Source organism: Novipirellula caenicola, assembly GCF_039545035.1.
GTDB classification, from domain to species: Bacteria; Planctomycetota; Planctomycetia; order Pirellulales; family Pirellulaceae; genus Novipirellula; species Novipirellula caenicola.
On record NZ_BAABRO010000012.1, the window covers coordinates 173,015 to 229,616 of the forward strand.

Below are 56,602 nucleotides of genomic sequence, written 5' to 3' on the forward strand. Positions count from 1 at the left end.
GAGTGTCCGCCTCACATCGGGGCTATTCGCAGCCGCGGCCGACAATCCATCGGCCCGCGACCAATGTTTGATGTTGTCGAGCGTCGTGTTGGCTGCGTCGTACTTGGCTCGAATTCGCGAATAGAAGGGCTGCCGGGGCGAGCGTCCTGGCGTGGATGAGGAGCGAGAAGCTCCGCTGCGCCATGCTTGCTCGATTATCCCTGACGAACGCTTCAACATCCGTGTTGATAGGGAATCGTGGATTCAAGACTGAAAGATTGTTGCGACAGAAAATTTTGCAGGCCGAGAAGCGAGTGCTCTATTTTTCGGTTTTCATATTTCTGTCAATCATTTTCCTGTTCGCAATTCCGTCACGCGTCGCTCATTCGCGATGATCAGAGTGATTCGCGGGCAGACGCTTAGCTGCAGTGTTCGCCACGAGTCAGGCGAAGTTTTATGCATCGGAGTGCTCGTATTGTGGACTTGATCGCGATGGGGAGTGCGAAGTGATGCCAGGTGAGAGGTGTCGGCTGGGAGCCGGATGCGCCAGTCCGGTCCTGAGAGGGTTCGGTGATCAATTGGACAAGGATCAAATATTGTGACACCACAAGGAGAAATCTGTGGCAAACCGTGAACACAAAGCGTATCCTAACATCCGAGAGACTCCGTTCTACTCGCCCGAAGGACGCTAGCTGAGCGATTTGGCTGTTAGAAACTTTTTCGCACGTTCTCGGTTACGCGGTCGCTACCGAACTAATGTAGTCGCAATCTAACAACTAAATATCTCACCTGTAAGTACCTTGTTCCAATGTTAAACATCGCAATGGGAGTTGCTTTAATTGCTCTGGTTCTATACTTACAAATATCTCGGGGGATGTACCGAACGGTGAAGAAAAACGCCAATGAGATGAACAGTGAACTCGATTTAGATTCCATGAACAGTGAACTGGAGTCGGACTTTCTGCTTTGGAAAGCGGCGTTTCGTGATGAATTGAGAACACATCTTGCGGCATTGCAATGCGACAATGACTTGTTTGGCTTTGCTCTGGAACCTGCAGAAGATCTCGGAAATCTACATTTTATCACTTGCGTTGGACGTGAATCTACTCATGAAGACAGAGACTCATTGACCCAGAGATTTACTCACGTCGAGTGGAGCGGGTTTCTTCCGCCAAACGAGTTTGAAAAATCGCTCCAATATCTTGAGGCAATCGGCAAGAAGTATCACGACCTGCTCATCGATTCAGCTACTAGTCAATACACTGAGGCTGGAGAAAACTTTCGAGAACGCTGGTATTCAGAAATCCTTAAAGTAATGCTCGAATGCGATAGGCAAGGCGAATTCGGTAACATCTGGTTTAAGATCATTACCTTTTCGGATTTCTATCATTCAATTCAAGTTCGATCTTTTCTTCGTCTCAATTGCAACAGGACATTTGCGACGAGATGTTCCTGGTTAGTTTTGAAAAGGCTAGGGTATTTCATTGGGAAAATAATTCGGAGTGCGTCAAGTCGCGTTCTAAGAATAATCGGCAACGAAAACCCGGGGTAATCATGCCGTGAACCGGAGCGGCCGATAAGGCGATTTTGAATAACAATGTTTTCAGGCGGCAGCCCGGTTCACGGCATCTACCCACGACGTGCACCGCGCATCCGGCCTTGCTAAACTCGGCCATCACAACGTCAACCGCCGGATCGGCGTAACGTCAAACGTTATTCGAATGGAACTTCATGATCTCCTGTCGCAGAGCAACGAACGCAGATGTCGACCTGTTTCGAAGCATCCGGCTTCGCGCACTTCAAGATTGCCCTGATGCGTTCGGCTCAACCTACGAAGCTGCGATCAAAAGAGATCATGCTTCGTGGAGAGATCAGCTTCTTTCCACCAGTCATGGAATCGATCGCAATACTCAACTTGCCTTTGCCGCGGAGAAGTGTGTCGGATTAGCCGCATTGTACCGCGATCAAGATACCGCCTCTGGTGAGATCGTGCAGATGTGGGTTGCCCCCGATCATCGAGGTTCGCCCGCAGCGTCAATGCTACTGGGGCAACTTCGAATCTGGGCCGCCGAAGTAGGCATCCATCACCTGAATCTGTCGGTCACAAACACCAACGGCAGGGCCATCAAGTTCTATGAAAACCAAGGATTTCTTTCTACTGGAGAGTGTGTTAGCACTGACCGTAATCGCGAACTGCAGGGAATCCTAATGACGCTCAATCTCGCCTCCCGACGCGGCGGATAGGAGTGCTGCATTTCCGTTTGCCGTGCATCTATCTGAACTTGTCTGCGTTTTGAATCACGAATCGTCGTGACAGAACTTCGACGCTCTCATTTGCTGCGTAGAACTTCGAGTCGTATTCGTCGAATGCCTTCTCGTTGTTCGCGTACACCGCAGCCAGTTGCTCCTGTCGCTTCTCTCGATCAGGGAACGGTTTCTCGTCCCCAAACAAGCTCAAGACGCCTTCAAATATCGGTAACCGCTCCGTCGATCCCATCGCCTTAAGACCCTCGCGAGCGACTTGCCAGTTGTTGCCTGCCGAGTTGAAAAAGTACTGAGAATGCCCGCCATTGTTGACCTCGGCATCCAGCCAAAACACTGCCAAGTACATTTGCTGCTCTTTATTCAGGGACTCCCAGCCGCCGGATTTCTCTTGTTCCCAAATCCGGTCTTCGAAGTTTTGCAGGCCGTGACTGGCTATCAACCCTCGGGCAGCCCCTTCGGACACATGATCGTCGGAGTGATTGCTGTACTCCTCCAGGACAGCGATATCCTCCGCCATCTTGTATTTGCCGAGCAATGCGAGCGACTCGCCCAAAGCGTAGTTGCTCGGATACTTCATGTCTCGGTCGACGTAAGTCAGAATCAGTGACCTGACCGCATTCCGCTCGATTTGCAGATTGAACTCATTGATTACCCGTAGAACTTCGTGAAGATAATTTTTGTCGGTATCGAGAATTTCCTCCGCTAGCCGGTACTCATACTCCTACTCGAAATGGGGCACCATTGACCGAGCCAAGGTTCGACCACGATTGGCTCGACGTTTAACGTCTGTCGATTGACTATGTCGCGTCGTCGTTCTCGACCGCCGCCAAACTCAACCGTTGCCAGGGCGACGCCACACGCGTGAGGTGCGAGACGCGCCATCCTATTGTCAAGATCATCGGCAAATCCAGGCATGGAAAGAACTATCGCAATCCATAACCACAGAGCTTGAGTCCAGCGTTCGTTCATTATTGGCTTTTATCTAGCTGTGCAGGAAGTCGATGGAGACACGACCGCGGTCGCAAACTGAGTGGCATACGTCTGGTGAATCGCATGAGACGATCGAGTTTTTCAGCTGCAGAGACTAATGTGGAAGTTGCCTCAAAGTCCCACGGTCCAGCCCTATGCAGTATAGCGTCATGGATGCCTCCCAACGAAACGCACCAATTTAAACGGAATTCATACCCGCTCGTCAATCAGTCCTTGCCAGTCCGCATGTGTACGGGGTAGTTACCCCTGCGGTTTGGTCGCCGCAACCATGTAGCGCTGCGTTCGTGTGGAAGGCAACGCATTCGTGTGGTCCATCAGCCCAACAAAGTCTATCCGGAAACCAGTGTTCTCGAGCAAGTAAGGGACAGTCGCTGTCGTTCGGCAGGCAGAGAGCGGTAGCGTATCAACAACACCGTCCCATGTCCCGGACCAGTCGTGACGATCAAATAGACCGTCCATCACGACGACGGCACCGCCAGGGCGAAGCCAAGAGTACCAATTTCGAAAAGCGGCAAGTGGATCAAATAGGCAGTTTGCGAGCTGCCGTGAAGCAATAAGGTCGAAAGATTCCGCGTCGAAGTGCTGGCGGTCATCTGCGTGGTCACAGAAGCCTTGAACAGTCGTTACGCATCTGAGTTCGGGTCTCAATTCGAGCAAGGCATTCATTGCCGAGCAGGGCTCAAGTGCAGTGATACGAAGCCCAGCAATACGCACCAATGCAAGACACAGCGCGCCGGTGCCGCTGCCAGCATCGAGAACCGCCATATTGTCAGACAACGCAATGCAGCGTTTCAGGTCAGCAACGCATGCGTCGTGATCCGCAGAGGTCATCCCGGCGCCCCATGCGTCATATCTCGACGCCTCCTCGGCGTCGTAGGTCGCAAGATAGCGTTCTCGCGATTCCTGTTGAGTTCCACGATAAGTCAAGTGATTTCAGTTGAGTTATGGTTTGCGATCTGCCGGCGGCGGCGACTTTGCTGTTTCGAAAACGGCAACCACCGCTGCTTCGTCATCATCGCGAGATTCGCGAGTTCCAACGCCGAGAAATCCAGTTTTCAAAGGCGTCTCCATCACCGTCTCACCACGCAACGCTACCTTGTAGGCCGACGCTGATGGTCGCGATGAGACGACGTGCTGAAGGATTCCATTGATGAAGTGGAGACCGACGCCGTGATCGGCTGCGTAACCGTCCAGCATTCCATTCGAGAATAATTGGTGATATGTAGGGCGCCGTGCAACCTCGCCATCATAGTGCGGACAGTTGCTGCAAAGCAAGAAGCCGAGGCAATTCATCGGCTGCAATTCGGCGCCGAAGAAATCAGTAACACCCTGCTGAAACCAACATATCGATCCGGCTGAGAGGCCAGTCAGGATCGTGCCAGCAGAGAGAGCTGCGTTGAGAGCTTTGTCAAACCCATGGGCTCGACAAATTGCCAACATATTGGCCGCATTTCCACCACCCACGTAAATGACGTCCTGTGAACAAGCGAAGTCCTCAAGATCATTCACTTTTCGTCGCACAAGTTCTAGGTCGGATGCACGGCAGTTGGTCGACGCAAAGTGGCGATAGAATTGTAACGTATAGCTGTCGGCATCTCCGGAAGCCGCTGGAATAAAGCAAATTCTTGGTTTGTCTATTTTTTCATGCATGCAAGATATAGTCATCCAAGAGCGGCGATTCATCCATTGAGCCCCCGCCCCCACCAAGTGCAACGATTTGCTTGGCTGCATCTGCCATCATGTTCCATTGGCCGGCGAACGGTTACCGCAACCGGGCGGCGGCGAATGACATACGACCAGACGAAAAAGCGTTTCACCGCCCCTCCGCCATCACCACGCAGTTATCCGTTGCATTCGATACGATTTTTATGAAGAACACTTTGCAGTGACGTCTTCCACCATGGAAAGTATCGCCGAATCCGATTCGGAAAGGCGTGGTTGGCAACCAATCCGAATAGCAGCACCGACGCCGGAAGTGCGATGGCGACACAAGCAAGGAGTCGATGGTCGTACATATCGACCCACCGGAGGTATGCGGGAAGCGGGACAAGATGCGGTCGCATGGTTTCGTGGGCATAGATGAACGGAATGACGATACCAAGTACGAAGGCCACCGATCCGAGCAGGATTGCGGTTTCAAACACGGGAAGTACAAGCAACAATTTCGCATCAGATCCGCGATCTGATGAGAGCGGGTCGCTAACGTGTTGTGATTTTTCGTGCGTCATGGGTTTTCGTTTACAAGGTTCGCCACTTCAGTCGCAGAACATCGCCAATCACCCAGTCGCGGCAAAAGACGCACCGCTTCTCGGCCGCCGACTCCGCGGCGTGCATGCATTGATTTGTTCGCCGACAACGCAAGGATTCTTCTGTGATACTAATGAGGCGGAAGCCCTGCTCCTGCCTCGGTGAAATTGAAACCAGATTTCGCCCAGCCTTCAATCACCTTTGACTCGATAATCTCGATGTGCCCGTCCAAAAAAAGATAGTTTGCGGTGTCGCCTACATGCCGACTGCGAGCAATATACTTGTCCACGATTGGAAGTACCAATCCGGCGTTTATATTCGCGGTTGTAAACCACGTCTCTGGATTCATGTCCGGAGGTGATGCCGGATCAACGAAAATGGGTCCGCCGTTGTGCTCCAGCCAGTGTATCGTCGAATGCGTCGCGTTGACGACCATCGGATCATCTTCCATTTCGAGATTGCGAAAGTAACCAAAGCCATCGGGCGAGTCGGGGCAGGGCAAGCGATCGGAAGACAGTCCTGGAGAAGTATGGAGCCAACGCATATTGCTAGCGCACTCGGTCCTGCGTGCAGAGGCTCTGGCCGACTGCACTGCTGGCAGCAACAAAGCGATACAAGTCGCGATGACAAGGAACACGACGCAAAGTTCAATCAGCGTCACACCATTGCGGCGGTACTCCTTTGGAGTTGGGGCACCCATCGATGTCATTCCGGCGACCGGCTGAGGTCACCCGGCACGAACGGAAAAGCGACCATTATAAAGTAGTTTTTTAGATTGCTCGGGTGCACCGGCATTGTTCGCCACACACGTTGAACCATGATTCACTGCCGAGCACTCGCGACCGGAGGATTGTATCGCCCGCGGAGTCCGAAATCAATTCGATCGCGAATGGAAATCGGCAGCCCGACATTAGACGCAATTGCCTTGCTTTGAATCGCCAATCGCCCCGACATTAAGCGGGAGGCTCTGCGTTGGCGAACGTCGAAATTCACGGGGGCGGGCCGTGAAAAGTTTGATCTGTCAAAACGCGTGACGCCCGACTCCCACGTAATCCATTGGTTATTCGACCGGAATGTCGTACCAGCAGTAGCCGCAGTGAACGCACATCCGGGCGAACGGCGTACGGCATAGACGTTGGCATTTCCTGCAGTAGTTCAGGAAGATTTGATCCGGCTCACGCTTCAATGCATTTTCACGCACTTCCTTCCTGCCCCTGACGTAACCCATGTCGAAAATTCTCACAGCTTCAGGATCGGCCAGTAATCCTCTGCGTTCAATCAATTGAAGTCGAAGACCTGGACTCGAACTATGATCGGACTTGAATTTCAAGTTCAGCGCAGAAACAGCACTCTGTTCGACCTCCGTTAGCAGTCCGTGATAGTGCTCGATGACGTAATTTGAGAGGGGATCTCGGGTCAAATCCTCGAGAGTGATGTCCATACCTGTACCTGGAGAGTGTTGCCTGAGTCGTGATTTTTGAATCGAACGACCGCGATCCCCCAGTCGCGGCGAATAAGTCTCCATTGTTAAACCGGCCGCCTCCGTAACTTAGGTGCATCGCTTAGTTCGTCCGTCAATTCTTATTCGGAGTGAAGGTGATCTCCTGGTCGACACCGGGTACCGGCAATGCAATCGACAGAAAATCTGTCTCGCTTTGACCATCCATCGCCAACCATTCCTTTAATTCGAGAGATTGCTCACAACTGAATTCAATCTCGTCATTATTTTGTGAGTTGAAAACCAAAACATCGTCGTCTATGCACGATGCCAAAGCAGCACCAGAAATACGAAACAGGCGGAATGCATGGATTTCGGATAGTAAATCGACATACGAACCGCAAAAGTTTTTTGCAGAAGTCGTGTCCAAAAAAATCGGTAGGAACCGCTTGCCGTCTAGTTCGAATTTGTGGGCACCATCAAACGACTTACGCTGTGCGGCGAACTCGGTAATTTTCGGTAGGTCATCCGAGCGGTTACTGGGATCAACCCCGGCACCAATGTCCGAACCAACAACGATGATTGAAGATCGTTGTATCGCGCGCCGAAGTGACTCCAAATCCTGGACCTTTGCATTCCGAGCGATTGGTTTCGCGAATAGTCTCGATAGAAAGGACTTGAGCACGATATCAGCGGCTTTGATGCTTTAGAGGACAAACGATATGGATAACGGGGACCGAGAAGTTGATTCACCATTCACAACCGACGGCGCCGAGGTCTCCGGCTCCTCCATTTGTTCTGCGCAAATCATGTTGGACGGCGGACCAACGTAAACGTCGCATCGATTTCAACACCAGCTTCCGGTTTAGTTCCGTCATAGTGATTAACGTCTTGCGTCACACCCGACCATCGTACCGTGAATGCATCGCCGTTGCGATCCAAGATTTGGACAGAGTTCTTGCGAAGCGGTTGATGTTCGTAGTAGTAAAAGATCGAATCGCAGGAATCTTCGTCATCGTTCTGCGTGCCTGCGTGAAACAGCTCAAGTCCAACCAACGATTCTTCAGCGAAGTCCGCAATGTCGATTCCGAGTTCCCCGTTTGGATCGGCGGGGTAATGTTGCGTGTCGTCATTTAGTGTTGCGCCGTCCTTGGTTGCATTGATTTCGAACCACAGCTTGCAATCGCCAGGTTTTCCAATGGGCCGCAACGTCGCCGATTCGATCGGAAACCCGACGGGACAAGAGCGAACGTGGCGAACCAGTCGTGGCAAGAAAGTGCCGAAAACATGGGAATGAACGCAAAAAGGCCGATGCGTGCGCATCGGCCTTTGACGTTTAATGTGGACAGCAGCATTTCGCTACTGCCCACGAAGGCTAAAATCGTGGTTTGCTGGGTTTGACAGCGGGGTAATAGTAAATTCCCGCAAAACCTAGGAAATACGGCAAAAACGCGATCTTGAGACAGCGGTTTCGTAGTTGATCGCGGTTTCGTTTGTTTCGTTTTTTTGCTTTATTGCGTTTGGCCGATATACTGGTAGTGGAGGTCAAAACCATGAACGCAACCCTGTCCAATCTTCCCAACACTCTCTCGCCGACGCCCGGAGATGCCGAGCTGGCGAAAGCGTCCAGCCGCGCTATCGCGGACTTAGTCGCTCACGAAAGTGAGGCCACCATCCGTCTGGTCGCCAAGCTGGGAAAAAAGGAAACCGAGATTCAGATCCCGTCGTCGGCGCTGCAGCTACTTGGCGCCTTGCTGACCGAATTCGCCAAGGGCAATGCGGTCACCATGTTCCCCGTGCATGCTGAATTGACGACACAGCAGGCTTCGGATTTGCTCGGTGTGTCGCGGCCGTTCCTTGTTGAGCAGCTGGAAAAGGGCGAACTTCCGTTTCGTAAAGTTGGCACTCACCGACGTGTGCTGCTGAAAGACCTGATGGACTACAAACAGTCGATGGACCGCAAGCGTCATCAAGCGCTCGATAAATTGGCGGCCCAGGCCCAAGAGCTCGATATGGGTTATTGAGCCTTGAGTCACTTCACGGTTGTTTACGACGCTTGCGTTCTATTTCCGGCACCGCTTCGTGACCTGCTGATGCAGCTTGCATTGACCGGGCTGTTTCGAGCCCGTTGGTCGTCGATGATCCACGATGAATGGACTCGAAGCGTTCTGAAAGTCCGTCCTGATCTGACGGTAGAGCAACTGTCTCGCACTCGTTAGTTAATGGACTCGCATGTACTCGATGCCTTGGTGACTGGCTTCGAACCGTTGATCGACGCCCTCGATCTACCTGATCCCGATGATCGGCATGTTTTAGCCGCGGCGATCCGGTGTGGAGCCGATGCAATCGTGACCTACAACTTGAAAGACTTTCCCGACGACACTTTGAGTACGTACGGGATTGAAGCGATCCACCCCGATTCGTTCGTTGTCAGCCAATTGGATCTGGCACCCAGCGTGGTGTTGACCGCCGTCAAACAAACCCGCGCGAGGCTGAAGAATCCGCCGAGATTGCCAGAGGAATACCTTGGCTGTCTCGATGAGCAAGGACTGACACAAACCGTCGGCGGACTTAGGTGTTCGATACAATTAATCTGAGACCGATGGCGAGGTGCCCTCATGGTTTTCAATTGATCGCATCGAATTCCCCAACGCGGTATCGGACCTAAAGACCTGGCGGGACGATCAAGAGTTCCTTTCCAGGAGCCGGAGCGGCTAAGCGTCCACCTACACACGTAAACGATGGGAAGCGTTGGGGCGGTACGTCCATTCCACCTATTTCCGTGTTCGAAACGGAATGGTTCAGAGAATTACCATGCGTGCTTCCGTCCACTGCGCCTTTGGGGTCGCCGCCAAAGACCATCGTGGGCTGCGTCGACTTCCTCTACTTCGTTTTCGCTGTGGAATGTGCTCTTATCTGAACTTCTTGGACCGCACGCACTTTTCCATTGATGAGAAGCTGAGCTTCCATAAATCCGGTTCCTTTTGGCAGCCTAATATCCGTCAACTCGACCTGGCTGGGGACATCGTCAAGTTCCTTGACGATCGTTTTGTCCATCCAAATGAACTTCACCGTGGCGGACTGCCCATGGTGTTGTCGATGTGGAACGATCGAGATATCGAAGCGATCGATCAGCCCGGGGTTGCTCATTCGCCATCGGCCATAGTTGTTGGGGCGCCACCCCGTCTTGTCGCCCCACCAGTCTTGCCATGTAAATCGGAAGTCTAGTTTCTGTTCGGGATTCAGTTCGGTGGGATACGGCATGCCGTCGTTACGCCGCAGTTGAGTCGTCACATCGTCGAACCAAGTTTCATATTCTCGAACGAAGGCTTTCACGATGTCCGGATGCTTGTCGGCCAAGTCCTGCGTCTCACCAGGATCCTGTTCAATGTTGTAAAGCTCAAAACCTGTTGGCCCGCCTCGATTGCCGACCACTTTCCACGGTCCACGACGCGTCATGCAGTTTTTGTACTTTGGAGGAACATTCGCGCGGTTGTGCTGCATGAATAGATAACGCTGTTGGAATTCCTGCGTTTGACCATGCAGCAGACCAAGGATGCTTTTGCCATCCACTTTGAAATCGGCGGGCAAGCCGATTCCGCAGGCATCTGCCAGCGTCGGAAGCAAATCGATGTGCATCGCTGGAGTATCGAACTTTCGCCCGCCGTCTAGTGTTTGGGGCCACTGAATCACAAACGGAGAGCGGATACCGTTTTCGTAGACGCTCCCTTTTTTTGCCCGCAATCCGGCAGTGAAATAGGTCGAGTTCGGACCATTGTCGCTCATAAAAATGATGATCGTGTTCTCACGCTGGCCCATCTTCTCCACCGCTTCGAGCAGGCGTCCGAAAGCACCGTCGAACTGAGTGATCATCCCGTAGATCGGCGCGACCCATTTCCGTCCATCGGGATCTGCAAGGTTTTGTTTGTCGTAATCCGCACGAAACTCATCCGCGACGTGGAATGGCGAGTGAGGAACATTGAGCGGCAGGTAGCAAAAGAACGGCTGATCGCCTGAATCCTTCATGAATTGAATGGATTCGTCAATGAAGACATCCGTGCAGTAGCCTTCGGCCTTTTTAAAAGTGTCGTTGTACTGCAGCGTCGGATCCCAATACGTGTTGCCAGGGTAGTCGGCAAATTGCCCGATGCCGCCGCCGCCATGAACGACAACTTTTTGAAAGCCTTGGTCCTGGGCGCGCATCGGAAAGTTTTCACCAAGGTGCCACTTACCGAAAATACCCGTGCGGTAACCAGCGCCGGCGAAGACTTCCGCAATGGTCGTCTCCTCCGGGTTCATGTTGGAACGACCGATATACGTGTCGTGCGCTCCGGTTCGAAAGTGGTATCGTCCCGTCATGAGCGACGAACGTGTCGGAGTACACATCGGCGATACGTAGAAGTTCGTCAATTCCGTTCCCTCGGCAGCAAACCGATCGAGGTTGGGAGTTTTCAGGACGTTATTCCCATGGAAGCCGATTTCCGCCCAGCCCTGGTCGTCAGTCATCACCAGGATGACGTTAGGCCTGGACTCGGCGGCAACAGCGACCGTCACACTCGATAGCCAGGCGACGATCCAAACGATGCTCTTCATGCTCATGTTGATTTTACGTTCCCATTCATTTCTGAGTTTTCGACGCCGGCTCGGAGCCAGCCATTTTAATGCATTCTATTCGAGTTACGTACGATTGTGTCTTGGTAGCCGATATCCGAGCAACTGGCGAGATAGCGAGGCGAATCGCGGCGGCCTGACAGCCGGCCCAGATCTCAATCTCTCTGTCGTCCTCTGTCTCTTCTTTGGAATACTCTCGATATCGCGCGGAACCGGCCGATGTTGTTAACTGGCGCCGGACTATTAACTCAGAGAGTTCGAGAGTATTCGTTGTGACCCAAGGGGTAAGCTGCCAGAAAGTACCTTTTCAGCGTCTCTCCGTCGGCTGGGCGAGAGAGGCGAGAAACACGGTCGAACGCCCGAAAGTCCCGGAAACCCGGGGATCAAACGCAAAAAAGGCCGATGCGGTTGCATCGGCTAGTTGACACCGCGATAGTTAACTAGCGCTTCTTGGACAACTTCTGGGCTGAGATAGACCGCCAGGTGTTCCGGACAATTTGAGCTGATTCTAGCGGCAAGCGGAGCGGCAACCCATTGCTGGACGCCGGCCTGGCTGGGGGTAACTGGGACACGATAATTGCAATCATCAACGAAAGGCTTCACGGCGAAGATCATACGCTCGTCGTGTTCAATCCTTCGCGATCGCCTCAGCAATCAACGGCTCGGCCGCGAGCCGGATCAATTCGGCGAGTTCTGGATCCATGAACTGGTAGTCGTCCGGGATGTGCAGCACTTCGATAGGCAGGAATCGGCTCTCACCGGGGAAGTGTGCGAGGAGTCGGCGGCGGTGTTTGTCTTCCATTACGAGGACCAAGTCTGCCCAAGTGAGATCCGCGGCTCGGACGGTCTGCCGCGCTGCCCGCGCGGTTCCTCGAGATCGGACCGCTACACGCGAATCATTCCGATAGATTGCTTCGGCCGTCGGACTTCGCCACTTATTCCGGCTGCAAACGAACAGCACGTTGATTCGTCGTTCACTCGAAATGTTCGCTTCTCCCAACCGGTTGCCTGGCCATCTGGCTCCAGCGTTTTGATCATAACAATGACTCAATTTCGCAGCATAGGTTCGTGAGGTTGTCCCGTAGTCTGTGGAATCTTCAGCAATTTCGGCAGAACAAATGCAGTGTTGGGAGCATGTTAAGATGGTGCAAACCGTCAATTCCTCTGCTAGAGTTTATCCTCATGCGCGAGTCCACTACGCCCGATCCTGATCCGTTCGCAACCACGCAATGGACCATTGTGCTTAATGCAGCGGATTCAAGCGAAAGTGTGCGGCAAGCTGCGTTGGAGGACTTGTGCCAACGCTATTGGATGCCACTTTACGTTTATCTGCGTCGCCGCGGGCATCAGGAACACGCCGCTCAGGATCTCGTGCAAGGCTTCTTCGCACAGTTACTTGAAAAGAATTTCTTGAATTCGATTGATGCCACCAAGGGCAAGTTCCGCGCGTTCATGTTGGTCGCCATCAGGAATTTTGCAGCCAACGAACACGCCAAGGCGAACGCCGTCAAGCGTGGCGGTCATCTGGATACGCTTCGCATCGACTACAACTCTGGCGAGAGTTGGTATCGGCAGGAGCCGAGCGATCAGCTAACTGCGGAGCGGTTGTTCGAGCGACGTTGGGCACTGTCGGTCATGGACACTGTCATGCAGCGGCTGAGGGAGCGTTTCGTCGAGCAAGATCGCGTTGACGCGTTCGAGATCTTGGAGCCGCATCTGTTACGTGAACAGCAACGAATGCCCTACGCAGAGGCGGCAGCTCAACTGCAATGTTCGGTCGCTTCCCTGAAATCGACGATGTATCGAATGAGAAAATGGTACCGTGAGTTACTCTTGGATGAAATCTCGCAAACGGTTGACCAGAAAGAGGTTATGGACGAACTTGGCCAGCTCTTGGCCGTTATTTCTGGAGAATTTGGACAGTGAGAGCAACTTTCTGCGGCTTTTGCTTCTGTATGGGTAGAACGCAAAACCAACAGGAGCGAATCCATGTCCGATAGCCAGCATGACGTGTGGCCCCCCAAAAAAGATACACCTCCAGTGGTGCCTTCGCAGGGCGAGCAATGTGTGGAGTGTGGCAAAACGCTCAATGCCGAAACGCCAAAAGGTCGGTGCGCAGACTGCAGTTTGCGAAATATGTTGGACCATTCGTTTCATCCAACTGCCAACTACAGTTCGCTGCCGTTGATCGACCATCCCGACAAGGATGTCACGATTGATCAAGATGGAAGGGCCACATGGATCGAGCCGCTGAGTCCAGGTCAAAAGATTGGTCAGTTTGAAATTCTGACCCGTTTAGGACGCGGTGGCATGGGAACGGTCTACGAGGCTCAAGATTCCGACAAACAACGAAGGATCGCACTCAAGGTTCTCAATCGCCCCGTCGAAAACGATGCCGCCCGACAAAGGTTTCTGCGCGAAGGCCGTCTGGCCGCCTCGATCAACCATCCCAACAGCGTCTTTGTGTTTGGCACCCATCAGGTCCAAGAGTACTCTTTGATCAGCATGGAGTTGGTTAGCGGCGGGACACTGGAGCAGCGTGTCAAGGCAGAGGGTCCGCTCGCTCCAAGGCAAGCAGTCGATATCGCACTTCAACTCATCGACGGACTCGAAGCAGCTTACGCGCAAGGGATTTTGCATCGGGACATCAAACCAGCGAATTGCTTTGAGGATAAGGACGGAGTCATCAAGGTAGGCGACTTTGGCCTTTCGATCTCAACGGATCCCGAGTTTGATGCGTGTATCACTGCAGAGGGAACGCTGCTGGGGACTCCCGCTTTTTCGTCTCCAGAGCAACTCCGCGGCGACATGTTGGACGTCCGCTCAGACATCTATGCCCTCGGTGCGACACTCTATTACTTGCTGACTGGACGTACCACCTACCGAGCAGACAGCCTTGCCAAATTGCTCTCGCAGGTGTTTGAAAAGTCACCAGTATCACCGCAGAGTCTTCAGCCAGAGATTTCCGCCGAGTTGTCACAGCTAGTGATGCGTTGCTTGGCGAAAGAACCAGGCGACCGCTTCCGTAACTACAGCGAGCTGCGTGAAGCCCTGTTGCCCTTCAGCTCGCAAGTACAAGAACCTGCATCGATTGGTTGGAGAACGGTGGCCGGCTTGATGGATTGGTCTGTATTGGGGTTGGTTAGTTGGGTTGTCGCCGCACTGGCCTCCACAACGCCTGAGCCGGTCTTCGGAACGAACTACGTAGCCAGTCGCATCGGAGCGATGGTTTTCGCCATAGGCAGCGTCCTCTATTTCGCACTCGGTGAATCCATCTTTGGGCAAACCATCGCCAAGCGAACCCTTGGGTTACGGACCATTGGATTGGACGGTGGACGCCCCACGTTTCCGCAAGCGTTAACGCGGGCCGCAATCTTCGTGCTGCTGCCAAACCTATTCGTACTTCCCTACAATCTGCTCTTTCGTGTCGGCATCCCGATAGAGCCCGTTGTTTTTGGAAGCAGGGAGTTCGTCGTGGCCATGTTGTTGTTAGGATCGAAATGGGGATTACTGGCTCTTTTGTTCTCGACAGCAAGAACACGCAATCGCCTCGCCGCATTGCACGGCTTGTGTAGCCAAACACGAGTGGTCAGCAATCGCGATGGAAACCTGATCCCCCAGAAACACTCAAGCGTCTCGTTGGAAACGGAGTCGATGCCTACGACTTTTGAGCAGACGGTTGGCCCTTACCAATTACTACATCCCTTAGAGACTTCCGATGGATCGACGTTTTATCTGGGGTTTGATCCGGTTCTGCTACGGCAAGTTTGGTTGCGACTCGACGACTCGCAATGCCAACACAACCCCGCGCGTGCCACACGGCTGCGATGGCTCAATCGTGTCGAAACAGACGATAAGGCTTGGAACGTTTTTGAAGCTCCGTCCGGAACGCCATTGCTGCGGTACTTGCAGACGGAGTCGGCGGCTTGTTGCGAGATGAAGCCTTGGTTGACAGATTTGGTTCGCGAATTGGAGTCCGCCCTGCAAGACGAAACGCTGCCGGACAAACTGGAGCTGGACCAGCTCTGGCTGACCGATGACAAACGTTTGAAAGTGCTTGATTTTTCGGCCCCTGGAATCAACCGAGGAGATGCCTTCGCTCGTCAGGATCCTGCTACTCCGTCCACGCCAACTTCATCCACCGAGAAAGTCCGGCGTTTGTTTCAGCGGCTCGCGCCTCACATCAGAAAAATCTATGTCTCGCAGGACAAAACAAAGCTACCGCCTCCACTTTACCTAACTCAAATGCTGAACAAATGGGAGAGTGATGCCAATATTGAGGAGCTGTTGGAAACAACTGAATCATCCTCCGAACGTCAGCCGCTATCTGCTGGGCGACGACGGTTTGCGATGGCTGCGGCCTGTTACGCATTTCCACTCATGATCCTTTTCAGTTTCCTAGCCAATGGCCTACTTAGCAGTATCTTCTTCACGCGGCATGCGGACCTAAAACGACTGTATACACTGGTGAACATCGCTCAAGAGAACGAGGCCAACAAAGATGGTTGGAAACTCAAGAAGGAAATTGCGGAACGCCCAGAACTTGATCCCAAGTTATCGACACGAGTTCAGAGCTCCGCCCGTTATGTGGCGGCGACACAGCTCATTGCGGGGCAATTTCCGGGCGTTCTGGATGACGCCAGAATGCAGAGCCTCCCGGCTCTTCAATACTTTTACCCCGCGATTCGGACAGAGATCCGCACGATTCAACAACGAACGCAGCCGACGAACGCAGAGATTGAAGCCGCAAGTGAGTTACTCGCCACGCAGATTGGGCAGCGAGAAAAGGAACTCTCCAAAGTTTATTTCTGCGGTTTTCAGATATTTTTTCTGTTTGCTTTGCTCCACTGGATCGTGTTCGTGGCAATCCCGGCCGCGATTGCTGGATTCCTCTTCCAAGGAGGCCTGGTCATTCATGCATTTCGAACAGTGATTGTCCGCACTAATGGGGTACCAGCAAGCAGTTTGCGGATTCTGTTCCGCGCTGTGTTGAGTGCTCTTCCCGGATGTTCAGTGGCGGTGCTGCTCATGGCAAATCAACTTGGCTGGATGCAACCGGTCTCTGCATTATTCACTTACGGCTGCATTGCTCTCGTCATCGTCTGTGGGATCCTATCCAACCTTGTCGGCACGCGAAGTCTGGCCGATCGAATGCTTGGAACCGCTATCGTTGTCCGCTGACTTGAGTTGCGATCGACAAGATCTGGCGGACCTGTTTCAGTCTTTATCCCTAAAAGTAGTGGTCCCGATTGGAGCCATCAAAAGCGGCCCGATTTGAGACAACATCGTTTGAATCTTCGTCCGCTACCGCAGGGGCAGAGATGCCGGTTCGGTGCCAGCCATCTTAATGCATTCTGTGCGAATTAAGTGCGATTGTGTCATGGTAGCCGGTAGCCGAGCAACTGGCGAGATAGCGAGGCGAATCGCGGTAGCCTGACAGCCGGCCCAGATCTCAAACTCTCTGCCGTACTCTGTCTCTTCTTTGGAATACTCTCGATATCGCGCTGAGCCGGCCGATGTTGTTAACTGACGCCGGACTATTAACTCAGAGAGTTCGAGAGTATTCGTTGTGACCCAAGGGGTAAGCTGCAAGAAAGTACCTTTTCGGCGTCTCTCCGTCGGCTGGGCGAGAGAGGCGAGAAACACGGTCGAACGCCCGAAACTCCCGGAAACCCGGGGATCAAACGCAAAAAGGCCGATGCGGTTGCATCGGCCTTTGGCGTTTACTGGCGGGCAGCATCATTTCGCTACTGTCCACGAAGGCTCCCCGAGCCAGACGCTCTCTGCACGGGATCTCGGCTGGAACACTCTCTTTAATGCTTTGGCGACAACGGTTTACAAGAAAGCTGTCCGGTTCGATCAGGTCGTTTAGCGAGCAGGACGCTCACGGAACATGGTGAGGCGGGTGAACAACGATCTATTGACCAGAGGTCTCTTTGTCTTTTGAAAAAAGAATTTGCACCTTGGTTAGAGACTATGCATTCTCGGCTAGCCCAGCGGCCACCAACGCTTGTCTCCAGCTGCGAAACGTGCGGCGGATGGCCATGGTTTTGTCTCGGTTCTCGAGGCAGACCTCAGTGTAAATGAGGGACTGGCCGGCGGCTTGGCGGTCGCGGAGCCAGAGAATCATTGCTTCGCGGTCGAAGTGATCAGGGCGCCGGCGAGAGACGTTGGCTAAGTTGACGCCGGCGGCCGTGAGGGCGGCTCGCCACGATCGGTGGTAGCGAAGGGCGGCATCGTAAAGGCCGCGATCGCGGCTGCGGTTCACCATGGCCCCGAGGTCGTAGCCTGTCGTACACAAACGGCGGAGTTGTTGTTCGACGCGGGCTTGCGTCAGGTCGCGACTGTAGGCGACGTGTCGCGTGTTGACGCCCTCGCGTATTGCAGAGCCGTTTCCAACACATGCAAAGGTTCGCGTTTCTCGTCGAGCAACAACCATGACAACCCGTATGGTGGTTTGCCGCCGGCGAGATAGACCTGCTCGGCGATCTTCACGCATCCGCGCCAAACCTTGTCGCTTAATTCACGACTGTATAAAGGAGCATCACGATCCTCAGCTATCGCGTTTCCTCACCATTGCCTCGATCGCACGAATCCCATCTCCATCTTCGTTCTCGCGGACACGTTCGCCGAGTGAACCTTCATCGCCGGCGGCACAAAGCCGTGTAACGCCACCTGTTCCTCGATCCAAAGCACAACGTCATATCCAGTTCCGCGTTCATCATCGCCAAGGTCGTGGTCCAGGCTGATCTCAGTAACGTCGCCTGCTTTCAGCAATTCAATTGCCTAAACGGGCCAATAGACGCGAACCCAACCCTCGGGCGTGACTCGCTCATCATCAAGATAGATCTTCATCGGCGGCATCCTGAGGAAGTTGCGACTGATGCCAGTCACCGTAGGTTTGACGGCTATCGGTTATCTTCCAGGCGACGCGACCATTGGTGTTACCCGCGGCGACGATCGCGGCTCCCGCGCTTGGACTACTGAGATAGACGTCTTCGGCGAAGAGGAGCAGTGCTTTGCCCGGCACCTCGACCAGCTTCTTTTCTTCGACCAATTGTGCTCTTAGCTCACGATAGCTTGTCCAACTTGCCCGCGGTTCCAGCGTCGCTGTTGAGCCTTTCAAAACAACGAATTCCCCATCAATTTCCTTCGCCTTGGCTGATGCATTGCCCGAGGAGAACTCGAAGACCGGTGAACCGTCGCATTGTTCTGGATCGCCTGGTGTCGTGAAACGAACCGTTGGCTTTGGCTTTAGGAACGAGAACCCAAGGACTGGCAACACCAACTCGATGTGCTTCAGAAATCCTTCCATGTCGGCGATGTCCGCTTCTGGCATCGGCGGCAGCGGTGGCGCGGTTCCGTTGTGGACCTTGGCGCGGCCCGCAGCATAGCCCATCGTGATCAAACGACTTTCCAAGTATCGAACGTGGGCTTTCGTCAGATTCAGATCCTTGCTGATCACTGCGACGCAGCGGGTCCAAAATTCTTTGCGTTCGTCTTTGTCGTGAGACGCCAGTCGTTTGAAGACGTTATCGCCTTCGCCGATGTAGACGACTTCGCCAACCGGATTCTCCGGATCCGGCCCCGCCAGTATGTAAACGCCCGTCCGCTTTATCTCTTCCCGTTTCGCCAGTTCGGCAAGTTTGGTCCGAGGCGAAACGAGCAACTTACCACTCCAGTTCATCACTTCGGCGCTCAGCAAGCCCGATGCGTCGCCGTCAACGAGGTATATACGAATTGACTTGCCGGCCGTTTGCATCGAAAGCTGCTCCTCGTAAGAAAATCTGAGAACGAAATCTTAGCATATTGCAGCGTCTCGCTTTTGGATCGGCGGAACCATTAACGCCGTGGATTGATTTGTAATCCACCGTTCTGGTCGCTATCACAGCGAACAGCATTTCGGGCCAGGCAACAAGTTGAACAAGCAGATTGCTTTGAAAATCGTGCTGGTCTACACCGACGATTCAGGTCTAGGGCAACTTGGCTTGCTCAAAAGGAAGGAAAGGACTTCGTACGTTTGAAAGCGAAACGCATCAGGCCGTGGAAAACGCCCAAGCAGCTAATCGCAGCTCTTTGACTCAGCGGCATTTGACGAACGAGTTTAACCTGGCGCACCGAAGGTCAGGCAAGTGAAAACCGGCCATCTTCGGTCTGTGTGAACAAACATTCCTTGGCCTGATTCGCGACAGCGATATTCTTTGTGTGCCGACGCAATTGGGAACGAAGGACGCTCGCGGCGTTCTTAGCTTTGAACTCGTAGAGGCCTTTCTCTGAGATTACTTCGTAAATCTCCGCAGCCGACATCGGCTTGCCAGATGCCTTTAATACGTCCGCAGCTACCTGATGAATTGCTTTTTTCATTTGTCCTCGTCCAACGCCAGATTTATGAGATCACCAATATTGCTTATCGCCGACGGCGTCGCTAGGTAGCCGATTCCGCGATGCAGGTGCAGCCGAAATTGCTGAGCTACGGTTTCTTCGTCTGTTCCCAAGCCATCCTTGTAGCAGCGTGCTTTGACCAGTGCCCAGTAGAGTTCATTCAACTCGCCACCGAACACCTGCCAACTCATTTCTACATTGCTATCCGCTGGGATGTCGACGACCGTGGGTGGAGAGGCTTCTTTCATCGAAACCACGAGTGCCCATCGGCACAGAATATTCCATTGACCAATACCCGTACGGGACTTGATGCGAATGAGCTTGTCCCTTGCCTGGGATGAGAGTTTGATTTGTTTAATCACGATTGTTCCTAAACGGCCTCCGCCTCTTCATGATGCCAGAAGTAACCCTGTTCAACTATCGTTTGCTTTGTCTTTTCGTCATAATTCAGGTGATACGCACGTGCAACGTTAGGCTCTAGAGCGGCGTAAAACTCTTCGTCGACTTCCGTGTCCGTGGAAAGAATAATGGTTTGATGGCTCGCGGAAGGGAAGTATCGCGTCAGCAGGTTCCCGCGATGCATTGCATCGAGTCGAGCCATCGGAGTGTCAATAATTGCCGGGAGTCGACGATTCGACGCTCGGCCAAGTCCCCATAAAACTGAGATTGCAAACATTTGCTTTTCCCCCTCAGAAAGTCGCTGCTTAGGAATCGTCATTCCATCGGAGTCTATCAGCGTTATTGAGAAATCAACTGGATCGATAGAAATCGATTCAACAAGCGATTTCTTGCGGAGTAAATATTGAAACGCTTCGAGGATATTTGCCGCGAGTCGATCAATCTTCGCCGCGGTCGATTGCTCAAGAAAAACTTTCATTGTCTCGCGTGTACGCTCTGACAGGTGAGACATTCGTTCCGCGTCATCTGCAGCAACTTGCTCTGCATTCGTACGAAGAAGCTTTTCTTCTATTTTGCTTTCGACTTCTTCTCGCTCGCGAATTTTCTCTTCACAAGCTTGCTCGAAACGCTTCAGTTCTGATTCAGCGTCAGCGTGCGATCGGACCGCCGCTTTCAGTTTTTCCGCGACGTCCTTTATTTCAGTTTCTTTAGGGGTGGAAGCCAGTTGCCTGCGAATTAAGTCCAGCTCCGCACTCGTTTGCTCCAAATTGAACACCAATGATGCGCCCTCTTTTTTGAGACGCGCAAGCTCTTTGGTCATCAATAACGATAAAGAGTTACGTGAACCTTCAGACAAATGTATCGACGGTTCAGGCTCTTTGATCTCAGCTCGAAGTTGTCGTCGTTTCGCCAGAACCAATTCGATTGACTCCAAGACTTTTGCTGAAAATTGTTGATCTCTGAGTTCCGACAAAATCGCTTTGTCATGTGAGTCGAGGGCTTCACCGGCGTGTATCAACTGCTGATATGAGCGACTTTCTTTATCGAATTCGTCAACGGTTTTCAAGAGATCTGAAATCATTGCCAGAGGCAGGCTGCCGCTGGCAAGTCCAGTCAAATTTGATTCGATTCCAGTCTTCTTGAGGGTAAGTTCCTTCTTCGTGACTTCATTTGTGTTTCGCTCGTCCCAGTGCTTGCCACCTATGCGAGCGAATGCCTCTTCAGCCTTCACCAGCTCTTTAGCCGCAAAATCGACGCGATTTCTTGCAGCACCACAGTCTTGTTTGCGAGCCTTCAATTCCGAGCAAATAACGTCCAACGCACCTTTCCACTCGTCGACTGCTTCTCGATCGCTGTTTGATATCTGACGTTCGGCGAGCTTCATATGAACCACCTTCATGTCCGCGATCAAACGTTCAGCGAGGTCAAGTCCCAGCAACGACTTAATTGCCGATCCCAATGCCTCACTTGTTGATTCGTCGTCAGCTATAAATCGGATCTTTTCAGCATCAAAGAAGAACAGCTGAGAGATCCCAATGGGAACGATCTCTTCAACAACATGATTCCAGTTCTTCGAGAAATCTGCATGCTTCTTTCCATCGCAATAGACTTCCAGATGCTCCCGAAGGGTCTTCTTGACATTCCAGCGGCGTCGGACCTCATAGATCCGTTCGACACCCTCCGAAACATACTGAAAGGTCAGCGATATCGACGCCCCATCCGCTGGATCCACACCTCGATGGATACAATCCGTCAAGAACTCACTGTAACTCTGGTTTGATCGTTTCGAGCAGTTAGCTCGGGAGCCATAAAGCACCAGCAAGATTGAATCGAAGAATGAGGTCTTTCCGCCGCCATTGATGCCTCCTACCAAAATGATTGGTTTGGCCTTTCCATTGCGGCGATCGGGACTCAGATTGAAAGTTTGCTCACCGCGATAGAGGCAAAAATTGTAAAGAGACAATTCGAGTAACTGCATCTATTCTGTCTCCTCAATTGAATGTTGATCGAAGAGGTCTGGTTGAACCGAACTCACGTTTTCTACTTTCTTTGCCACTGGCTTCTTCTTTTCCGCTTTCTCGCTCTCGGGTTTATCTTTGCGTATCGTTCGCATATCCCGAATTTCCTCCGCCCGCTTTTGCTCGGCGTCACGGGCGGCGAACGCTTCCTCGCCATCCGCAAACTGTGCTGCTTTGAGTCGTTTCTCGATTGCCTCGTAGATTCCTGCACGGCGAGTCATGCCGCGGAATTCTCGCTGAATGTCCAACAGCTCCGTTTGCAGCTGAAAGAACACCTCGTCCGCGTCGCAAATGTCTCGAAGCCGATCCCAGTCTTCACGATCCAGCAATTGATCGTCACCACGCAGTACAGGAAACTCATCTCCGGTAACTTGCATGAAGATATCGGGCAACGTGTCGTCGTACTCGTGCTTTTCGTAAAGCCAAATCCGGCGAATCTCGTGCATCTCCGCAGTAGAAATTAGTTCGATCCCACGCATCTCTTTCGGGCCGTTTTCGCGAATCCCTTGCTGAACTTCAAGCACTCGTTTGAGCCAATACTCTCGCCAATTCTTACGATAGGGACCGGGGATCGTCTTGCCGTTGAAAAGCTGTACTCGCCCGTCGATCCGCCGAAAGTCTCTGCGGTTTCGTTCAACTTTGCCCCGATTTTCCTTGCTTAGCCGAACTGGTTTCCCCTTTTTGTCATTTTTTCCGAGTCCGGCAATTTGGCTTTTCGTCAGACCGATCTGGACAAGCTCTACATCGCGTAGACCTTCTTCGTCACAAGCCAATTCGTTTCGGAGATCTAAGAGTGGTTGCATCCAAAGCTTTTCATCGTCGTTCTTGATCATTGCCTCCATGGAGCGATCCTTATCGACGACGGTACAAACCCAACAGCCAAATCGGCTGCTTCCACAGCTAGGCGTCGAAGTATCCAAAACAACAGGACACTCGTTGTCAGCAGAAGCTCCCTGGTACATGCCCATTAGCGACTTGTTTGTATGTCCCCAAGGGTTTTTTACCTGCAGCAAAAATTGCCAAACCTCGTCATTATTCCAATCCTCGATCGGCGAATAGACAAGCGAGTTAGGGAGTGCCGCATTGGGTGATATACGATCGCGATACCGATGTTTTTCATGTTTCTCCATGTTTCGAGCACGCCGCTGGCTCTCTGCCTTTCGCGTGCCCAAGACAAGCATCGCTTCGCCGTTCTCTCGCACCACTTGTCGAATAAAGTTGTTTGACGGATTGATTTTCATCCGCGAAGTGCACCAGCGGAACTGTGTCGTCGGCTTCGGGTAGCCCCTGCCAATCAAGTTGACCCAAAAGGTGTCCTTCACATCTGGTACCAGCTTGTGTGGCGTAAGAGGGATACCTTGCTCAGCCGCAGCTTCTCGCATTTTTGCATGTGAAGCATCGACCCATACCGCGACTAAAGGTTGCTCGACCAACGTATCCGTCGATATCACGTGAATCTGCTTCGTTCGTTGCTCGACAGGCAATCGAGAGACGGCTAGCCATACAAGCTGCAGCACCGCGCTTGAATCTTTTCCGCCGCTATACCCAACAACCCACGGAATCTGGTCGGCAAGGTAAAGTTCCTGAACTTCCTCGATCAGCTCGGTCACGGCCACCTTCATGCCCTTGCCGCCGAACGCGCTCTGCTTTTCCGTTCCGATATCACTTGCCATTACTATTGCTCTTGTATCGTTTTTCCATCTCGTTTTCTTCCGCAGTCAACGCGAGTCCCAGCTGTTTTTTCAATACATTCGCCGTGAGTGCAACATTAACATTTTTCTTAGATAGACGACCGGCAACCATCGCCCGCCCTTCCCAAAGTTTCGTATTTGTGCGTGACCAGTCAATCTTAAGAAGAGGTTCAAGTTTTGACTTCCAATTGGTGGGGTGCTTCGCAAGCAAGCCTTTACCAGCTCTCGCAAGTGCAGACAGCGCAAGTGAATGTGCGTGAATGAAATCGCTGCGAAGGTCCGCCGCACTAACTTCACGCCTTCGAGCGAGTTCCCAATCAGGAATTTTGTCAGCGACCTCGCACCAGAAATTGCACGCTAGTTCAATCTTGTCGTCAACGTCTTCTATTTCGGATCCCGACAGCAATGCCTGCGTAGCGCTGTGGACACCGCTGAGCGTGAAAAGCTTGATCGACCGGTTCGAGATTGTTGCTTTTTCAAGCTCACAAAGATCATTGAACACTGGCACACGCTGAACAATTGTTTTCGAGATCATCGACGACTCGTCGCGATGATCGTACAGAATCCCGATGGACATAGTCGGCCGAACCGCATACCGGTTTAGATCCGCGAACATTTGCTGGGTTCGCTTTAAGCCCAAATCCATAAAAAAAACAACAGAGATGGTCTCGTCCCCCATCTCGGGATTCTCGAACAACGCTGCTTCAATCGCAGCACGTCTATGTTGACCGTCGTTGATGACAAACTTCGCCGACATTGGGATGTGAAGACGCCCCATATCCCGACCGTCACCTTCGTCTCCAATCGGCTCGAAGTTGACTTTCCCGTCGATTGATGCGGTAATTGCGGAGAAAGTGTATTCTTGTGGATTCTGTAGAATGTACCGGGTAATGTCGGGAATACGCTGCTTGTTGAGGGTGCGTTGCGAACGTAGCTCCGGACGCAACTCTTCTTCGTCAAAGAGAAATATGCGGGGGATCAACCGCATCGGGCACATCGAGATGTAGTATTCTCGCCCTGCCTGAATTCCACGGATCGACGGAAAGACGTATTCAAAGCTCGGCATTGACCCCTCCTGGAGCGATGCTGCAAATGGAAGTAAAAAGGTGCGTACAAAGAACGTAACTAGTTACTTCCTAGCGTCAACCACCTACACCGGCTCCCACTGCAAGGAAGTTCAAAAATGAAAACGAACGACACACAACCCGTTTATCTTGACGTCAACGCAACCACGCCTCTTGATCCAAGAGTGTTTGAGGCAATGCGTGAATGTTTTTTAGGTCCACCGGCAAACGCAGGTAGCCGAACCCACGTATATGGGCATCGAGCGAAAGATGCGGTGGAGGATGCGAGAGCAAAAGTCGCAAACGTGATCGCCGCGAAACCTGAAGAAATTATTTTTACGAGTGGTGCAACCGAGAGCAACAACCTTGCGATTATTGGACTTGCGGCTCACGGAGAAGCGACAGGACGAAAACATATTCTATCAACAACTATCGAGCATAAGGCTGTCTTGGAGCCTCTAGAATACCTCGGTACAAAGGGCTTTGAGATCGAGCTAGTCCCTGTCGGGTCTGGAGGCTTTGTAGACCCCAATGACGTCGTTAAGCGATGTCGGAAAGACACTCTGCTCGTATCAGTGATGCACGCCAACAATGAAACAGGCGTGATTCAACCGATAAAAGAAATCGGCGAACATTTACAGGCGACCGACACTTGGTTCCATATTGATGCCGCACAAACTTTCGGCAAGGAACCAGACTTAACGGACCTTAAATTCGACTTGCTCTCTATCAGCAGCCACAAAATCTATGGACCGCAAGGCATCGGGGGCCTCTATATAAAGCGTCAGGGTAACACACGGATTCCAATCTCATCTCTGGTGCACGGAGGAGGTCAGGAACGCGGGCTTCGTCCGGGCACCGTACCAGTTGCGCTGGCTGTTGGATTCGGCGAGGCGTCCAAGCTGGCGAAACTCGAACAGCACACAAGAGCCGAGGCTTCGCGAGCCGTCAGGAACGCATTCTTGCTCGAGCTTAAAAAAGTCGAACATGTCGTAAATGGCGACTTGTCTAGATGCCAGGATCATGTCGTTAACATTAGGTTCCCAGGCGTGGATAGCGAAGCTTTAATGATGGCACTGCGTGAATCGCTAGCATTCTCGAACGGATCGGCGTGCACCAGCGATTCCTACGACCCAAGCCATGTCCTGATCGCGATGGGACTCAGCGAAGACCAAGCCAATGAGTCTGTTAGGATATCGTGGGGGAGTGATGTTCCAGCACTTCCTATCGACAGGCTAGTTACCGAAGTGGAAAGTCTTCGGATTCAACTTTGAAAGTGTTAGGCACATTTGATACGAGCGTGATTGTGACTGAAGAAGACATTCGAACGAAGATCGTAGTCAATTGGCTTTTGGGGCATGGATTTGAAGCTGGCGAATTCAAGCTTGAATACGTATTTAGCGTAAGAATAGGACGCGCTGAAATAACGACCGGACGAAGAACACGAACTAAGTCAAATTCTATCGCCAACCCCCGTGCCGACGTCCTTGTGAGGCGGAACAACCAGAACTTACTGGTAGTTGAAGTAAAAGCACCAAGTGAGTCTGTAGAAGATGCAAGAGACCAGGGGATTTCGTACGCGAGACTACTTGACCAAATTGCACCATTCGTTGTTGTAACCGACGGTACAACCTCACGAATATATGACACCGTTAGCAAACAAGAAATGTCTGGCGAGTCAATACCTACGGATCATCCTCATGTGTTGAATGGCTTTCAAGTCTCAGCTGATGACCTGGCGCTAAAATCCGAAGCGATGGAACTCTTTGTCTCCCTATCACCTGACAATCTGCTTGAGTTCTGTCGGCATCAAATCGCAGCTCGGATGCAAAGACTTCGTGGGGACTCGATCCATTCAAGCAAAAAGTATATCCCTTGTCTATATGTTGCGCGAACGAAGGCGTCGGATAAGCTTCGAGAACTAGTCTCGCGTCGACATGAGAAGGTTGTTGTAGTTACCGGTCGCCCGCAGGTTGGCAAAACCAATTTCCTCTGTAATTTTGTGAGTGAAGAAATCGACGCAGGTCGACCCTGTCTGTTCTTCCCGTCTTCAAGCATGATATCAGGACTCCTGAATGAGTTGGCCGAGGATTTCGGTTGGAGCGGATTTTCTACGGAAGCCTCGCCAGCTCAACTCGTCCGGAAATTGGCACGTGTATTGAAGAAGAGCGGACAAGAACTGACTCTTGTTTTCGACGGCTGGAACGAAACAGATATTCAGGAAGCCGCTGCGATCGACAAAGAGGTAGAACGAATCTCGAATGACTCTGCGCGTGTTACCACGGTCATTAGCTTTACGAACACCTCGGCGGGACGTCTCCTGCAAAAACGCGGGAACCCTACGTTTGTTTCGGAAGCTGCTCGCATCGGACTCGGCGATCTTGCGCTGATTGAGACGAACTCACCAAGAGTTTTCGAAAAATCGGATTGGAGTGCTGTGTACCTAGAGAATTATGATCCCGAAGAACTGCAAGCTGCTTACCGAACCTATTCCAAGGCGTTCAATGTTAAGAACGACAGTTGCCCCACCTCGGATCCCTACCTGCTCGCAATCGCGACGCGTCACTACCAGGGAGGTACACTGCCAAGCGAGCTCGATGAGCAATCGTTACTTGAAAATTGGCTGCAATCTCGTATCGGACGCGCTGATATACCAGGAACCAACGTGCAAGCCGCATTAACGGAACTTGGTTCAATGATGATCCATCAGGGCGCTCCAATTGATGCCAGCGAAGTAAAACGTGGTTGGGGTCTTCCAGCCATATCGAGAATCGATCCAGGATTTTTCGATTGCGCCCTTCTTTCGCAGTACGCCAGCGAGCAAGTCGATTTTTACTTCAGTCGGGACAGAGATTTTGTGATCTCGATTTGGGCTGCCAAATGGCATGCAAGAATAGAGGAGCTACTTCAAAGCACCACGACCTTTACCTTACTCACAGAGGGCGGGCAAGCGTGCATTGATGCGGCGATTTGGTTCTTCTCTCAGCGTGAAGTTCAAAAGCACCTCGCCGGCGACGGAACACTTCCGGTATTCGCGTGTGCTGACCTGCATCGTCTTTACCTCAGAGGATTCGCAATCTCACTTTCACGACTCAAGCAAAGTTCCAGTAGCGGAACGTTCATCGGATACGATTCCAATCATTGGTTTGAACAATTCGTCACTTTGTTTGAGTCTGGTAAAGATTACGACCTGCGATTGGAAGCGTTGAGAGGGGCACTCCAACTATCAGATTACGTCGAAATGGATTCGCTGCCGACTATGTTTTTGGAGGAATCGAACGACTTTGACAAGTTTGTGAGGTCAATCCTGGAGCTTGATTACGAATCAGGAGATGAACGGGTGGCAGGAGGCATTGGTGTTGAGTTTCTCTCAAAACTGGACTACGAATCCAGAATGGGCAATGAAGAAGAAACGTTTATATCCAATAGTGTGCGTCAGGTGATGACAACTGCTAATTCGCGTGCCGAGCACCTGCTGGCTTCCCAAGCATATGCGAGCATGTGCCCTAAGTGCTTTTTGCGAATGCTCCGGGGAGTTCCGGAAAGAAATCAAAAGGAAGACTATTCGTTGAGCGTGGCGTGTGCCGTGAACGCGATTGAATATCAATACTATGGCACAGGCATGTGTCCTTCGTACACTGACATCTTGAAGGAAGACGCGGATTTAGCAGAAGAGGAATTTAACGAAATTCGTGAGCTGCTTGACTGCGTCGCTTCTTCCATCTGGGGCGAAACACCCGTTAAAAACCTTCGCGAGCTTTTGAGGATAATTGGTTCTTTCCTTCCTAATGATCCAGAAAGAGCGGACACAATCATCCCTACGGAGTGTCCGGGTCAGATGCGGTTTGGATTTACTGAAAACAACTGAACAGGCGAAACAGGCGGCGTTTGGCGAACGATTGAATTGAGCAGCGGTTATGCTTCAAGGGATCTGCCGGTCGAATTGGAGACAAAATCTGAAAGTTTGTCCACGATCTCGTCAACATCTTCACGTACTCTTTTGTCCAACATTTCTCTGCGTTTCTTGTCATCAGAGATCTCTCGCACTTCTGCGGCATTTGACAGACGCAGAGAGAGCCTGTGCCTAAGTCCCTGTTTGATCTGTTTAACACCATCGTCGACGAGGTAGTCTCGAGTCTTGCTCCAATCGCGGAACAGATCGTTCATCCCATGGGGTTCGCCAAGAAAACACAAGGCAATCTTTAACAGCGCGGCTATGTGGTGCTGCTTATACTTCGCAGTTGAAAGATTGGCAATTGACAACGAATTCCAAGGTTGATCTGAGCTGAAAAGCATTTGGTTACCTTCATTTGCCTCAAATGCCCCATTGAAAGCGGCTACAAATGTTTTGCATAATTCCATACAAGAAGCGTCGTCAGACGCATTCCGCCAGAGCGTGGACATTACGAACTCGAATAATTCCGCTTGTCCAACCCGGGAGAAGAAGATTCGCGAGAAGAGCTTCGACTTCGCGGGATCTATTTCTCGCCTCAGGAAATCATTAGCAATGTCTTGAATCGTCGCTTTGCAAATGTCCGGATCGAAACTGCCGACAGGATGTTCTAATGCACACATGTCGCGAATTTGTGCCTGGTCTCCTCGCGAACCTAAGAGAAAATCGAGGCTACAACGGGGTCTAAAATTACCTTCCTCGCTTTTATGCTTAGACACCAGCTGCAAGCGTTTTTCCTCGAGTCTGTCTATAAGCGTTCGTGCGGGAAATAGGTTTCGAAGAACAAATGTCAGACAAGGTTGAACAGTCTGGGCAAATCGTCTTTCGAGAATCGGCCGCTGCCACGTAGAGAATTTTGTGGATCCAATATTTACAGGGTCAATGCCTGGAAGCTTTTTTTCTGCTGGAGAGAGATCTTCATCATTCTCCTCAATTTTGAGCCAATTTCTAAAACTATCCTCGGACCGATCTTTCCCGAGGAGCAAATCTCGAATGATCTTATTCAGCAAGCCAACGGAACTGACTGCTCGAAGATCATTGACCTGAAACTCTTTTCCGTCGGGCGAATCCCACTCGAATTGATACAGAGCGATTGAATCCTCGGATACAGGCTTATCATCTGGAAGATCGGACTCTACCTCAAAGCTGTCGACCATATTGCGAGTAAAAATAGAGATGAGATCTTGTTCATCAAGCAGAATATTTCTGCTCGCGCTCACTGTTTTGGCATTCTTGTTGACGTCTACGAAAATTTGTCTAAAGACACCTGCAATCTCATCCCCAGATGTCAACTCACTGTTGCTCTCAAACAACATCCACGGCGAAACGATACAGACAGGAATGCTTGAGAATCCCAGCGTTTTCATCGACTCAGCGTCAAGACGACAACTTTCGTATCCCCGGGCACGATCTTCTTCTTGTAACATTCCAAGAATGGACTTGATCGCAAGTAAGCGATGCTGGCCATCAATCGCAACAAGTGAAAGCTTGTCACGATTCCAAATGAATTCGCAACCATGAAACAGTTCACCGTTCTCGGATGATGAACCACCGATTAAAGGAATACGAAATCCAAATGAGTCACCAAATATTCGCTGTTCATAGTCAATGCCTTCATTTTCGTCTCTAACGATCGGAAACATTCCACCGGTATAATTGGTTGGCGCAGGATAAAGATGTGGTAGATCGTAGTTCGGCGGCATCGGCTTCGGGAGTGCAGCAACAACAATAGGTGGGAAAAAACGTGTCCGCACAACTCCCTCTTGAGGAGTTAGATACTGAACAACTTCCGATCTCACACGATCGTCGTCAATGTCGCGTTGCATCAACTCACGAATGCGCAAAACATGACGGGGAATAACTTGCCGCACGGTCTTAATCTGTTGCAAGTCTTCTTGAAGGAACCTCGTGTTTAGATATGCAATCTGACGATTTCCCGCGTTCGTAAAGAGTCCAAACGATCCTCGAATTGAGTCCGTCATTTTGGGCTTAACATTTGCACCTGGCAGTGACATTTTTGTTTTCCTTTGTTCAGTGTTTGTCGGAGAGCGGCGGGTTGACAAATGCGTGTAGAAGTTTCTCAACGGGACGGGCAAATTTAACTTCGTTAGCACTTAACGGGATGCAAGCAAATGCCAAATCCCGAAACTCAATCTTTCGCCGGACCAGTCGATGGTAGAATTGTTTGCCTCTCGCGAACTTCTTGTCTCCGGAAGCAGCTTCTGGCTGAGGGACTTTTGCTTTGAGACGCTCGTACTTTGCTTTGTGTTGCGCGAATCGAGACGACAAAAATTGTTTCTCCGCAATACCGATATAGAGCGGGGTTGTGAGCAGAGTGCACTTGTCTAGAACTTGAGCAAACTGCAGAAGCTGGTTCGAAGTGAACGTAGAATCGGTCGCTCCGCAGGCAATGAGGTGACGTGCTTGCATTGTGTAGAACGAGGCAAACTCTACAGAGTGACCATAGACGTTAATCTGCACATCCTTGGGATTTGAAAGCCGGTGTGCTCGATTACTCTTGGCAAGAATGCGATCAAAATCTGTTGGGTTAAGATTTGTCTTAACTTCTGCCGAACGCAGGACATATTCAAAATTGAGGTAAAATGCATAAATACCGTATTCATCCGGAATTTGAGCAAAAGTTGCGTGAGTGAATACTTCAGGCATCTGCATTGAAAATGCCTCCCGTATCGATACCAGCGATCAGTTCCCAGAACGCTAGGTCTCGCATCTTCTTCACGTGCTTCTCCCCATCAACGTAAAGCGACTGATGCTTCTCAAGCTCACGTATTGAATTAATTAGCGAATCGATTTCGTCCTTCCCCGCAGTGTTAAACAGGGATTTGATGTCCTGCGATTTGATGCTGGCGACTCGGTGGATGATCCAGCTGAGGATGTAACCAGAGTAGTCGTTGTTGGCTGTCTTGAAGTGGGTTAGCTCTTGCGTAGAGAGAATCGTGCCGACGCCGAATTCGCGTCCTTCCTTGAGCAACTTGCGAAGTCCTGGGAACTCTTGCTTCATGAAGTTGTCCGCTTCGTCAACTAAAACAAACTTGGTTAACTGGCGATGTGGATCCTCGATCTTTGAGCTGCCTTTCTGATGCATCTGGGCAAAGAAGAGATCCAGCGTCAGCGCGACGACCAGGTTTTGAATTACTTGATCGTAGCCGGATAGGTTAATAACTGTGACCCCGTCAATCATGTCATACAGTGATTGAGCTTTTGTTTTGTCCGGCTCAAAGATTTCAAAGTTAATGAGCTCCGCGAGAGCTGCGTAAAGCGAGTCTTCATCGATCTTCTCTTGAGCGTTGTAAATCGCCCAGACGTCTTGAAGAGTAGGCGCCGGTTTCGACCAAGTCGATGGATCCGTCTTGAATATTCCTGCTGCCTCGTAAGCATCCATGACGAGTGAGTTGATGCGGTTCTGCTGCTTGTTGCCGAGGCCGAATGCTTTGGTGATAGTGGCGCGGAATTGGCTAGCCGTGTGCATCGGGAGCATTGGCTTGTTACCGAAGAGCGCAAAGGGATTGAACGGAAGACGATGAAGCTCAAGAACTTTTGCACCGGTGGCTTCCACAAAATCGGGCTTAACGTAATCCGCTTTGTAATCCAGAATCAATACTCCGATCGGTTGCCCGTCGACATTTGCATCTTGGTTGCGGATGAGCTGCGTGACGAGGCTTTTGGTGAACTGAGTTTTCCCAGTGCCCATCGTGCCGATTATTGCGGTGTTGGGGTTGAGTACCTTCGTAGTGTTGGTTGGCTCCCAAAATACCTGCTCTTTAGTTCTCACATCAGTTCCAAACTCGATCCGCATGCTGCCTTGTGGAGCGGCTGGAACATCCGGCGTTGTGGGCAGATCCGGAACGATTGCGACTTTCGTCGAGACGACCACAGGCTGCTCGTTACCAGCCCCCGTGTTGGGCGGTTCTACAGGCGGCGTTTGCTGCAGACTTTCTGGTTCGCCGGCATTACCCCCTAGGAAGTACCGCGCGGGAATGTTTGGAAAATTCTCGGCGTGAATGCGCTCATCCAGCTTTGCCCTGGGAGTCTTGAGCAGCGACTGAAGATAGCTTGACGGCAGCTTCAGGGTTGCAACGCCTTCGCTATCGTGCCCGGTGGTCTCAAAGCAGGTTTCGCTATCCAGGTGTCCGATCACGAATGCCTCGGGATAGTTTTCAACCTCCGAAACGAGATAGTCGCCACGTAGCCACTCTTCGCGGTTTTCATGCAGCTCGGCAAAGTAGTCCGGGGGGAAAACTTCGTAAAGCTCGTATTTTTCAATTTGCATCAGCACTTGGCGGATGAACAAACTTCGATAGATTTTGCCTTCCAACGTTAGTGGGCCAAAGAGTCGATCGACGAGATATTCTCGGAGGTTTTTCGCCTGCTCGTGCGCCTTTTTGAAATCGCCCGCCCCGGTCTTTACCTCAATCGGGATGAGGTAAAGATTTTTGTCCTTGAAGCCGGCGAATAGGACGTCGTCGGAGATGCGTCCAGTATTCGTCTTGTCTTTGTGATAGCGGGAAAAATCGCCATCGCTCATTCGCAATCCAATATTTCCTGACACTCGGATCATTTCAGCAACCGAGAGAGGAACCCAGGTGATGTCCGACTTCGAGACCAACGCACTCATCAGCTTCCATGCGCCGATGATTCCTTCACGTTCGCGACGAATCTTTTTGTTGGCGGTGACCATTTTCAACAGCCATTCGCCGTTAAATGCGTTGAACTCGCCAACCGCGTCATCCGAGCCGTGCTGTAAAACATCTCGGTACAGTTCCGACTGTTTCGTTACCGTAATTGCGTCGTACCCAGCCGAGTTGGTGTACTGATCCGAAAAGTGAATGAGAACGACGTCTTTTGTCTTTTCGAAGAATTTCAGCGTCACCTTCGGGTCAATGATCGTGATCCAGAGTGAACTGTCGTAGGATCGGTCAAGCAGCTCGCGAAACGAATCGCTGACCGCGAGCCGGATTGCGGAACTGTTGTTGTAGGTTTCGTTAGCGGCGATCAGTGGCTGCTGAAGCGTTCCAACAAGTCGCGCCAGTTCAAGGTGTGGTAGCTCCGCTGTATCGACATCCTGGAGACCAAATCCCGTGTAGTAGTTTTGGTTTTCGGAACAGGATGCTTCACCGTTCAGAAGCCCGTCACACGCTACTCCCGATATGTGGTTGTTGATGTCAATGCTGACTCGCTCTACCTTTTGATTGTTTCGGAAAAGAGTCAAGTGAGCATAGGCCTGTTGATCTACATCCAAGACGCGGAACTTACTGAATGTCAGTCTTGATCGGAGCAAATCAATAATAGAGTCGGCATTTTTCTTGGTTTTTCCATGGTCGAGCCGGTACTGTTTTCTGATCTTGCTGTGAGTTCCGAGTTCCGCAAAACGATCAAACTCAGTTTCGCTGAGTGCATCGTCGTATAAGTTCACATGGATTTTTTCCGACTCTTTCCCATTGTCACGGAAGTACTCCAGAATCCCAATGAACACTTCACGGTTATCGCCATTATTGACCGAGTTGATTAACAGTGGAGCGTCCGTTCCGTCCTTGAACAGTTCGTCGAATGTCTTGACAAATTCTTCAATCTTCTCCTTTGTCAGACGCGTTACGTATTCGTAACTGCTCTCTTCCTGTGGGACGATTTCGAGCCAGTATGCGTTTTCGTCGACGGCTTGCGTGTAGCAATACCCGTGCTCGGCTGAATAGACGTAAGGCAATAATCCGCGAGCATTTAACCGTCGACGTGTTACACCGGGGACCTCTTTGAACGAGCGGTTGTCGGCGTCACGCGTAATTTCGGTTGCCAAGTGCCGGTAGTATGAAAGAATTAAAGGATGAAATGGCGTAAGGAATCGCCGGCCGTCGAATATGGCACTTCCGAGCTTCATCACATCGCGAACAGAGTCGTCGAGGCTTTTGCCAAGTTCGATCGTCTTCAAGAAAGCTTGGTATTCGGTGACGTACCCTCCCACGAGATCGATCATTTCCGGACCCCAGGAGGCTAAACTAGGGATCGTTTCATGGTCCTTGAAGTAGTTATTAAGCTTGTTCCATGCATTGAACAATTCGGGAGCTGCTTCTCGAATTTTGGCGATCGGTTTTGAGCTCCCATCGTCGCCGTAGCAAAGTAGTTTTTCATCGACGAACTGTTGCTCGACGTTAAGTATCTTAAAGCGAACTGCGATAACGTTGGTTTCCTTGTTATCTATGACAACACGCTGAGTTTTCGGCAGGAACTTTCCGTTGTAGTTGTCGTCGAAAAGGCGGTTAAACCTTCCTTCGTCCATCAGCAAAGGAAGCGTTAGCGACTGCTGGCTCATTTCACCTTCAACGTTGAATCGCAGTGACGCACCCTGACTTTCAACTTCGAAGGACACGAGGTCCGACTCTTCGTGCATCGAACCATAGTCGACGGTCCCGTGTTCCGATCTTGAAACCGACTGGTCGTTGTCCGTCAGTTGCCATCTTGCTGAGATTTCAGGGTTAATCGAAAGCTCACGTTCGTCTGTCTGAAGTAAAACGAATCGTTTTTCTGGATTGTCATTCGTGTTGATTAGAAAAGAGTTCTCAAAGCCGCTGATATGGAATTGTCCTTCTTTCAGAACGAGAATGCTGAACACAAAGCGTTCCGATGTTTTGCTGCGATCGAGTCGCACGCGAAATGACTCGGGCGATTCACGAATCGGCAACGATAACAATAAGGTGCTAGAGTTCTTTCTTTTATTGGGCTTAACTACAATCTTCGACTGCGCAGCAACCTCTTTATTGTGCTCTACCTTCACCTCCGGTTCCATCAAGTCATCGCTAATAAACTCAATCGCGAGTTCGATACTTTCCGCTTCTGGCTTCGAAACCAGGATGATGCTCTTTCGGCGCTTTCCTGTTGCTGTTTCGGAAAAGTTGCGTGGCCCGATGACGGTGCACGAATCGGAAAGGAGGCTGACAAACTCAAGCTTGCTATCCTCTTGTGAATTCAGCTCATTTTTTATGATCTGCAAATCGAGGTCAGGCCATTTCACGTCGCTTGAGTCATTGAAGTGTTTTTTCTCGAACGCCTCGCTGATGCCGAGACGCTCCGCAACTTCATCTGGGAAATGGTGCGTCGCGTGATCGAATTCGTCATGCAACCGGCGGTTGTCTTGTAGACGTTTTTTGATCTGCTGAGGTTTGTCCATGTCCGTCAAACCGCTGTCGTTGAACAGCCCAAGCGGGCGCAAGTCCAATCCTTCCTGTTCAGCGATGGAGTCGTGAATTTTTCTAAAACCGAAAACACTCCCGCCTTCGTCAGCGATAGCCTCGGCCTGCCATTGCAGAATGCATTTGTACACGTTCCCCGATTTTCCGGCAGCATTCGCAAGTCTAAGTAGTGACTCTTGAACCTCAGCAGGCGACCATGCCGCGCCGTTACTGGCCAAGTCGATTGCACTGTTGACTAAAGTATCCAAAAGACTGTTGTGGATAATCAGCAGGCTAGTTTGCTTAAAGACATCGTCTTGCTCGGCCACCCGGTCACGGAGCATCGAGATGTAGTTTTCGTTGAAGCCTCCAGTTACTTCAGTGGTATCTGCATGCGCAACGCAGAGCACCCGTACTCCACCGATTTGCAGGAACGGGATCTTCGTGCCATGAACATCAATGGAGCTGGACGCTGACGCGTGAAGCTGCGAGATCATGCGTGTCGTGTTACTACTGTCCGATGAGCGAAACTGATACCGTTCACCAGCAGTTGCACGCGTTTCGAGCCATTGGGTGAGCTGTACCGCTAAGAAAGCATCAAATCGTGTTTCGGACATAGACCGCATCTCCACTGTCGCTCATGCGGTCGACGTTTCCGACTCGCTCGTAAAAGTTAATTAGTGCTTGCTGAGAACTCTTGTCGAAATAAAAACCACGAGATTGAAATTCGGCAAGCAATGTCTGAAAACGAAGGGGGCTTCGATTAGCTATCGCAAGGTTCGTAAGCAGCAATAAGAAATCCTGATTGACGACCAGCACCTTGCTCGACCGTCCTCTTGCTTGGATGAAGTTATTTGCTACACCCGTTTCGAAAAATTTTATGTAGGTAGCATTGACGCTGTGCCGATCTCCCTTGGCGGACTTGTCAAATTGTTTGATTCCGTAAGTAGTAAGCTGCTGCATGCATTCAATCGCATTTGAAGGCTTGCGGTTTGTCGGATGGAGTTTGCGTTTCTTTCGAAACTCTTCAGCAAACTTGGATACCTCTGCAAACACAACATCATGCTGCTCGGCCGAAGTGCTGCGAACAGCATTTGCAAACGCCCACAAGGGTTCTTTGGGGACAGTTGAGTCGTTGTTGAGGTACTCAAGCATACTTAAGATCGGGAAGACATCTGCCATGCGTGGGGCGACTGACCGATATCCTCCTTTCATAACCAAGGTGCGTTCACTACTCGCTTTTTCCGTATCTAGAATGAAATAGAGAGGTTTGCTGCTTGGGACTTCACCATTAGTCCAGTTCTTAATATTGAGCCCAAGCTGTGAGCAATAAATAAACGTGTACAACTCAATACAACTAGTAAGCTGGTCCAAGAAATAATCTGGATGCTTACTAAGGAACAGCACGTCGCGCCTGAAATTCTCTGCGACGAACGGAAGATAACAAGCCTCAGTTGGTTGAACGCGGGGCTCCTGCAAATTTTGGCTTAGGATGTCCAGGAATATGCGTTCGATAAAATTCATTCCACTGTCAAAATCAAGCTGACTCGCGCCTTGACTGACAAATCCACGAAACAGGTCGATCAAGTATTTCGTTGAAGTGTTGCATTTTTCTTGCGACCGAAGAAGCAAGAATTCCGGCGCAGTTTTGGCGATGGTTGCATCAGAGAAGTACATTTCCTCAAGGTCCACAAGGACATCAGGATCGCTTAACTTGTCTTTTAGATGGTCGAGGCACTGGGTTTTGTATTTTTCGAATGAAAAGTTTTTTTTGACATGTTTCCCCATCAATGTCGACAGCACGTTACAGCCCACGACGTCGTAGTCAAACTCTTTAGCTCCTTTGCGATACGGAAGAAAAGAATAAATCTTGTTGTCACCGATTTTCTGATCGTTAAGCCTGGCAAGTTGATTGAGCAGGTGTTGCATTATCGACGCTCCACAATGATCTCGTCTTCATATTCGTTGTTTTCCAACTTCCATTCCGATCCGTCAGTTTGGATATAGAGCCAATCCGTTTTTCTGACAATCCGACGTATTCCCTCAACCAATTCCTCGAGTTTGACCACCGTCGTTTTATCGTGGGTGTTTGGACGGTATCCGTGGTTTATTTTTCTCGCTAGCTCAAGGAAGCTTACTGACACCGGAACCGGTCCAATTTTTTCGTCACCCACCTTTAGGTACGTATCAAAGCTGCGTAGCTGCGTTGGCGCTTCACTCGCCAAGCGGCTCAGCTCAGGCTGTATAGGAGAATTGGCCGAAAGAGCAAACCCATTGGGTTTCCCAAGCAAGAAACGGTCTCGTTGAATCTCTGGTGCGAAGCGATTCGCAAAGCTGGTCACCGCTGAGATAAAAGTATCGTTATAGAATTTCCGTAATCTTGTACGCTTTTCTTTGTTGTCACCATCGTAGTCCCGATGAAGTTGCCATATGTCGCGAAACTCGTCGAACAATTCTCGCTTAAGATCGTCGCGAAACCGATGATGGAAATTGTTACTCAGTTCTACGTCTTGCATGACATAAAACAGCCGCACCCATGATCGCGACTCAGTGAGTTCCAAACCAAATTCGCTGCGAATGTCATCCCTGAACACTTGGAATTCTGGAGAGATCAGCCCCAGCGACGTTTTTACCTGAAAGAGGTCAAGTGACTTTGATCTCGCATGACATGGATCCAGCATGCGCAATGAATCGAACAGCTCAGAGCCTTTGCCGCAGAAAATATTGTCAAACAACGAGCCTTTTCCGCCAAGGATTTGATAGACAAAATCCAACACGGTCCGGGCAGTGAGGAACTGATCGAATTTCAAGTGGGCATAAAAGAGCAGCGAACAAATTCGCTGCTGTACTTCGGGTACGCAGAGCAAAGCGTAGTTTCGACTGAGATCCGTCCCATCTGGACTGTTTTTCCATTGAGCATAAATTGGATTCTTATCATCCATCGCACAAATGCGTTTAAGAAGTGGACCGATGAAAGGAGCTTCAATTAAGTCTCCTTTCAAGTTGAATTTGGGGGATTGCTCGAAATTGATGAAAACATGTTCCGCGTTAGACACATCCTGCCCAGACAAGAATTTGCTGATCGAACGCTTAATATCGCTATGGGCTAGATCACCTTCGGCAGCAAAGTTTCCCAGCATTCCGATGTTGATCCCGACAACTAGAGGTTTGGTAGCCTTTTTGTACTCTGCAAACTTGTCGTCCAGCGTTTGAATTGCATCTTTACCTGGATCGAAACTATGAGTTGCATCGAGATGAAACTCGAAAGTGCTCGAGTACTTGTTATGGATCCGGCAGAAAATCTCAGACTTCCCGTCACCACTTGATCCACATAAAAAGATGATTCGCTTTTTTGTCGATTCCTCAATCGTTCCAATCAGCGATTTCTCGATGGGCGTTTTGACATAGAGATAATTCTTCAACTTCTCGGCGTCGACACTCGAGGAGTTAAGAGTAGTGACCGCTTGCGCAGATCCCTTGGAGAGCATTTCGATCGTTTGCTTCAGCGACATAGAGCTTCCCGGTTCCGATACAAATCAACCGTCTAGACGAGTTCAAATAAAATATTCGCATCTCCGACTGGACTAAAGTCTCGGGTTGCCATGAATCGCTCCACCGAAATCGCAGATCGCCTAGAATGGGATTATTGTGGTTCATGCGAACGACAGACACAAGCCTGTAACTGTGTCTCGAGACAATGTCTTGAACGAATCCTGCAAGACGTTACTTCAGAGCCAGTCAAAGCAGGGGGTGAGTCATCGTGTGCCACTATTTGCACTTGGATTTTGATTGGCAGACAGATGAGTGAGAGCATTAAGCGTCACAAGGCCGCGATTCGCCGGACAGAGCACTCTCTTCCAGTGAAATGCATGGTTCGCGATCAATTGGTTACAACCGATCGGGTGATGTTCGATTATGGTTGCGGTCACGGAGACGATTTGACGGGACTGCAAGCTAGCGGGATCACTTGCTATGGGTTCGATCCGGCGTTTCGGCCTGATGCACCTAAGATTGCTTCTCCCGTTGTGAATCTTGGGTTTGTGCTGAATGTTATCGAGGACGTTGACGAACGGTCCACGACGCTTAAAGATGCTTGGGAACTAGCGGAACAGGTACTCTGCGTGGCGGCACGCATCATCGTTAGCGACCAGAGTGGCGGTGACGTTGAATACGGCGATGGCGTGCTGACCAGGATCGGTACGTTCCAAAAGTATTACACGCAAGCAGAACTGCGACAGTACTTGGAAGATGCACTCGGCCAGGAGTGTTTTCCGGCAGCTCCCGGTGTTTACTACATATTCCGCGACAAGGAGTTAAAGTCGACCTACTTGGCGTCGAAGTATCGCCGTCGCATCGCTGCACCACGGAAACGAATCGCCGAAGTTCGATATGAAGAGCATCGAGACATACTAGATGCTTTGATCGAGGCAATCACGGAACTCGGCCGCCTACCCGAACCAGATGAGTTCGCCGCCTCGGAGCCCGTCATCGAGGTGTTCGGATCTCTGAAGCGGGCGTTCGCGTTAATTCGGCGAGTCACCTCCGACGATGACTGGGAAGTCGTTCGTAAGCAACGCAGCGAGGACTTGCTCGTTTACTTGGCACTCGCGAATTTTGGTAGACGCCCAAAGTTCTCGGAATTGTCTCTGAAATTCCAACGTGATGTGAAGGCGTTCTTTACCAGCTATAAGAATGCGTGTGAAGAAGCAGATCAGTTGATGTTTCGAGCCGGTGACCCTATGGAAATCGATGCGGCGTGTCAGCGGTCTCCCATTGGGCGGCTCTGCCCAAATTCGCTTTGGATTCACGAGTGCGTCCGGGATCAACTGGAACCTTTGCTGCGGATTTATGAGGGTTGCGCCCGTGCCTACATCGGAAGCGTAGAGGATGCGAACCTCATTAAAATTCATCGTGTTTCTGGCAAGGTTTCCTACCTTGCTTGCCCTACGTTTGAAACGGATCCACATCCAATCACGACCGAAACAACAAAAATCTGGCTGCGGACTCTACGAGTCGGTTTTTACGAAACAGAGAGTCGAAACAATCCTCCGTTGCTGGACCGAAAGGACCAAATGCTTGCCGCAGAGGATGAGCGGCGAGCCAAGTTCGAGCGGCTGACAAAGCAAGAATTCAAGCACGGCCTAATTCACGAAGGTGACGATTTTCTCACGCGTGCCGTTTGGCAGGGAAATTTGCAAATGTTAGGTTTCTCGCACCGTGGACACCGGCTGGTGAAGTCGTCGCAAACATCGGCGAAACCGAAGGTAGTGTTGCCGAAGCGATGTTCAAAGCTCGGAGTTGGAAAGCGGATCGGCGGAGCAGTGTACGTCCACCGACAGTACGAAGACGTTTTGCGCGAAGCAGTGGCGACTGCCAAGGCAACGCTGCCCAGTGGGTTCAGCTACACAGTCATCAAGCACAACGAATTAAACGGCAACGTCAGTTTCATTCACTGTCCTGATTTTGATACCGCCGATGAACCATCGACAGGCGACTACGCGGTTGTTCGTTCCGACGGGTCGATCAAGCTGCACAGGGCTCTCGCGGATCCCTACATTTACCATCACAAATGGCTGTTCGTTGCAGAGGACTACCAAGGATTCGATGTTGCCCAGAGTCAGAAGCGTTCCGCTGCGTGGATGTCTCTAGACAACGTTGACAAATCGCTTATCGGTCGAGCGAGCTATTGGAACAAAGAGGTGGTGCCACGGCTAACGCAATCGCCCGAGGATGACTGGCTTCGCAGCGAGGAAGTACGGAAGCGACTCAAATTGACAACATGTGAGCTTGCTCACATGCGTGAAGCAGGAGAATTGCAGTTCAAAAAGCAAGGCAATGCGTATCTCTACAGGCCCCCGGCGTCCGAGTGATCTGCCAGGTACTGCGGAAACATCATTCATGCTGGTTGTTCTTCGCGACTAAGTCGGTGGGCCCGTTTGAGGATAGCTGGGAACCGATAGCCAACTGAGACAGTATCTACCCGCATCGGTTCAGTACAGCATCTTCAGAGACGACAGAAAAACGCCCGCGGGGGATTTCTCCTCCGCGGGCGCTTCATTCGTAGCATAGGCTTCTAGCCTGTGTTTTTAAAAGTAAGATGCTTATCCCACTTTACAGTTCGACAGACTCCACTTCGCGGACGAAGCGGGATGCGTCGTTTTCTAGGAACGATGAGACTAGGTTGAACACGGCGTCACTGAAGCCGCTGATGTTGAGGATGTCGTCTCGCTCGGGTGCCTGGCTGGTTCCGTAGGGTTGAATGTCGATGCAGACGAGCTTTGGATCGGCAATGCCGTGTCCACGTTGGGTCTTCTTGAACTTTTCCCACTGCGTCATCACTCCGGTTGAGCCGTTTTGGCCGTAGCCGTATCGGCGTCCCGAGGTGATCCAGCTTTCGTTGTCGCTAACCAGCACGATGCCGGCGAAGCGTTGCTTCGCGTAGCGTGTGTTGGCTTCGACAAATGGCAACGAGCAGTCCGTTCCGCCGCCTCCGTACTTCGACAAGCGTGCTGACAGAGACAGAATCGAATCACTTGGATCGACCTTGACCTTGTAAGCCTGCGTATCGAATGGAATCACGACGCTGTCTGGGTTGCGACGCAGGATCGCTGCTGCGAACAGTGCCGCAACATCGAGGCATCGCATCTTCGACGTTCCGCCCCCTCTTCCCGAACGACCCGCACGGTTGCCCGTGACGGCACATCCCATCGAACCTGACGTGTCGAGTCCGATGATGACTGGGCCTGGAAGCTTTGGCACGTTTCCGCACGCGATCTCGGCAGCGTCATGTAGCGCCGTCTTGATCTTGCTTGGAACCTCCTCCGATGCGTTCATGTAAGCTGCCAGGAACTGGTACGGGAACTGACGGCTGCGAGCGATCGCGTCGCGGTCAGCCAGTTGGCCGGCCACGTAGTCGATCATCGCGTTGTCGGTACCCGCGAATCCAAGGATACCAGGCTTCTTGAATGCTTCATGACGCAGGAGCGTGTTGAGGTTCATTCGCAGTGCTTGCGGTCCCATTTGTCGGGCAATTGCCTTCCAAACCAACGGACCCTTGGCTGCGTCGGCTAGCAAGTCCCATCGGACTTGCAGGTCGCCGGCGATCAGCATTTGGGCTTCGGCCGTCTCGGCTGCTCGGTAGGCAACGAGCGACTGCACCGTCGATGGCAAGTGGTCAGCCGTATCTGGTGCCCACTTCTCGACTGGCTTGTCGGTCAACCATCCGAACAACGCTCGACGCGCGTCATCCTTTGGCGTTGGACGTGCCATTCGCAAGATGTCTCGCAGGCTTGGATCGTTTCCGATCGAAGCTGAAAGCAACTTGCCAACAGACGCGTCGTTGAGCCAACGCTGGAACGCACGCTGAGTGGATGACGACAGACCCGTTCCACTCTTTCCATTTCGGGCGAACTGTCCTGATCGAATCATTTGGAAAACGGTGCGCAGAACGCGGCCGTTGTCGGCGACTCGGTCGAAGACTTGGTGCATGAGCTTGGTGTCTCGCGTCGACAGTACGACCAATAGCGCTGCCGGCATGTCCTTCATGTAAGCACGCTCACGTGAATAGACGGCCAGCTTTGCCAGGAACTCGTTGTCGTCGATCTCGTCGATCAGCTTTCGCATCGCGTCGAGTTGGTTTTGCGCGGACGCGTAGTAGACGTTGCCGAACGTGCCGGTTGCCGCCATTTGGGCGAGCGCGTGCTTCGCAGACAACTTGTACGCTGGTCCGCCCGCTTCGTTGACGACAGTCGCTCGTGGCAGGACGCTGGTGATGCTTTGGAACAGAGACTTGTTGGCCATCGTGACCTCCTTACGAAAAAAGCGATCCGACGAAGTTTGGTGCAGAGGTTGCTCCCAAATGAGCTTCGCCCCGTTGTGGGGCCGCGACCGAGAAACGCCTCGGCGCGGTTGGAGTCGGGACGACAGGAATCGAACCTATGGACTCCACTCCGGCAGTCGGATCGTGTGTTTTTCACGCCGCCACCGCGAGCGAAACGTCCCGAACAAAATGGGACCGCTCCGACACGCAATGGTTTTGTGTTGTTGAAGTGGGATAATCTTCTAGCTTGTCGATCTAGGACTGGCAGGCAGGATGCCTATCCCACGGTAGTGATGCAAAAAACGCGATCGACAAAGTTGTGACCAGAGGGTTTTACGGTGCTCTACCACTGAGCTACGGCGCTGCGTTCTTGCGAATGGCAGTTGCGCCGGTGGGACTCGAACCCACGACACCCGGCTCCTGAAGCATGTACTCCGAATCGGCAGTCGATCGTGTGCGCTTTCTATTTCGTTTTCTTCTTGGTGGTCTTTCCCATTTGTTTCCAAAGGGAACGGCCGTTGTCTCGGTCGAGCCGGACGAGTTGTTGCTGTCGTGTGTCGAATGCGATCAAGCTGCCCTTGGGGCGTTTTGCGTAAACGAACGGCAAGCAAACGGCGACGACTTTGTGCGGTTCGCCAACTGCACGCGGCAGGTATCGAGTCCGTACGGGTTCGTCGATGGGTTGTGAGATGCCCGCGCAGCTCCATAGGTAGGAGGGAAGCTCAATGATCTCGCTGAGGATGGTGACGAAGTCACCTTTAGCGATGTCTTCGCCAGCGATCCTGGCCGCGACGGTCGTCACGGTTTTGGATCGTGATTCGGTTGTGGTTTTCATGGTTCCGCAATCGTTGAAAGAATGAATTGTGCATGTGTGTTCTCTGTTGGGCAGCGAGTTGGATTACTCGCGGCCGGTCGTAATAGCGAAACAGGAATGTAAAACACGCATAGTTCAGTCTCTCGAGACGATTGTGGAAAACGCGACTAACGAAGTGGTTGATCAGAGAAAATGTTCAGCCAGTTAAACTACGAGCGAACCGAAGTTTGCTCGGTGGGAATCGAACCCACACCTTTCGATTAAGAGTCGATGTACTCCGATGCGGCAGTTAGTCGTGAATTGGTTGTGGGATAAGCTTCCAGCTTGTCGGCGGTTTTGTGACAGGCAGGATGCCTATCCCACGGAAAAATGCTCTCAAAAAACGATCGACGAAGTTTGTTAACCAGACAGATTCGATGCTCTACCAACTGAGCTACGAAGCGGACTCAAGGTTCACTTCGGTGGGACTCGAACCCACGACACCCGAGGTAATGTAGTCCGATTAGGCAGTCAATCGTGTATTGTCGACGTTCGCTCCGCGAACGATTCGTTTTTGCGCTACTTTCACGGAGTGAAAGGCGACTATGTATGGTTGGCGACGAAGTTCTGGACCAGAGGTTTTTGCCTGAGCTACCACTTGCTTTCGCAGCGGACGGGAATCGAACCCGCGGCCTCGTCACTCGCGTGACGCGCTCTCCCATGTACTCCGAACCGGCAGTCGCCATGTGTTGTTGTTAATTGGATCAAAAACGACTGACGAAGGCTTGACCAGAGAATCTATCCTGCGTGTCTTCCAATTCCACCACAACGATCTTGCGATCGCTGGCGGGACTCGAACCCGCAAGGCTTGTAGGCCACAGAAGCCCATGTACTCCAAATCGGCAGTCAGTCGTGTGTTGTAAAAGCGGCGACGAAGTTGTGGTCAGATCACAGTCGTGTAGGAATCGAACCTACCGATCGTGTCGCCACGATCCCCAGACTCACTGGACGCATCAGCTTTGGTGGTGCATGTATTCCGAACCGGCAGTCGCCGTGTTTTTGGGGAGCCGTGAGTCCTGAGGGTTGAGTCTCGAGGCAGTTCGATTCGCTCAAGACTCGAGTCTCAGGACTCGCAACTTTCTGTGTGTTGTGATCGGCCAGCGAAGGTGTTGAATCAGACGGGCCTTTAGCAAAGATGTAGTCCGATTCGTCAGTTGGTCGATCAAGAAACGCTGGTGGGAGTCGAACCCACTTAAACCGGGTTGCAGCCGGCCGCCTAGCCATCTGGCTCCAGCGTTGCGGTAGTCTTTAGGGATCAGTCTTTAGTCTCTAGGAAATGGGGGGAAAGGAAATGCGAGACCATCGGAAACTACGGGCGTTTGAACTTGCAGACGAATTGGTACTGGACGTGTATCGTGCAACTAAGACATTTCCACGTGAGGAAATGTTCGGATTAACATCGCAACTTCGTAGAGCTGCTGTTTCAATCGCATCCAACATCGTCGAAGGTTGCGCCCGCCAATCGCAGGCGGACTTCGTTCGATTCCTCGACATGGCCTTCGCATCCGCACGCGAAGTTGAGTACCAACTCAGCATCGCTGCAAGACTCGAGTACTTACCCGCCGAAGTCGCCACGACTCTAAACGACAAAGTCGTCGAGACATCGAAGGTCACGTACGGCCTCCTCAAATCGCTTCGCAGCGATTCTTGATTTTCCTATAGACTAGAGGCTACAGACTATTTTCTACTTTATTCCCTAAAAGTAGTCGTCGCGATTGACGCCATCACAGACGCCCCGATCGTAGGCAGCAACGTTTGAATCGCTGGCCGCTGCCACATGGGCACAGGTCGTTGCGACCGAGCTTTTCCTCGAGTTGCTTGCCTTGGATGATTTGGACTCCACGTTTGACTTTCGTTTCCGACGGGTAGCCTTTACGACGTTTGCTCATCGGCTCGAAACCAGAGGTCTTCGTCGCAGTCGCGGTCGTGCTGGTTGTTTTGTCGCATTGGTCTGCTCCAGGTTAGGGTTCCATTCAACTGAAATAGGTAGTTTACTGATCGTCGTCGCGATTGGCCGACTTAACGAGTCGAACTGTGATCTCGGCGACATCTTTCGTCACATGCAACGCCGTTCCGGCTCCGTCGTGCGATTCAGCAACTGGCGTAAATCTTGTTTCGGAGTGCACGGCAAAGTCGTCTGCGAAGCGGAAGTCGTCCGAGACGCGAACGATGTCATCACTGCTGTTTGAAAACGCTCGGGCGAAGTCGTCGCCAGTTGAGACAGACATTCGACCGACATCGTCGACTGAGTGGACGCCGATTCGAGCGACGTCATCGGCGCACCGAGCGAACATCCCGAGAAGTGCAACCAATCCGGCACCAATGCCACCGGCCAATGTGCTTTCGTTCGTGCTTTCGTTTTCCATCATCAGCCTCCATGGCTTGGCGTTTCGTTGGCAAGTGCTCTCGCCAGGAATCGAACCTGGTCTACGACCTTCGCAAAGTCGGGTGCGAATCCGGCACACTCCGAGAACATGATTGCAGCGCCGACAAACATTGTTTGCCGGCACTGCGTAAGTGACATCAATCGACTCAGCCTGGTTCGCATCCTTCGCGAATCATTCTTCATCGACGATTATTCATCGTGACTAACCCGGCCTCTTTCGAGATCGAGATACAGTCGTGCGTTGGCGTTCTTCGCCAAATCACGAAGCGTTTCAAGTTCAGCCAACCGCAACAACGCCGGGTGTCCTTCCAGCACTGCTGCTGCCTTCGCTCGTTGCTCGTAGGCTTGCGTTTCCGCGTCCACCTTTGCTCGCAACGACTCGGCTTCTGCCTGCTCTCGCAATCGAAGTGCTTCTGCGTCCGCTGACGCATCTCGTCGCGTGATTTCCGCCCGCGATTCGGATTCGATCTGTTCGACTTCCGCTCGCGTTCGAGCTTCCACCAACTGGGCCTGGCTTTGTCGTTCCGCCGCCAAAACGCGATTCATGATCTCCTGCAGATTTCCTGGGAAGATCAAGTCCTTCACGTCGGCTCGACGAATCGCGACACCGTAACCATTCGCTGACTCCGTCACGTCCGAAAGAATGTCTTCGCTCAACCGGTTTCGGTTAGTGAGAATTTCTTCCAGATTCATCGACGCCAGCGAACGACGCGCCGCCAATTGCACGTCGCTGTAAAGTCGGTCCTCGAACTGGTCCACTGTGTGGATCGCAGCCTTCGGATCGGTTACGCGGAACTGCACCAGGATGCTCACGCGAATCGCGACCTTGTCTGCGGTCAGGATTTCCTGGCCCTTAATCGTCAATTCGCGTTCGCGGATGTCGACCAGCATGCACTCGATCGTTGGCAGTTCCTTGAACCATTGCTTGTGCGGTGGAATCTTGTATCGGCCGGCTTCGAGCACCTTGGTTAGCTTGCCATCTTCGTAGTACAAGCCGCGGTGCGTGTCCTTGATGATGAACTCTCGTCCTGCACCTGAAATTAGTCTTGAGTCCATAGTCTTTAGTCCTTAGAAATTGATGTTTTGGTGTCTACCGCGTTCACGCCTGTTCCAATTCAGATCTGTCCCTTCTACAGACTCAGGACTACGGACTGCGGACTAATAAGGAGCCTCGGAGCGGAGCCGATGTGGAGAACAAGCTTTCAGATGTGGAAATTCTGAGCGTTCTTTCCGAGAGGTGATCGCAGGAACCAAATGGTGGCTCGCTCCTGGCGCCGCCGAGGCAAGTAACCCGTCCAGGAATCGAACCTGGTCCGACAGTTTCGAAGACTGCCATGCTATCCAGCACACCCACGAGTCATGTTATTGGTCATTAAGTCACTAGAGCCGACGACAGGGTTCGCACCAGCATGATCTGCTTTACAAGAGCAGCGCCTTTCTATGTCGAGCCACGTCGGCTTGGGAAAAGGCCCCGCACCGAAGTGCGGGACCGAGTTTCAGTCGATGAAAGCGACGTGTCGCATTGCGATCGACTCGTTTTCAGTGTTCATCAGGACTTGGTGCCAACCGTTCAAGATGATCGTCTTGTGATCCGGATGGCGAACTCGTCCGCGAACAAACACGCTTGGGTTTCGACGTTGAGCGACCCAGTGCAGGTGACGAAGCTCAGGCTTACGACTGATCAATCGCATGCGTTGTCCCTCGGTCAATCCGTTCGGATGCTGGTTACTGATGTAGACCAGTTGTCCGCCCTGCCGAACCACCTCTTCGCAAAGGTGCGGCTTTCCACCGCCGCGTGCGATCGGCTCGTTCCGCAGAACTAGACGCTCATCGACCAACGCCGGATTCTCGACTGGCACGAAGAACCACTCGCCCTGACGGATGAACGCTTCATTGCGTCGACGATTCCGCTTTCGCGGCTTCACGCCGAGACGGTTCTCTAGTGCTCGCACCGAAACCGGCTTGAGCGCGTCGAAAGCTGTCCTCACAGATGAAACGGCCGCCCGTTCAGGAACAGCAGCGACGAACCAGTGTCGCTCGTCGTGTCCGCACAAGAACTTGTGCTTTCCGTCGTCTTGTCGCGACATCAACAGTAGGTGCCGTAATGAAGGCTGAACGTCGATCACTTGCGTTTCGGCCAATTGTGGTGGCTGAATCGCGATATCGAAGAACTCGCCTTCGGCGTCGTTGCCGATGTCGATCGAGACTTCAGGAGTTGTTCCCCAACGCCGAACGATCGGCGGGTGAACCTTTGCTCGAGCACCAATCCGCGAGAATTGACGCTCAATCTGATGCATGCTCATGACATTGCCTTTCAAGAGTGTCAAACAAGCGAATGGATGCCGGCAGCCAACGTGACTGCGATTATCGGCAGTAGCTCGACCAGGAATCGAACCCGGAACTTCTGGTTAGAAGCCAGAGATGATGTCCGTTTCACCATCGAGCCGTTTTGTAAACAAGCGGAAGGAGAGGGAGTCGAACCCTCAAGGCACCATCAAGATGCTCGCCCGGCTAGCAACCGGATACCGTCGCCCATCGGATTGCCCTTCCGTATATTGAGTGGACCGGAAGGGAATCGAACCCTTCCACCGATCTTGCAAGGATCAGTCGCCGCCTTGGAACATGCCAGCCCATTTGTTTCATCAGAGGTCCGTCCGGGAATTGAACCCGGTCTTCGTCCATACCACAGACGCGTGCTGCCGCAACACTTACAGACCTTGTCGTTTCAGTGATCACGGATGGAATCGAACCATCGGTCTCCTGCTTGTCACGCAGGCGTCTTAGCCGCTGGACCACGCGATCGTTTTGTTGCGATGACCGAGGTGGGAGTCGAACTCACAAAGTCACGAGGCTCTCGACCTCGTCGCTTTGCCAGTTTGCGTACCCGGCCGAGAACACTCAGTTCAAGTAGCGGATCCGGGGGTCGCACCCGACGTGCCTGGCATATGAAACCTGGCTGGGCACTGGCCCATCCGCGTTGTAGTCGCATCGAAGTAGCGGGTTCGGGGGTCGCACCCGACGGTCCAGGCTTATGAGGCCCGGATGAGCCTGGCTCACCCGCATTGAGGTAGCTTGTTAGCTGTTAGCCGTTTAGCAATTAGCTTCCCAAGTCAGGAGAAACAAATGAGAGATCACTAGAAACTTCGTGCTTTTGAATTGGCCGACGAAGTTGCGCTGCTCACGTACAAGTTCACGGCCAACTTCCCGCGTGAGGAGCAGTTTGGTTTGACATCGCAAATGAGACGCGCGGCGGTTTCCATTCCTTCAAATATTGTCGAAGGATGTGGACGGCAAACCGAAACTGAATTCCTGCGGTTTCTGGATATAGGGTACGGGTCGCTACGAGAACTCGAATATCAAACCTCGCTTGCCGTCCGCCTTGGCTTCGGAGGCGAACACACCGATTTTCAGGCCAAGTTGAACGAAACATCGAAAGTTCTTGCCGCATTGATCCGCTCCATCCGAAAGAGCTAACGGCCAATCAGCTAATTGCTAACTCGCTAATGCCGCGGGAGGGAGTCGAACCCTCAAACACGAACGTTTGAAATTCGCCGCTTTGCCGGTTTGCGTACCACAGCATGTTGAATCAGTACTGAGGGCGGGAGTCGAACCCGCAAGCACTTGTTCCTAAGACAAGCGGCTCGCCGTTGGCCTACCTCAGCGTGAGTGGAGCACCGGGGAATCGAACCCCGATTTTCTGCGTGCAAAACAGACGTCTTCCCGTTGGACGAGCGCCCCATGTTCTTCGTTGAATTTGAAAAGTGCCCAGAGCAGGAGTCGAACCTGCAAACACTCGGGTTTAAAGCGAGCCGCTCGGCCGGTTGGCGTATCTAGGCGTTGATGGCTGGTGCCGCTGGGAAGGACGCGACCGACCGCGTCCTTCCCTTGGCTGCCAACGTGTTACGCAAGCAGACGCGGCGCGCTGTCGCCGGTCGACTTGCGATGGTTCTTGATCGCTTTGTGCGAATCAGGGAGTTGGTCGCCTTCGACGATCACGTCACCGACGCACTCCACAACCCAGCCGTCGACCCAACCAGCGTTGTCGTCTCTCAGTCTCAGCACGCGGCCCACCTTCGCAAACTCTTGCGGGATGTACGATGTCGTTCGCACTGATCCGCCGGCGATGCTGCGTCTCATCGCACATTGCACGTACTTCACATTTCTGGACATCGTCGTTCTCCTTGGTTAGTTGCGGGCCAGCGTCACTGTGACGCCGGCAGTAGTCCCGGATGGAATCGAACCATCGTCTCCTGCGTGTAAAACAGGTGTCGTCGCCGTTGGACCACAGGACTTTGGAAGTTTGAAGGTCGAAGGAGGAAGTTTGAAATGAAATGCGGTAGATTGTTGCCATGAAGAGTGACTTACCCGACCGAACGTTTGCGTTTGCCGAGCGAATCGTAAAGCTCTGCCTTGCGTTGGAGAGCGATAGCAGTGTCGCTGCGACACTGATGAGGCAATTACTTCGAGCCGGCACATCGATTGGTGCAAACGTGGAAGAAGCTCAGGCAAGCGAAAGCAAGCGTGACTTCGTTCACAAGTATTCGATTGCAGTCAAAGAGGCGAGAGAAACTCATTATTGGCTGCGTTTGCTGGCGAAGACCGATATCATTCCCCCATCTCGACTTGAACCGCTCACTGCAGAGGCCAATGAACTGCTCGCTATATTGACGTCGATCTGCAAGAAAAACCGATGACCACTTTTCGAACTTGGAACTTCACTCTTCAAGCTTCCAAGCACGTCCCCAAGGATTTGAACCCTGACTAACTGGTTTGGAATCAGCAGTGCTACCGTTACACCAGAGACGTGTGTGTTTGCAAAAGTGGGAACGCAAGGAATCGCACCTCTCGCCGACTACCACACAATTAAAGGCAGAAGATTTACAGTCTCCCGTGTGGAAACGCTCCCAAGATTTCATCAAACAAGCGGAAGCCGTGGGACTCGAACCCACAACGGTTATTGACCGCAGCTGTTTTCAAGACAGTGTCCTCATCCGGCCGGGTGACTTCCGTAGTGTGGCCGGACACTCCGTGGCCGGAGTGAATACCGACCGCAGAGCGTTCGGCCACAATCAGTGACGTGAGCGGGAATCGAACCCGCGGACTCCTGGATGAAAACCAGACGATTCTGCCATCAGAATCTACCACGCCGAGATTGTCGCCTTTCACTCCGTGAAAGATGCGTTGAGCCATGCTGCTTTCGCGGAGTGAAAGGCGACCCTAAGTACCGCATAGGAGTTTCGATCTCCATCGCGTGCGCCTGATCCGCAGCCGACCTAGCCAGTAGTCGAATGCGGCGAATTCAAAGCGATGGCAACGGGAGTCGAACCCGCAGCGACTTGATAGACAATCAAGCTTCCTTCCCAGAGGAACTTGCCACCGAATATGTTTGCACGAGGGTGACCAACCGGAATTGAACCGGCGACAAACTCATTCACAGTGAGTCACTGGAAACCAACACCAGATCTGGCCACAGCACCGGAGACTGGAATCGAACCAATGAACCCCTCGTTCAGAGCGAGGTGCAGCGACCAACAACTGCTACTCCGGCGTAACTTAGATTTGCAAAGCACTCCGTCCGGGAATTGAACCCGATCTGCGAGCTTCAAAGGTCATGAGCGCGACTACGCGCCGGAGAGAGTTTTTACAATTAAACAGAGTGCCCTGTGGGAGTCGAACCCACCTAGCCGGATTGGAAGTCCGCGGGCACCGACCGGCATGGATGCCGGTTGGTCGATTTGCCGCTCGGCCAAGGACACGAAATATGCGGAAGTTTGAAGGGCAAGTTGTGGAACGAAGCGAGCTATTCCACACTTCTCACATCACCCTTCAAACTTCGCGAAGCTCCGGCGGATGGACTCGAACCATCACTCGTCTCCTTAACAGGGAGCCGCCTTACCATTGGGCCACACCGGAATAGAATCAGACATCAGGTATCAGGTATCAGGTTTCAGACTTCAGAAAGGAAAAATCATGCGAGACTACAGGAAACTGCGAGCGTTTGAGTTGGCTGACCAACTGGCTATGGCTGTCTACAAATGCACATCAACCTTCCCCAAAGAGGAAATGTTTGGGCTAACGTCACAGCTTCGCCGTGCTGCTGTTTCCGGCCCGTCGAATATCGTTGAAGGAAGTGCCAAATCATCACAGGCCGACTACGTGCGTTTTCTCGAAATTGCTTACGGCTCGGTTTGCGAAGTTGAATACCAACTCTCGCTCGCTCAGCGACTGTCGTACCTCGACGAAAAATCCGCTACGGAAGTCATCGCAATTGCAAACGAAGCCGCACGAGTTCTTAACGGTTTGCTGCGTTCTCTGAAGTCTGACTCCTGAAGTCTGAAGCCTGACCAAGCGCCCAGTGGGAGTTGAACCCACACTTCCGCCATGGCAAGGCAGCAGGCTACCGCTACATCATGGGCGCAAAAATGCATCACTACCAAATTGTCAAAGATCGGATCAGGCTTCAGGTCTCAGTCTTCAGACTCCAGATTTTGTTCTGAAGCCTGACTCCTGATTGCTGAAGTCTGACATAGAGCACCGAGCCGGAATCGAACCCGCACAACCCCGCTCGCGACGGAGAAGTCTTGCCGTTAGACCATCAGTGCTTGTTTCAAAATGTCTCAAGTGGGATCGGTGAGAATCGAACCCACATCGCTCGGATTAAGAGTCCGATGCATTACCTTGTCTGCCACAATCCCAAAAAATAGTTGTGAGTCTTGAGTCGCGAGTCTTGAGTTTCCGTGCTCAGGACTCATCACTCAGGACTCATCACTCAGGACTCGAGTCTCTCGTCAGTCGGCGTGGCGGGAATTGAACCCGCGACCGTCGCCTTATAAGGACGCCGCTCTCACCCCTGAGCTACACGCCGATGCGTAGCGATGGGGCCGAAGGGAGTTGAACCCTCACCGAACGGATTAAAAGTCCGTCATGCTGCCAGTTACACCACAGCCCCGCTTTTTCATTCGCGGCTATGCGTTTCAATCGCAGTGCAGGCAGCATGTTGGTTTTCCTTTCGTGTCGTTGTCGTAAGTGGTAGCCCCGAGGATCGAACTCAGCGCGACCCGCGTATCAGGCGGATTTGGGCGACCAGCCCTCGACTACCATGTTGTCGTTTCAAAAAGTCGGACACCTCGGAGTCGAACCGAGAGCCTCCTGCTCCCAAAGCAGGCGTGCTTCCATCTGCACCTGTATCCGATATTGTGTTGCTTCAATCGCCGCGGATGGTTCCGTCGGCGCATATCTTCCTTGTCAGTGGGCCGGGAGGCGCTCGAATCCTCGTCTGCGGTTCTTCAGACCGCCGCTAGACCGTCTCAGCTACCAGCCCAAATGGGGTTCGTTGTTGGGTTTGCCCGTTCGATGCGGACACGAAAAAAGGCTCAGGTGTCTGCGTGACACCGAGCCTTCATAAAGAAGTCGTTCGCTAATGAAAGCGAGTGTCACATCAGACGCGGATACGCCGGGGCATTATCTGTATTCAACGGTTGCCCGCCGAAGAGATTGCCTTCGTGTATCTGTTCGAGTCGACTGGATTGGATTCTTGATAACATCAGAAAGCTCGTTACTCGCTCGTGGCGTGAATGTGACTTGTGTGTTCGGAGAGATAGACGCATTTGCGTCGCAAGGGTTCGCGTAAAATCTCGCTTTCACAAAAATAGAGATGCGCGAGACAGGGATTCTATTTCATTAAACGCCGAGAAACCTGATAAATACTCACAGCAATGGACTTTGGTATCCACCACAGTAATTTCCAAGCGAGCAAACTCTCCTCAGCCAATACGGAATTGCTTGCGTTGTATTTGCCAAAAGCATTGCATTGTCTTGATCGCGAAAAGAAGTGAGCATCGTATCCGACAACAAAAGGGTACGGAATCAGATCTTTCCACTCTGGGTTGGATCTCGATGTTTGAACGGGACACGTTTGCTTGGGCACAGTCCGCATTGCGGGATCGCTTTCGCCTCGACGAAGGTTTGCAGTTCCTCATCACTGGCCGATGCAGGGCATGCCTTGTAGTCGCGAAAAAGTTGCCACGCAGGGATGGTTTCGAGTTTTAGTCGTTGTTCCATAAGGGCAAAGTAGGCCAACGCGGGACATTTCCACAAGCGTTCGCGAAACAACTGTGTGCAAGTTTTCTGCATGCAGATGCGGTAGGCAGTCTCGGGCTTTGAATCGAAAGGCATCGGCTTGCCGTCTTCGACTCGATACTGCTGCATCCAGCCACGATGTGACTGGCGAATCTTGATTCGGATTGCAGGATAGTCTGCTCGCCATTGCCACACTGTTCTCTTTACCGTGTTGAAACGATCCACATACGGCTGATGTGTACCGTGTTGGCTGACTTCGAGACGACAATTGGTATCCACCAACGTCGCAGGCAACTCGGGATGACGATCAAAGAAAAAGCCGTTGGTAACGAGCATCAAGTTGGAATCGGACCAATACTGGCGGGCCAAACGCAAGTGCTCGATCAAATGCGGGTTCAAGAGCGGCTCACCGCCGAGCAGGGCGAAACGGCGAGGTCGAACGCGATTCGACCACGATGAATACTCGCGGCGAGCATCCGCCGGTGTCGGCAATTTTCCTGCGAGACGAAAATTGCTGTAGTGGCTACACTGCTGACACGACAGATTGCAACCGTGGGCGAGGTGGTATTCCAATGCTGGTATGTCAATCATCGCCAAATCACTTTCACTAATCCGTGTTTCCTAAGTGCTGCTTTGAGGAACTGTGGCCGCCGCCGAATGTATCCTGGCGGATCGACATGCTCGTGGCGAAACGAGTGATTGATATCACAGGCAACGTTGACGCCGGCAATCTTGCATCGCCAGAAGAAATCCCAGTGCTCTTCGACCTTGAGCGATTCATCCCACCGGATCGCTTGCAGGATGTCGCGATAGGCAACGAAACAGTTGCCGACATAGTGGCACCAACGAATCGAGCCGCGCTGTCGGTAATAGCCGCGAGGGATCCGTAGCGTCTTTCCATCGACTCGCATAAGCTTTGGGCGTTCTTGCTGATTCGATAGAGCAGCGAGCAGGTCGAGGTCGTGATGCCTGTTAAGCGATTTGACCAAGTCAGGCAGGCGGGTTTGCTCGGTGACCAGGTGGTCGTCGTCAGCGAAGACCACGATCGGAGTTTCGCCGGCATCGAGAAGGCGGTTGCGTCCTGCGGAAAGTCCGATGTCGTATTTCGTCTCGATGATACGATCGACCATTGCCGCTTCAGTGGGACAATTGGTCGAGAATCGCAATTCGGGTTTACCATCATCGAGAACGTGAATCGCGGGTCGATCCTCGGCGCAGTGCTGATGAATGCTACGAACGAGGGCGGCA

The 56,602-nt window shown here is 51.9% G+C and carries 45 protein-coding genes, 27 tRNA genes and 1 pseudogene; 14 read left to right on the top strand and 59 right to left on the bottom strand.

Annotated features, from left to right (window positions below; translation table 11 throughout):
• Positions 1-787: 787 nt before the first annotated feature.
• Both ABEA92_RS21045 and ABEA92_RS21050 read left to right on the top strand, forming a co-directional pair.
• The gene (locus ABEA92_RS21045) at positions 788-1,531 is read left to right on the top strand and encodes a hypothetical protein (protein ID WP_345685883.1); all 744 of its coding nucleotides are present in this window, start codon (positions 788-790) and stop codon (positions 1,529-1,531) included.
• 179 nt (positions 1,532-1,710) lie between these two features.
• Complete coding sequence (locus ABEA92_RS21050) at positions 1,711-2,223, top strand: GNAT family N-acetyltransferase (protein WP_345685885.1); 513 nt, start codon at positions 1,711-1,713, stop codon at positions 2,221-2,223.
• A 28-nt stretch (positions 2,224-2,251) separates the two neighbouring features.
• Here ABEA92_RS21050 and ABEA92_RS21055 read toward each other — a convergent pair whose 3' ends face one another.
• From ABEA92_RS21055 to ABEA92_RS21085, 7 genes are all read right to left on the bottom strand, one after another.
• A complete protein-coding gene (locus ABEA92_RS21055) occupies positions 2,252-2,821 on the bottom strand; it encodes a DMP19 family protein (protein ID WP_345685887.1) in 570 nt (189 codons plus the stop codon).
• Between the two features lie 653 nt (positions 2,822-3,474).
• Positions 3,475-4,161 (bottom strand): class I SAM-dependent methyltransferase, encoded by a 687-nt coding sequence (locus tag ABEA92_RS21060; protein ID WP_345685889.1) that lies wholly within the window; start codon positions 4,159-4,161, stop codon positions 3,475-3,477.
• 15 nt (positions 4,162-4,176) lie between these two features.
• Positions 4,177-4,884, bottom strand: a complete 708-nt coding sequence (locus ABEA92_RS21065) for a Type 1 glutamine amidotransferase-like domain-containing protein (RefSeq protein ID WP_345685891.1) — start codon at positions 4,882-4,884, stop codon at positions 4,177-4,179.
• 191 nt (positions 4,885-5,075) lie between these two features.
• A complete protein-coding gene (locus tag ABEA92_RS21070) occupies positions 5,076-5,462 on the bottom strand; it encodes a hypothetical protein (protein ID WP_345685893.1) in 387 nt (128 codons plus the stop codon).
• A gap of 149 nt (positions 5,463-5,611) precedes the next feature.
• Complete coding sequence (locus ABEA92_RS21075) at positions 5,612-6,181, bottom strand: type II secretion system protein (RefSeq protein WP_345685895.1); 570 nt, start codon at positions 6,179-6,181, stop codon at positions 5,612-5,614.
• An 874-nt stretch (positions 6,182-7,055) separates the two neighbouring features.
• Positions 7,056-7,604 carry a hypothetical protein gene (locus tag ABEA92_RS21080; RefSeq protein ID WP_345685897.1) on the bottom strand — a complete coding sequence of 183 codons (549 nt, stop codon included), beginning with the start codon at positions 7,602-7,604 and terminating at the stop codon, positions 7,056-7,058.
• Positions 7,605-7,726: 122 nt separating this feature from the next.
• Positions 7,727-8,128, bottom strand: a complete 402-nt coding sequence (locus ABEA92_RS21085) for a hypothetical protein (protein WP_345685899.1) — start codon at positions 8,126-8,128, stop codon at positions 7,727-7,729.
• 344 nt (positions 8,129-8,472) lie between these two features.
• Between ABEA92_RS21085 and ABEA92_RS21090 the strand changes: the two genes are divergently transcribed.
• From ABEA92_RS21090 to ABEA92_RS21100, 3 genes are read left to right on the top strand one after another with little or no spacing between them, the layout of a single operon-like run.
• Positions 8,473-8,943, top strand: a complete 471-nt coding sequence (locus tag ABEA92_RS21090) for a helix-turn-helix domain-containing protein (protein WP_345685901.1) — start codon at positions 8,473-8,475, stop codon at positions 8,941-8,943.
• 3 nt (positions 8,944-8,946) lie between these two features.
• Complete coding sequence (locus ABEA92_RS21095; protein WP_345685903.1) at positions 8,947-9,138, top strand: hypothetical protein; 192 nt, start codon at positions 8,947-8,949, stop codon at positions 9,136-9,138.
• 3 nt (positions 9,139-9,141) lie between these two features.
• The gene (locus ABEA92_RS21100) at positions 9,142-9,516 is read left to right on the top strand and encodes a VapC50 family PIN domain-containing toxin (protein ID WP_345685905.1); all 375 of its coding nucleotides are present in this window, start codon (positions 9,142-9,144) and stop codon (positions 9,514-9,516) included.
• Between the two features lie 286 nt (positions 9,517-9,802).
• Here ABEA92_RS21100 and ABEA92_RS21105 read toward each other — a convergent pair whose 3' ends face one another.
• On the bottom strand, positions 9,803-11,518 hold the full coding sequence (locus tag ABEA92_RS21105) for an arylsulfatase (RefSeq protein WP_345685907.1): 1,716 nt from the start codon (positions 11,516-11,518) through the stop codon (positions 9,803-9,805).
• 640 nt (positions 11,519-12,158) lie between these two features.
• Entirely contained in the window at positions 12,159-12,332 is a 174-nt protein-coding gene (locus ABEA92_RS21110; protein WP_345685909.1) for a hypothetical protein, read from the bottom strand.
• Positions 12,333-12,712: 380 nt separating this feature from the next.
• Between ABEA92_RS21110 and ABEA92_RS21115 the strand changes: the two genes are divergently transcribed.
• Together ABEA92_RS21115 and ABEA92_RS21120 are read left to right on the top strand one after the other, a co-directional pair.
• The gene (locus ABEA92_RS21115; protein ID WP_345685911.1) at positions 12,713-13,456 is read left to right on the top strand and encodes an RNA polymerase sigma factor; all 744 of its coding nucleotides are present in this window, start codon (positions 12,713-12,715) and stop codon (positions 13,454-13,456) included.
• Between the two features lie 63 nt (positions 13,457-13,519).
• Complete coding sequence (locus ABEA92_RS21120) at positions 13,520-16,711, top strand: serine/threonine protein kinase (protein WP_345685913.1); 3,192 nt, start codon at positions 13,520-13,522, stop codon at positions 16,709-16,711.
• A 77-nt stretch (positions 16,712-16,788) separates the two neighbouring features.
• Here ABEA92_RS21120 and ABEA92_RS31415 read toward each other — a convergent pair whose 3' ends face one another.
• The 9 genes from ABEA92_RS31415 to dndB all read right to left on the bottom strand — a co-directional run bounded on the left by ABEA92_RS31415 (position 16,789) and on the right by dndB (position 25,086).
• Positions 16,789-16,869: an SEC-C metal-binding domain-containing protein gene (locus ABEA92_RS31415; RefSeq protein WP_425572477.1), complete on the bottom strand. Its 81-nt coding sequence runs from the start codon at positions 16,867-16,869 to the stop codon at positions 16,789-16,791.
• A 635-nt stretch (positions 16,870-17,504) separates the two neighbouring features.
• Positions 17,505-17,969, bottom strand: coding sequence for a hypothetical protein (locus ABEA92_RS21125; protein WP_345685915.1), 465 nt, complete (start codon positions 17,967-17,969; stop codon positions 17,505-17,507).
• 131 nt (positions 17,970-18,100) lie between these two features.
• Positions 18,101-18,307: a cyclic-phosphate processing receiver domain-containing protein gene (locus ABEA92_RS31420; protein ID WP_425572475.1), complete on the bottom strand. Its 207-nt coding sequence runs from the start codon at positions 18,305-18,307 to the stop codon at positions 18,101-18,103.
• A gap of 61 nt (positions 18,308-18,368) precedes the next feature.
• Complete coding sequence (locus ABEA92_RS21130; RefSeq protein WP_345685917.1) at positions 18,369-19,292, bottom strand: GIY-YIG nuclease family protein; 924 nt, start codon at positions 19,290-19,292, stop codon at positions 18,369-18,371.
• A 362-nt stretch (positions 19,293-19,654) separates the two neighbouring features.
• Entirely contained in the window at positions 19,655-19,894 is a 240-nt protein-coding gene (locus ABEA92_RS21135) for an HTH domain-containing protein (protein ID WP_345685919.1), read from the bottom strand.
• Positions 19,891-20,274, bottom strand: coding sequence for a DNA sulfur modification protein DndE (gene dndE / locus ABEA92_RS21140; RefSeq protein WP_345685921.1), 384 nt, complete (start codon positions 20,272-20,274; stop codon positions 19,891-19,893). Before dndE ends, ABEA92_RS21135 begins: the two co-directional genes overlap by 4 nt.
• 8 nt (positions 20,275-20,282) lie before the next feature.
• Positions 20,283-22,289 carry a DNA sulfur modification protein DndD gene (gene dndD / locus ABEA92_RS21145; protein ID WP_345685923.1) on the bottom strand — a complete coding sequence of 669 codons (2,007 nt, stop codon included), beginning with the start codon at positions 22,287-22,289 and terminating at the stop codon, positions 20,283-20,285.
• Complete coding sequence (gene dndC, locus ABEA92_RS21150) at positions 22,290-24,002, bottom strand: DNA phosphorothioation system sulfurtransferase DndC (protein WP_345685925.1); 1,713 nt, start codon at positions 24,000-24,002, stop codon at positions 22,290-22,292.
• A complete protein-coding gene (dndB, locus tag ABEA92_RS21155; protein ID WP_345685927.1) occupies positions 23,992-25,086 on the bottom strand; it encodes a DNA sulfur modification protein DndB in 1,095 nt (364 codons plus the stop codon). Before dndB ends, dndC begins: the two co-directional genes overlap by 11 nt.
• A gap of 117 nt (positions 25,087-25,203) precedes the next feature.
• Here dndB and ABEA92_RS21160 point away from each other — a divergent pair, with 117 nt between their 5' ends.
• Both ABEA92_RS21160 and ABEA92_RS21165 read left to right on the top strand, forming a co-directional pair.
• Complete coding sequence (locus ABEA92_RS21160) at positions 25,204-26,358, top strand: cysteine desulfurase family protein (protein WP_345685929.1); 1,155 nt, start codon at positions 25,204-25,206, stop codon at positions 26,356-26,358.
• A 32-nt stretch (positions 26,359-26,390) separates the two neighbouring features.
• Entirely contained in the window at positions 26,391-28,952 is a 2,562-nt protein-coding gene (locus ABEA92_RS21165; protein ID WP_345685931.1) for an ATP-binding protein, read from the top strand.
• A 47-nt stretch (positions 28,953-28,999) separates the two neighbouring features.
• Here ABEA92_RS21165 and ABEA92_RS21170 read toward each other — a convergent pair whose 3' ends face one another.
• The 5 genes from ABEA92_RS21170 to dptF are packed head-to-tail and all read right to left on the bottom strand — an operon-like array spanning position 29,000 to position 39,729.
• The gene (locus ABEA92_RS21170) at positions 29,000-31,051 is read right to left on the bottom strand and encodes a ParB N-terminal domain-containing protein (protein ID WP_345685933.1); all 2,052 of its coding nucleotides are present in this window, start codon (positions 31,049-31,051) and stop codon (positions 29,000-29,002) included.
• A gap of 16 nt (positions 31,052-31,067) precedes the next feature.
• Positions 31,068-31,709, bottom strand: a complete 642-nt coding sequence (locus ABEA92_RS21175; RefSeq protein ID WP_345685935.1) for a hypothetical protein — start codon at positions 31,707-31,709, stop codon at positions 31,068-31,070.
• Positions 31,696-36,834: a DNA phosphorothioation-dependent restriction protein DptH gene (gene dptH / locus ABEA92_RS21180; RefSeq protein ID WP_345685937.1), complete on the bottom strand. Its 5,139-nt coding sequence runs from the start codon at positions 36,832-36,834 to the stop codon at positions 31,696-31,698. Before dptH ends, ABEA92_RS21175 begins: the two co-directional genes overlap by 14 nt.
• Positions 36,815-38,146 carry a DNA phosphorothioation-dependent restriction protein DptG gene (dptG, locus tag ABEA92_RS21185; protein ID WP_345685939.1) on the bottom strand — a complete coding sequence of 444 codons (1,332 nt, stop codon included), beginning with the start codon at positions 38,144-38,146 and terminating at the stop codon, positions 36,815-36,817. The genes dptH and dptG overlap by 20 nt, the downstream gene beginning before the upstream one ends.
• On the bottom strand, positions 38,146-39,729 hold the full coding sequence (gene dptF, locus ABEA92_RS21190; RefSeq protein WP_345685941.1) for a DNA phosphorothioation-dependent restriction protein DptF: 1,584 nt from the start codon (positions 39,727-39,729) through the stop codon (positions 38,146-38,148). The genes dptG and dptF overlap by 1 nt, the downstream gene beginning before the upstream one ends.
• 288 nt (positions 39,730-40,017) lie before the next feature.
• On the opposite strand from dptF, the gene ABEA92_RS21195 reads away from it, so the two are divergent.
• Positions 40,018-42,087 carry a DNA phosphorothioation-associated putative methyltransferase gene (locus ABEA92_RS21195; protein WP_345685943.1) on the top strand — a complete coding sequence of 690 codons (2,070 nt, stop codon included), beginning with the start codon at positions 40,018-40,020 and terminating at the stop codon, positions 42,085-42,087.
• 241 nt (positions 42,088-42,328) lie between these two features.
• On the opposite strand, the gene ABEA92_RS21200 is transcribed toward ABEA92_RS21195, so the two are convergent.
• The 4 genes from ABEA92_RS21200 to ABEA92_RS21215 all read right to left on the bottom strand — a co-directional run bounded on the left by ABEA92_RS21200 (position 42,329) and on the right by ABEA92_RS21215 (position 46,127).
• Positions 42,329-44,017: a TROVE domain-containing protein gene (locus tag ABEA92_RS21200; protein ID WP_345685945.1), complete on the bottom strand. Its 1,689-nt coding sequence runs from the start codon at positions 44,015-44,017 to the stop codon at positions 42,329-42,331.
• A gap of 114 nt (positions 44,018-44,131) precedes the next feature.
• Positions 44,132-44,219: transfer RNA gene (locus ABEA92_RS21205), tRNA-Phe, on the bottom strand.
• Between the two features lie 280 nt (positions 44,220-44,499).
• The gene (locus ABEA92_RS21210) at positions 44,500-44,871 is read right to left on the bottom strand and encodes a hypothetical protein (protein WP_345685947.1); all 372 of its coding nucleotides are present in this window, start codon (positions 44,869-44,871) and stop codon (positions 44,500-44,502) included.
• 1,185 nt (positions 44,872-46,056) lie between these two features.
• Positions 46,057-46,127, bottom strand: a tRNA-Cys gene (locus tag ABEA92_RS21215).
• A gap of 53 nt (positions 46,128-46,180) precedes the next feature.
• Here ABEA92_RS21215 and ABEA92_RS21220 point away from each other — a divergent pair.
• Entirely contained in the window at positions 46,181-46,540 is a 360-nt protein-coding gene (locus ABEA92_RS21220) for a four helix bundle protein (protein WP_345685949.1), read from the top strand.
• A 73-nt stretch (positions 46,541-46,613) separates the two neighbouring features.
• Here ABEA92_RS21220 and ABEA92_RS21225 read toward each other — a convergent pair whose 3' ends face one another.
• The 11 genes from ABEA92_RS21225 to ABEA92_RS21275 form a co-directional block, all read right to left on the bottom strand.
• Positions 46,614-46,778: an SEC-C metal-binding domain-containing protein gene (locus ABEA92_RS21225; RefSeq protein WP_345685951.1), complete on the bottom strand. Its 165-nt coding sequence runs from the start codon at positions 46,776-46,778 to the stop codon at positions 46,614-46,616.
• A 102-nt stretch (positions 46,779-46,880) separates the two neighbouring features.
• Positions 46,881-47,258, bottom strand: a complete 378-nt coding sequence (locus tag ABEA92_RS21230; protein WP_345685953.1) for a hypothetical protein — start codon at positions 47,256-47,258, stop codon at positions 46,881-46,883.
• 206 nt (positions 47,259-47,464) lie between these two features.
• Positions 47,465-48,331 carry a slipin family protein gene (locus tag ABEA92_RS21235; protein ID WP_345685955.1) on the bottom strand — a complete coding sequence of 289 codons (867 nt, stop codon included), beginning with the start codon at positions 48,329-48,331 and terminating at the stop codon, positions 47,465-47,467.
• A 231-nt stretch (positions 48,332-48,562) separates the two neighbouring features.
• Positions 48,563-48,634 (bottom strand) — tRNA-Arg (locus ABEA92_RS21240).
• A 25-nt stretch (positions 48,635-48,659) separates the two neighbouring features.
• Positions 48,660-48,733 (bottom strand) — tRNA-Thr (locus tag ABEA92_RS21245).
• A 38-nt stretch (positions 48,734-48,771) separates the two neighbouring features.
• Entirely contained in the window at positions 48,772-49,578 is an 807-nt protein-coding gene (locus tag ABEA92_RS21250) for a hypothetical protein (RefSeq protein WP_345685957.1), read from the bottom strand.
• A 71-nt stretch (positions 49,579-49,649) separates the two neighbouring features.
• Positions 49,650-49,721: transfer RNA gene (locus ABEA92_RS21255), tRNA-Arg, on the bottom strand.
• Between the two features lie 14 nt (positions 49,722-49,735).
• Positions 49,736-49,825, bottom strand: a tRNA-Ser gene (locus tag ABEA92_RS21260).
• Positions 49,826-49,835: 10 nt separating this feature from the next.
• A tRNA-Ala gene (locus ABEA92_RS21265) sits at positions 49,836-49,907 on the bottom strand.
• Between the two features lie 97 nt (positions 49,908-50,004).
• Positions 50,005-50,077: transfer RNA gene (locus ABEA92_RS21270), tRNA-Val, on the bottom strand.
• A gap of 12 nt (positions 50,078-50,089) precedes the next feature.
• A tRNA-Leu gene (locus tag ABEA92_RS21275) sits at positions 50,090-50,165 on the bottom strand.
• Positions 50,166-50,425: 260 nt separating this feature from the next.
• On the opposite strand from ABEA92_RS21275, the pseudogene ABEA92_RS21280 reads away from it, so the two are divergent.
• A pseudogene (locus tag ABEA92_RS21280) lies at positions 50,426-50,749 on the top strand (four helix bundle protein); the annotation flags it as partial.
• A 30-nt stretch (positions 50,750-50,779) separates the two neighbouring features.
• Here the strand turns inward: ABEA92_RS21280 and ABEA92_RS21285 are convergent.
• The 6 genes from ABEA92_RS21285 to ABEA92_RS21310 all read right to left on the bottom strand — a co-directional run bounded on the left by ABEA92_RS21285 (position 50,780) and on the right by ABEA92_RS21310 (position 51,567).
• Positions 50,780-50,853: transfer RNA gene (locus ABEA92_RS21285), tRNA-Leu, on the bottom strand.
• Between the two features lie 12 nt (positions 50,854-50,865).
• Positions 50,866-50,937 (bottom strand) — tRNA-Leu (locus ABEA92_RS21290).
• A gap of 5 nt (positions 50,938-50,942) precedes the next feature.
• A tRNA-Ala gene (locus ABEA92_RS21295) sits at positions 50,943-51,013 on the bottom strand.
• Positions 51,014-51,037: 24 nt separating this feature from the next.
• Positions 51,038-51,111, bottom strand: a tRNA-Leu gene (locus tag ABEA92_RS21300).
• 64 nt (positions 51,112-51,175) lie between these two features.
• Positions 51,176-51,445 (bottom strand): hypothetical protein, encoded by a 270-nt coding sequence (locus ABEA92_RS21305; RefSeq protein WP_345685959.1) that lies wholly within the window; start codon positions 51,443-51,445, stop codon positions 51,176-51,178.
• 50 nt (positions 51,446-51,495) lie between these two features.
• Positions 51,496-51,567: transfer RNA gene (locus tag ABEA92_RS21310), tRNA-Val, on the bottom strand.
• 57 nt (positions 51,568-51,624) lie between these two features.
• Here ABEA92_RS21310 and ABEA92_RS21315 point away from each other — a divergent pair.
• Positions 51,625-51,969: a four helix bundle protein gene (locus ABEA92_RS21315; protein ID WP_345685961.1), complete on the top strand. Its 345-nt coding sequence runs from the start codon at positions 51,625-51,627 to the stop codon at positions 51,967-51,969.
• 41 nt (positions 51,970-52,010) lie between these two features.
• Here the strand turns inward: ABEA92_RS21315 and ABEA92_RS21320 are convergent.
• The 7 genes from ABEA92_RS21320 to ABEA92_RS21350 form a co-directional block, all read right to left on the bottom strand.
• Positions 52,011-52,081: transfer RNA gene (locus ABEA92_RS21320), tRNA-Trp, on the bottom strand.
• A gap of 118 nt (positions 52,082-52,199) precedes the next feature.
• Positions 52,200-52,283 (bottom strand) — tRNA-Ser (locus ABEA92_RS21325).
• 65 nt (positions 52,284-52,348) lie between these two features.
• Positions 52,349-52,423: transfer RNA gene (locus ABEA92_RS21330), tRNA-Glu, on the bottom strand.
• A 157-nt stretch (positions 52,424-52,580) separates the two neighbouring features.
• A tRNA-Asp gene (locus tag ABEA92_RS21335) sits at positions 52,581-52,653 on the bottom strand.
• A 95-nt stretch (positions 52,654-52,748) separates the two neighbouring features.
• Positions 52,749-52,823 (bottom strand) — tRNA-Gln (locus tag ABEA92_RS21340).
• Between the two features lie 107 nt (positions 52,824-52,930).
• Positions 52,931-53,031, bottom strand: a tRNA-Gly gene (locus tag ABEA92_RS21345).
• 85 nt (positions 53,032-53,116) lie between these two features.
• Positions 53,117-53,188 (bottom strand) — tRNA-Asn (locus ABEA92_RS21350).
• Positions 53,189-53,245: 57 nt separating this feature from the next.
• Here ABEA92_RS21350 and ABEA92_RS21355 point away from each other — a divergent pair.
• Positions 53,246-53,605 (top strand): four helix bundle protein, encoded by a 360-nt coding sequence (locus ABEA92_RS21355; protein ID WP_345686115.1) that lies wholly within the window; start codon positions 53,246-53,248, stop codon positions 53,603-53,605.
• Positions 53,606-53,622: 17 nt separating this feature from the next.
• Here ABEA92_RS21355 and ABEA92_RS21360 read toward each other — a convergent pair.
• The 8 genes from ABEA92_RS21360 to ABEA92_RS21395 all read right to left on the bottom strand — a co-directional run bounded on the left by ABEA92_RS21360 (position 53,623) and on the right by ABEA92_RS21395 (position 56,484).
• Positions 53,623-53,693 (bottom strand) — tRNA-Gly (locus ABEA92_RS21360).
• Positions 53,694-53,897: 204 nt separating this feature from the next.
• A tRNA-Lys gene (locus ABEA92_RS21365) sits at positions 53,898-53,970 on the bottom strand.
• A 97-nt stretch (positions 53,971-54,067) separates the two neighbouring features.
• Positions 54,068-54,140 (bottom strand) — tRNA-Ile (locus tag ABEA92_RS21370).
• Positions 54,141-54,151: 11 nt separating this feature from the next.
• Positions 54,152-54,224, bottom strand: a tRNA-Lys gene (locus ABEA92_RS21375).
• Positions 54,225-54,393: 169 nt separating this feature from the next.
• Positions 54,394-54,466, bottom strand: a tRNA-Pro gene (locus ABEA92_RS21380).
• Between the two features lie 58 nt (positions 54,467-54,524).
• Positions 54,525-54,596: transfer RNA gene (locus ABEA92_RS21385), tRNA-Phe, on the bottom strand.
• Positions 54,597-55,141: 545 nt separating this feature from the next.
• Complete coding sequence (locus tag ABEA92_RS21390; protein ID WP_345685963.1) at positions 55,142-55,945, bottom strand: radical SAM protein; 804 nt, start codon at positions 55,943-55,945, stop codon at positions 55,142-55,144.
• Positions 55,942-56,484, bottom strand: coding sequence for a glycosyltransferase (locus ABEA92_RS21395; RefSeq protein WP_345685965.1), 543 nt, complete (start codon positions 56,482-56,484; stop codon positions 55,942-55,944). Before ABEA92_RS21395 ends, ABEA92_RS21390 begins: the two co-directional genes overlap by 4 nt.
• Positions 56,485-56,602 lie beyond the last annotated feature (118 nt).

What these genes read in the sequence shown, in the direction of transcription:
- ABEA92_RS21045 (WP_345685883.1), top strand. Translation starts at nt 788, where the DNA reads ATGTTAAACATCGCAATGGGAGTTGCTTTAATTGCTCTGGTTCTATAC.
- ABEA92_RS21050 (WP_345685885.1), top strand. Translation starts at nt 1,711, where the DNA reads ATGATCTCCTGTCGCAGAGCAACGAACGCAGATGTCGACCTGTTTCGA.
- ABEA92_RS21055 (WP_345685887.1), bottom strand. Translation starts at nt 2,821, where the DNA reads ATGAAGTATCCGAGCAACTACGCTTTGGGCGAGTCGCTCGCATTGCTC.
- ABEA92_RS21065 (WP_345685891.1), bottom strand. Translation starts at nt 4,884, where the DNA reads ATGCATGAAAAAATAGACAAACCAAGAATTTGCTTTATTCCAGCGGCT.
- ABEA92_RS21070 (WP_345685893.1), bottom strand. Translation starts at nt 5,462, where the DNA reads ATGACGCACGAAAAATCACAACACGTTAGCGACCCGCTCTCATCAGAT.
- ABEA92_RS21075 (WP_345685895.1), bottom strand. Translation starts at nt 6,181, where the DNA reads ATGGGTGCCCCAACTCCAAAGGAGTACCGCCGCAATGGTGTGACGCTG.
- ABEA92_RS21090 (WP_345685901.1), top strand. Translation starts at nt 8,473, where the DNA reads ATGAACGCAACCCTGTCCAATCTTCCCAACACTCTCTCGCCGACGCCC.
- ABEA92_RS21100 (WP_345685905.1), top strand. Translation starts at nt 9,142, where the DNA reads ATGGACTCGCATGTACTCGATGCCTTGGTGACTGGCTTCGAACCGTTG.
- ABEA92_RS21105 (WP_345685907.1), bottom strand. Translation starts at nt 11,518, where the DNA reads ATGAGCATGAAGAGCATCGTTTGGATCGTCGCCTGGCTATCGAGTGTG.
- ABEA92_RS21110 (WP_345685909.1), bottom strand. Translation starts at nt 12,332, where the DNA reads ATGGAAGACAAACACCGCCGCCGACTCCTCGCACACTTCCCCGGTGAG.
- ABEA92_RS21115 (WP_345685911.1), top strand. Translation starts at nt 12,713, where the DNA reads ATGCGCGAGTCCACTACGCCCGATCCTGATCCGTTCGCAACCACGCAA.
- ABEA92_RS21120 (WP_345685913.1), top strand. Translation starts at nt 13,520, where the DNA reads ATGTCCGATAGCCAGCATGACGTGTGGCCCCCCAAAAAAGATACACCT.
- ABEA92_RS21125 (WP_345685915.1), bottom strand. Translation starts at nt 17,969, where the DNA reads ATGGTTGTTGCTCGACGAGAAACGCGAACCTTTGCATGTGTTGGAAAC.
- ABEA92_RS21130 (WP_345685917.1), bottom strand. Translation starts at nt 19,292, where the DNA reads ATGCAAACGGCCGGCAAGTCAATTCGTATATACCTCGTTGACGGCGAC.
- ABEA92_RS21135 (WP_345685919.1), bottom strand. Translation starts at nt 19,894, where the DNA reads ATGAAAAAAGCAATTCATCAGGTAGCTGCGGACGTATTAAAGGCATCT.
- dndD (WP_345685923.1), bottom strand. Translation starts at nt 22,289, where the DNA reads ATGCAGTTACTCGAATTGTCTCTTTACAATTTTTGCCTCTATCGCGGT.
- dndC (WP_345685925.1), bottom strand. Translation starts at nt 24,002, where the DNA reads ATGGCAAGTGATATCGGAACGGAAAAGCAGAGCGCGTTCGGCGGCAAG.
- dndB (WP_345685927.1), bottom strand. Translation starts at nt 25,086, where the DNA reads ATGCCGAGCTTTGAATACGTCTTTCCGTCGATCCGTGGAATTCAGGCA.
- ABEA92_RS21160 (WP_345685929.1), top strand. Translation starts at nt 25,204, where the DNA reads ATGAAAACGAACGACACACAACCCGTTTATCTTGACGTCAACGCAACC.
- ABEA92_RS21170 (WP_345685933.1), bottom strand. Translation starts at nt 31,051, where the DNA reads ATGTCACTGCCAGGTGCAAATGTTAAGCCCAAAATGACGGACTCAATT.
- ABEA92_RS21175 (WP_345685935.1), bottom strand. Translation starts at nt 31,709, where the DNA reads ATGCAGATGCCTGAAGTATTCACTCACGCAACTTTTGCTCAAATTCCG.
- dptH (WP_345685937.1), bottom strand. Translation starts at nt 36,834, where the DNA reads ATGTCCGAAACACGATTTGATGCTTTCTTAGCGGTACAGCTCACCCAA.
- dptG (WP_345685939.1), bottom strand. Translation starts at nt 38,146, where the DNA reads ATGCAACACCTGCTCAATCAACTTGCCAGGCTTAACGATCAGAAAATC.
- dptF (WP_345685941.1), bottom strand. Translation starts at nt 39,729, where the DNA reads ATGTCGCTGAAGCAAACGATCGAAATGCTCTCCAAGGGATCTGCGCAA.
- ABEA92_RS21195 (WP_345685943.1), top strand. Translation starts at nt 40,018, where the DNA reads ATGAGTGAGAGCATTAAGCGTCACAAGGCCGCGATTCGCCGGACAGAG.
- ABEA92_RS21200 (WP_345685945.1), bottom strand. Translation starts at nt 44,017, where the DNA reads ATGGCCAACAAGTCTCTGTTCCAAAGCATCACCAGCGTCCTGCCACGA.
- ABEA92_RS21210 (WP_345685947.1), bottom strand. Translation starts at nt 44,871, where the DNA reads ATGAAAACCACAACCGAATCACGATCCAAAACCGTGACGACCGTCGCG.
- ABEA92_RS21220 (WP_345685949.1), top strand. Translation starts at nt 46,181, where the DNA reads ATGCGAGACCATCGGAAACTACGGGCGTTTGAACTTGCAGACGAATTG.
- ABEA92_RS21225 (WP_345685951.1), bottom strand. Translation starts at nt 46,778, where the DNA reads ATGAGCAAACGTCGTAAAGGCTACCCGTCGGAAACGAAAGTCAAACGT.
- ABEA92_RS21230 (WP_345685953.1), bottom strand. Translation starts at nt 47,258, where the DNA reads ATGATGGAAAACGAAAGCACGAACGAAAGCACATTGGCCGGTGGCATT.
- ABEA92_RS21235 (WP_345685955.1), bottom strand. Translation starts at nt 48,331, where the DNA reads ATGGACTCAAGACTAATTTCAGGTGCAGGACGAGAGTTCATCATCAAG.
- ABEA92_RS21250 (WP_345685957.1), bottom strand. Translation starts at nt 49,578, where the DNA reads ATGAGCATGCATCAGATTGAGCGTCAATTCTCGCGGATTGGTGCTCGA.
- ABEA92_RS21305 (WP_345685959.1), bottom strand. Translation starts at nt 51,445, where the DNA reads ATGTCCAGAAATGTGAAGTACGTGCAATGTGCGATGAGACGCAGCATC.
- ABEA92_RS21315 (WP_345685961.1), top strand. Translation starts at nt 51,625, where the DNA reads ATGAAGAGTGACTTACCCGACCGAACGTTTGCGTTTGCCGAGCGAATC.
- ABEA92_RS21355 (WP_345686115.1), top strand. Translation starts at nt 53,246, where the DNA reads ATGCGAGACTACAGGAAACTGCGAGCGTTTGAGTTGGCTGACCAACTG.
- ABEA92_RS21390 (WP_345685963.1), bottom strand. Translation starts at nt 55,945, where the DNA reads ATGATTGACATACCAGCATTGGAATACCACCTCGCCCACGGTTGCAAT.
- ABEA92_RS21395 (WP_345685965.1), bottom strand. Translation starts at nt 56,484, where the DNA reads ATGGTCGATCGTATCATCGAGACGAAATACGACATCGGACTTTCCGCA.